Source organism: Microbacterium sp. GXF6406, from assembly GCF_054798215.1.
Genome location: NZ_JBSJZH010000022.1, coordinates 1 through 41,058, shown reverse-complemented (window position 1 = coordinate 41,058; position 41,058 = coordinate 1). Strand labels below are relative to the sequence as shown.

Here is a 41,058-nt window from a genome sequence, read left to right as displayed (position 1 = left end):
TCACACGGTGACCGCGTCTACGTCGGGAACGACGTACCGGACCACCGTGCGCTACACCACTATGCGGGACTCAACTCAACGGCGCGCATCTTGCCGCTGCGGTTCGGTTCGGTCCTGATCATCTGCAACCAGCGCTTCGAGTACTCCTCGAAGCCCATGGAACGTGCTTTCTCCTGCTCCGCATCAGCGCGGTTTCGTGCCGCCACAACCGCAGGAGGCTCCCACTGCCCAAGCGAAATCTTCGTATGCACCGCCGCAAGCCATCGGCGGGCGTCCGTCTTGGTGAGAAACGTGAGCGACTTATCGTCTTCAGTTCTCGCCGTGTAGGTCTCGCCATCTGGGCCCGGGTACCGAACCTGCCAACGCCCGGAGGGCAACTTCCGCAGGCTCCCCCACGTTTCCCTCTTCGTCGCACTCATGATGCCCTCCCGTGTACTCGGATGGACGCGAATGGACGCTCGTGCCACTTCGTGCCACTTGCTCCGTGTGCCGGTGAACATCCGCATGATTCCGCGGATATCACGGGGTTGACGGTGCCTCCTATGGCACGAAGTGGCACGGACTTGGTGCCTTGCCGAACCCAGATTTCGGTGGGTACGCTCCCTCGCTTCCGCAGGGAAGGTGCACGCGTGCCATCCGCGTGCCACTCCGAATGGGTGTTCCTGGTCATCTCTGTCCTCCTCTGTCGTCGAACAGAGAGCACGAAAAAGGCCCGAACCCGCGAGATTTCGCGGATCCGGGCCTCTGACCAGGCTGTTCAGCCGGGGCGCTTCAAGAAACTTCTAGAAGTCCCAGTCGTCGTCCTCCGTCGCCTCGGCCTTGCCGATGACGTAGGAGGAGCCGGAGCCGGAGAAGAAGTCGTGGTTCTCGTCGGCGTTCGGCGAGAGTGCCGACAGGATCGCCGGGTTCACGTTCGTCACGGTGGAGGGGAACATGGCCTCGTAGCCGAGGTTCATGAGCGCCTTGTTGGCGTTGTAGTGCAGGAACTTCTTGACGTCCTCGGTCAGGCCGACGCCGTCGTAGAGGTCCTGCGTGTACTGCACCTCGTTCTCGTAGAGCTCGAACATGAGGTTGAAGGTGTAGTCCTTCAGCTCCGCCTTGCGCTCTTCCGTCTCGTTCTCGAGACCCTTCTGGTACTTGTAGCCGATGTAGTAGCCGTGCACGGCCTCATCGCGGATGATGAGGCGGATGAGGTCGGCCGTGTTCGTCAGCTTCGCCTTCGACGACCAGTAGATCGGCAGGTAGAAGCCCGAGTAGAACAGAAACGACTCCAGCAGGGTGGATGCGACCTTGCGCTTGAGCGGGTCGTCTCCCTGGTAGTAGTCCATGATGATCTGCGCCTTCTTCTGAAGGTTCACATTCTCGGTCGACCAGCGGAACGCCTCGTCGATCTCCTTCGTCGACGCGAGGGTCGAGAAGATCGAGGAGTAGCTCTTGGCGTGCACAGACTCCATGAACGCGATGTTCGTGTAGACGGCCTCCTCGTGCTGCGTGATCGCGTCGGGGATCAACGAGACGGCGCCGACGGTGCCCTGGATCGTGTCGAGCAACGTCAGACCGGTGAACACGCGCATCGTGAGCAGCTGCTCTTCGGCGGTGAGCGTGTTCCACGACTGCACGTCGTTCGACAGCGGCACCTTCTCGGGCAGCCAGAAGTTGTTCACCAGACGGTTCCAGACCTCAAGGTCCTTCTCATCCTCGATGCGGTTCCAGTTGATCGCCTGCACGTGGTCGACCAGCTTGAGAGATTCGGGGGTCATCATTCTTCCTGTCTAAAAATCTCTGATCAGAGGTCAATCACAGCATGCAGCTGACGCACTCGGTCATGTCGGTGCCCTCGAGTGCGAGCTGACGCAGACGGATATAGTAGATCGTCTTGATGCCCTTGCGCCATGCGTAGATCTGCGCCTTGTTGATGTCGCGGGTCGTGGCGGTGTCCTTGAAGAACAGCGTCAGCGACAGGCCCTGGTCGACGTGCTGCGTGGCGGCGGCATACGTGTCGATGACCTTCTCGTAGCCGATCTCGTACGCGTCCTGGTAGTACTCCAGGTTGTCGTTCGTCATGAACGGCGCCGGGTAGTAGACGCGACCGAGCTTGCCCTCCTTGCGGATCTCGACCTTCGACGCGATCGGGTGGATCGACGACGTCGAGTTGTTGATGTAGGAGATCGAGCCGGTCGGCGGCACGGCCTGCAGGTTCTGGTTGTAGATGCCGTGCTTCTGGACGCTGTCCTTCAGCTCGACCCAGTCCTGCTGCGTCGGAATGTGGTGGCCGGCGAAGAGCTCGGCGACCTTCTCTGTCGCGGGGGTCCACTCCTGCTCGATGTACTTGTCGAAGAACTCGCCCGAGGCGTAGGTCGAGTCCTCGAAGCCGTCGAACGTCGCACCGCGCTCGATCGAGAGCTTGTTCGAGGCGCGCAGCGCGTGGTAGAGCACCGTGTAGAAGTAGATGTTCGTGAAGTCGATGCCCTCTTCGGACCCGTAGTGCACGTGCTCGCGGGCGAGGTATCCGTGCAGGTTCATCTGACCGAGACCGATGGCGTGCGAGCGGTCGTTGCCGTCCTCGATGGAGCGCACCGAGGAGATGTGGCTCTGGTCGCTGACCGCGGTGAGACCGCGGATCGCCGTCTCGACCGTGGAGCCGAGGTCTGCGCCATCCATCGCGAGGGCGATGTTCATCGAACCGAGGTTGCAGGAGATGTCCTTGCCGATCACGTCGTACGACAGGTCGTCGTTGTACGTCGTGGGCGTGTTGACCTGCAGGATCTCACTGCACAGGTTCGACATGTTGATGCGGCCCTTGATCGGGTTCGCCTTGTTCACCGTGTCCTCGAACATGATGTACGGGTAGCCCGATTCGAACTGGATCTCGGCGATCGTCTGGAAGAACTCGCGCGCGTTGATCTTCGTCTTCTTGATGCGCGGGTCGTCGACCATCTCGCGGTACTTCTCGGTGACGGAGATGTCGCCGAACGGCACGCCGTAGACCTTCTCGACGTCGTACGGCGAGAAGAGGTACATGTCCTCGCCGTTCTTGGCGAGCTCGAAGGTGATGTCGGGGACGACGACGCCCAGCGACAGCGTCTTGATGCGGATCTTCTCGTCGGCGTTCTCGCGCTTGGTGTCGAGGAAGCGCATGATGTCGGGGTGGTGCGCGTTCAGGTAGACCGCTCCCGCGCCCTGGCGTGCACCCAGCTGGTTCGCGTAGCTGAAGCTGTCTTCCAGGAGCTTCATGACCGGGATGATTCCGCTGGACTGGTTCTCGATCTGCTTGATCGGCGCACCCGACTCGCGGATGTTCGACAGCAGCAGGGCCACACCGCCGCCGCGCTTGGAGAGCTGCAGCGAGGAGTTGATGCCGCGGGAGATCGACTCCATGTTGTCTTCGATGCGCAGCAGGAAGCAGCTGACGAGCTCGCCGCGCTGCGCCTTGCCGGCGTTGAGGAAGGTCGGGGTGGCCGGCTGGAAGCGGCCGGAGATGATCTCCTCGACGAGGTCCATCGCGACCTGTTCGTCGCCGTCGGCGAGGCCGAGGGCGGTCATGACGACCCGGTCCTCGAAGCGCTCGAGGTATCGCTTGCCGTCGAAGGTCTTCAGCGTGTAGCTCGTGTAGTACTTGAACGCGCCGAGGAAGGTCTCGAAGCGGAACTTCTTCGAGTAGGCGAAGTCGTTGAGCTTCTGGATGAACTCGTGCGAGTACTTCTCGATGAGCGCTCCCTCGTAGTACTCCTTCTCGACCAGGTAGTCCAGTCGCTCCTTGAGGGAGTGGAAGAAGACCGTGTTCTGGTTGACGTGCTGCAGGAAGTACTCCTGGGCCGCGCGCTTGTCGGCGTCGAACTGGATCTTGCCGTCCGCGTCGTACAGATTCAGCATCGCGTTCAGCGCGTGATAGTCGAGTCCTTCAAACGCAGGGTTGCTCTTGAAAGCCGCCTGCTCGGTCACTGCAGTGCCCACCATCGTTCCAATCCGTCGCTCACGCGATCAACATCGTCTTGTGTGCCGAATACTTCGAGCCGGTACAAGTGCGGCACCTGGCACTTGCGGCTGATGATCTCTCCGGCGAGGCAGAAGGCATCGCCGAAGTTGGTGTTTCCTGCGGAGATGACTCCGCGGATGTTGCGCCTGTTGCGCTCGTCGTTGAGGAAGCGGATCACCTGCTTGGGGACCGCTCCCTTCTCTTCGCCCCGCCCCTGGCCGCCGCCGTAGGTCGGCGTGACCAGCACGAAGGGCTCGTCGATGAGAAGAGGTTCATCGGTCCGGTACAGCGGGATGCGCTGCGCCGGAAGACCGAGTTTCTGGATGAAGCGCGCGGTGTTACCGGAGGTGCTGGAGAAAAAGACCAGGAGCGGCGTGGCCGTTGCGACGGTGCTCATGGTTCACCTCAGTCCCTGACATCTCGACAGTCTCCGTGCGCGGGGTCATCACGCCAGGCGCGATGCGAGCTCGCTGATCTTGTCGGGGCGGAAGCCCGACCAGTGGTCCTCATCGGTCACGACGACCGGGGCCTGCATATAGCCGAGGGCCTTGACCTGCTCGAGCGCTGCGGCGTCTTCGGAGAGGTCGAGGATCTCGTACTCGATGCCCTTCGCATCCAGGGCACGATAGGTCGCGTTGCACTGCACACAGGAAGGCTTGGTGTAGACGGTGATCGACATTTCTTACCCCTCAGAACTCAACTTTCCGGCAGACCCCCCACCGGGACTTCAATACTACATATAGGTACGGACATTGGGAGTGACCACAAGGACTAGTAGTTACATCCGTGTAGTTTTCCACCGCTCTCCACTGTTACAACACAGGTTCTCCACGTTTTCATCCACAACTCGCCGACCGATTCTTCGCCCCCACAAGCGCGAGATCTCGCGGTTCTCCGGAGCTGCTCGAGAATCCATCCACAGGCTGCACGCTACGCGGGGGTTCCGACATCCGTTTTCCTGTGGAAAGAGCTCTCTGGCGTGTCTCGGCGTGTCGTCCGTGCGGCGACGCGATGCTCTCCTGCAGGCGCGAGTAGCGTTGTCGCGTGGCGGGTTATCGAGACATCCTTCGCACCCCCGGCGTGGGGCGCATGATCGCGGCGCAGCTGACGGCACGCTTCCCGAGCGGCATGACGTCGCTGGCGATCCTCCTGCATGTGGAGCAGCAGAGCGGCTCCTATGCCGCAGCCGGTCTTGTGCTCGCAGCGACCTCGGTCGGCCAGGCCGTCGCTGGCCCCGTCACGAGCCGTTGGATGGGCGCGTGGGGAATGCGTCGTGTGCTCACGCTGACGGCTGCGATCTGCACGCTCGCCATCCTCTCGCTGGCGATGTTGCCCCTGAATCTGGGCGGGCACATGGCCTTCGGCCTCCTGGCCGGACTCTCCACACCGCCGATCCAGTCCGCCGTGCGCACGATCTACCCCAAGCTCGTCAATTCCTCGCAGCTGACGCCCCTGTTCTCCCTCGACGCCTCACTGCAGGAGATCATCTGGGTGATCGCCCCCGTGGTCATCACCTTCACCTCGACGCAGGTGGGTACGACGGAGGGACTCATGCTCGTCGCCATCATCCTCGTGCTCGGCTGCAGCTGGTTCATCCTCTCCCCCGAAGTGGGGCGTGTGCGCATCCCGCGCAGCCGCCGGGCTTTCGGCCGTGTTCTGATGCGCCCGCCCGTGATGCTGGCGACAGTGCTGGGCTTCCTGCTGATCGGAGCGTGTTCGGCCGTTGAGGTCGGCGTCGTGGCGACGTTCGATCACGGCAGCATCGAGTCGGGCGTCGTGCTGGGCATCATGGCCGCCGGCAGCCTGATCGGCGGACTCTCCTTCGGCCACATCCCCATCGGGCCCTGGGCGCTCGCCCGCCGCATGGTGCTCGTCACGATCGGGCTCTCTCTGACCCTCGTCCTGCTGAACGCCTACTGGCTGGCGGCGATGCTCTTCATCGCGGGTCTCGGCATCGCCCCGGCCCTCGCGGTGCTGTTCGCGATCACGACGGCGAGCGTGAAGTTCAGCGAAACGGCCGAGGCGTTCGGCTGGGCCGGCACCGGCCAGCTCATCGGTGCAGCGGCCGGGTCTGCGATCGCCGGTTTCCTCATCGACGGCACCGGCAGCGCTCACGGCGCCTATCTCGCCGCGGCGCTGTTCGCTATCGTCGGGGTCATCGTCGCGATGGTCTTCGTCCGGGCCTTCCCGGACCTGCGCCACCGCGATCCCAGCCCCGCCCCCGACACCGAACCAGTGAACATCCCCTCATGAACGCCCCCTCCGCGCCCGAAGTCGTGTGCGTCGGCGAGAGCATGGCTCTCATCACCCCGATCACCGACCCGCTGGTCCGGGCCGCGACCGCGACGATCGGATTGGCCGGGGCGGAGTCCAATGTCGCGGCCGGGCTCGCCGCCGCGGGCCGCCGCGTCGCCTGGGCGTCGCGTCTCGGTGCGGATCCCTTCGGCGAGCGCGTCATCGCGGAATTGGAGCGGCGCGGCGTGGACCTGTGGATCGAGCAGGATGCCACGGCTCCGACGGACGTCATGTTCAAGGATCCCGGAGCCGAGGGGTCGCTGTCCTACTACTACCGTCGAGGTTCTGCGGCCTCGCAGATGACGGCGGGGGCGCTCGGCGCCGAGCGTCTGCGGGGTATGCGGATCGTGCACACGACGGGCATCACACCTGCACTGTCCGCTTCCTGCCGGGACATGGTCGAGCAGCTGTTCACGGATGCGCACGATGCGGGTGCACTGGTCTCCTTCGATGTCAACGACCGCCGCGCCCTGTGGCCGGAGGCTGAAGCATCCGAGACTCTTGCGCACTTCGCCCGCTCCGCCGATATCGTCTTCGTCGGCCGCGATGAGGCGGAACGGATCTGGGCGACGGCGACGGCCTCCGAGATCCGCGGGTTCCTGCCTGATTGCCCCCTGCTCGTCGTCAAGGACGGCGATGTCGGCGCCACCGCATTCGTCGGCGATGCCGAACCGGTTTTCGTCCCCGCCCCGGTGATCGACGTCGTCGAACCGGTCGGCGCGGGCGACGCCTTCGCCGCCGGGTTCCTGGCCGCGACGCTCGCCGATGCCCCGATCGCGGAACGGCTCGACGCCGGTCACCGCGCCGCCGCCCGCGTTCTCGTCATCGCGGCGGACATGCCGCCGCTGCTCTGAGCCCACGGCCTCGTATTTCCTAAGCTGTGCACATGCCCTCCTCGGTACAGCTGCCCCGTCTCCGCTGGGGCGATGCCCTCGCTCCCCGCACCGCGCTGCTCGTTCACGGGCTCGGTTCCTCCGGTGCCCTGATGTGGCGGCTGGGCGAGGCGATGGCGGATGCCGGGTGGCACGCCGTCGCGATCGATCTGCGCGGCCATGGCGCAGCTCCCCGCACCCAGGACTATTCGATCGCCGCCTACGCCGCCGATCTCCGCGGCACTCGCCCCGACCGCGGGGCCTCGTGGGACGCCGTCATCGGACATTCGCTCGGCGGAGCCTCGGCAACGGTCGCCGCGGCATCCGATCCCGAGTGGACGAAGAAGCTCGTCCTCATCGACCCGGCCATCTTCGTCGCAGGACGCGACAGCTCGATCATCCGACGCAGCCAGGAGCGGGCCTTCGCCGACAACCGCATCGAACTCGTGCGCGAGGAGCACCCGCACTGGCACCCGCAGGATCACGAGTTGAAGATCGACGCCGTGGCGCGCACGAGCCGCTGGGCCGTAGAGCAGACGAGCGCGCAGAACGCCCCCTGGGATGTGCGCACGGAGGCTGCGCGACTGGCGATTCCGACGCACATCATCGGCGCCGATCCCGACGTCTACAGTCTGTTCACCGGCGACACGGCGCAGCAGGTTCTCGACACGAACCCCCTCATCACCATGTCGGTTGTCGCCGATGCCGGGCACTCCCCGCACCGCGATCGGCCCGAAGAAACCATCCGTCAACTCGGAAAGGCCCTCTCGTGACCTTCGACTCCTCGGTGTTCCTGCCCGATGATCTGCTCGCACCCATCCGCGAGCGCGCACCGATCCACGACCGCGAGAACACCTTCCCCCAGCAGGACCTCGATGAATTGCGGGAGGCCGGGTATCTCAGCATCCTCGTGCCCACCGAGCGCGGCGGCGCGGGCCTCGGACTCGAGCAGGCGGCGGTGCTTCAGCAGCGTCTGGCGACGGCGTCCCCCGCCACCGCCCTCGCGATCAACATGCACCTCGTCTGGACCGGCGTCGCGAAGGTCTTCAGCGATCGCGGCGTCCCAGGACTCGAGTTCGTGCAGGACGGCGCCGTCGCCGGCGACGTCTTCGCCTTCGGGATCAGCGAGGGCGGCAACGACCTCGTGCTCTTCGGCAGTGATACGGATGCCGTGCCCGCCGCCGATGGCGGTTATGCGTTCACCGGCACGAAGATCTTCACCTCGCTCGCGCCGGTGTGGACGAAGCTGGGGCTGCACGGCCTCGACACCACCTCGCCGGATGCCCCGAAACTGGTCTTCGCCTTCGTGGAGCGGACGGATGCCGTGATCACGAGCGACGACTGGGACACCCTCGGTATGCGGGGAACGCAGAGCCGCACGACGCGTCTCGACGGTGCCGTCGCCGCAGCGGAGCACGTCGTGCGCCGGATCGATCCGGGCCCCTCCCCCGACCCGATCATCTTCGGGATCTTCAGCGTTTTCGAGCTGCTGCTGGCTTCCGTCTACACCGGCATCGCCCGCCGTGCGCTCGATCTCGCGACCTCGACCGTCACGAAGCGCACGTCGAAGAAGACGGGGCGCTCCTACGCGCAGGATCCCGACATCCGCTGGCGCATCGCCGACATGGGCCTCGCCTATGACGCCCTGCCTCCGCAGATCGCCGCCCTCGCCCGCGACGTCGACGCCCGCGCCGACCACGGCGCTCGCTGGTTCACGCTGCTGTCGGGCACGAAGCACCGCGCGGTCACGATGGCGAAGCACGTCGTCGACCAGGCCGTCCTCGCGTGCGGCGGCGGATCGTACTTCTCCTCCAACGAGCTCTCGCGCCTCTACCGCGACGTTCTGGCGGGGATGTTCCACCCGTCCGATCCCGAGTCCGCGCACGCCGCGGCGGCTGCCGCACTGCTGGGACCGGTCGAGGGCTGAGGCGCTACTTCTTCTCGACGTCGAAGGCCTTGAGCAGTTCTTCGACCGCCTGATCGCGCTGCTCTCCACCGTGCTCGATCATGTGGGTGATGTGCGTGCGCAGGTGGTTCTCGAGCAGCAGCCGGTCGAGGGAGGCGAGCGAGCGCTGGATGGCCCGGGACTGCGTGATGATGTCCATGCAGTACTCCTCGCTCTCGATCATCCGCGCGATGCCCCGCAGCTGTCCTTCGAGGATGCTGGTGCGGTGCAGAGCACGCTTCTTGATGTCTTCGAGCATGATCCGAGGCTACCGCGGGTGCCCGTGCGAGGATGGCCCCATGCCGCGCACACCGATGGCTCTGCTCTCCCCCGCCGATCAGTCGCGCCTGCGCGCGCTGCGCACGATGAAGGCGATCGCGCTGGGCGCGCTGGTCCTGATGGCGATCGTGTTCGTCATCGCGTTCGCCCTGCAGGGCAGGTATCCGGGGCTCGGGTATGTGCGGGCCGCTGCGGAGGGCGGCATGGTCGGTGCTCTCGCGGACTGGTTCGCGGTCACCGCGCTGTTCCGACGCCCGCTGGGGCTGCCGATCCCTCATACGGCGATCATCCCGAACCGCAAGGATGAGATCGGCCGCAGCCTCGGCGAGTTCGTCGAGACGAACTTCCTCGCCTCCGATGTCGTACGCACAAAGCTCTCCTCGACCGCGATCGCAGAACGCGCCGGTGAGTGGCTGCAGCAGCCAGCCCATGCCGAGCGGGTCGCCGCCGAGGGCGCGACGATCGCGACCGCGGTGCTGAACGCCCTCAGCGACGACGATGTGCGCGATCTGATCAGCGACCTCGCCCGCGAGCACCTCGTCGATCCGGAATGGGGTCCGCCCGCCGGCGCCTGGCTCGCACGGATCGTCGAGGCGGACGCCCATCACGGCGCCGTCGACCTCGCCGTCGACAACATCGCCACCTGGCTCGACGCCAACGGCGAGGCGTTCGCCGGGCTCGTCTCGCGGCGTCTGCCGTCGTGGGTGCCGCGGCTCGCGCATCGCCTCGTCGATGACACGGTCTACCACGAGGCGGTCAAATTCGCCCGCGCCGTTCAGGCCGACCCGCAGCATCCGGCCCGCATCGCGATCGACGGCTACCTCGCCCGCCTGGCCGATAACCTGCAGAACGACCCGGCCACCCGCGCGAAGCTCGAGAATGCGAAGTCGGGCCTGTTCGACAGCCCGCGCGTCGCGAGCCTCGCCGCGGATGCCTGGAACACGGCGAAGAACGGACTCATCGTCTCCCTCGCAGATCCTGCGAGCGGTCTGAGGGTGCGGGCCGTGCAGGCGCTGATCGAAGTGGGCGAGCGGCTGACGACGGATGCTTCGCTGCAGAACCGTGTCGACACGTGGGTGTCGGATGCCGCGGTGTTCGTCGTCGACCGCTACCGCCACGACATCGCCTCGATCATCACCGACACCGTCGAGCGGTGGGATCCGGCCGAGACGACAGAGAAGATCGAGCTGATGGTCGGGCGCGACCTGCAGTACATCCGCCTGAACGGCACCGTGGTCGGGGGCCTCGCCGGGCTCGCGATCTTCACCCTCGCCCACGCGCTGATCCCGGGAGTGTGACGTGGGCCTCTCGCACGATGATCTGTGGCCGCGTGCGGGGGCGTGGCCCGCGTTCGACGGAGAGGTGGATGCGGTGCTGCTCGGGGTGCCGACCTGGCGCACGTCGCTCTCCCCGACCGGTGCAGCTGAAACGCCTGCCGCCGTGCGGGCGGCGCTGAGGCGATACAGCGCCGCGGTGATGGGACCGCAGGCGATGGATCTCGACGAGATGCTGCGCATCGCGGATGCCGGCGACATCGTCGACCCGGACGGCGATGCCGGCCACGCCGCAGTGATCGCTCGGGTGCGGGAATGCCTGCCGGCTTTCGTGATCGCCCTCGGAGGCGACAACTCTCTGACCTATCCGGTCGCGCTCGGCGCGGCCGCGACCGGGCTCATCACGTTCGACGCGCACTTCGATCTGCGCGATGGCGTCTCCAACGGTTCACCGGTGCGCCGGTTGATCGAGGATGCCCCGACCGGGGCATCCGGGACGACGCCCATCGATCCTTCACGGATCGTGCAGATCGGGATCGCCGACTTCGCGAACTCCGCAACCTACGCGCGACGGGCGGCCGCGCTGGGCATCCGGGTGATCACGCTCGATGAGGTGCGTCGGCGCGGAGTCGCGGATGCTGTTGCTCAGGCGTTGGAGATCGCGGGGTCTGGGCCCGCCGCACGCATCCATCTCGACATCGATGTCGACGTCTGCGATCGGTCCGTCGCCCCGGGATGCCCGGCGAGCGTTCCCGGCGGGCTGGCCGCGCACGAGCTGCGTGCGCTGACGCGTGCCGTGGCGACGGATGCCCGGGTCGTCAGTGCCGACATCGCCGAGGTCGATGCCACAGCGGATGCCGAGGACGAGCGCACCGTCCGGCTCGCCGCCCTGTGCGTGCTGGAGCTGCTCGCGGGTCTCGCCACCCGCGGCTGATCACGCGCGGCTCGCGACGAGCACCCCGTCCTTCCAGACGCTGTGCACGAGCGGAACGCCGGGCCGGTAAGACAGGTGCACGTGGCTCGGTGCATCGAGCAGGACGAGGTCCGCGCGCGCTCCGACCGCGATCACGCCGATGTCGTCCCGGCGCAGCGCCCGCGCCCCACCGGCCGTCGCCGCCCGCAGCGCCTCGGCCGGCGTCATGCCCATCTCGCGCACCGCGAGAGCGATGCAGAACGGCATCGACGAGGTGAAGCTCGAACCGGGATTCGTGTCGCAGGCGATCGCCACGGTGACGCCCGAGTCGATCAGACGGCGGGCATCCGGATACGGCTGCCGCGTCGAGAACTCCACCCCCGGCAGCAGCGTCAGCACCGTGTCGGATGCCGCGAGCGCCGCCACGTCCGCATCGCTCAGGTACGTCCCATGATCGACGGATGCCGCGCCGAGCTCGACCGCGAGCCGCACACCCTCCCCCGGGCCGAGCTGACCGGCGTGGATCCGCGGCATGAGGCCCCGAGCGATCCCCGCCTCGAGAACACGGCGCGACTGCTCGACGGTGAACGCGCCTTCCTCGCAGAACACATCGATCCACCGCGCATCCGCCGCGCACGCGTCGAGCATCGGGCCGATGACGAGATCGACGTAGGCATCCGGAGCATCCGCGAACTCCGTCGGCACCACATGCGCGCCGAGGAATGTGACCTCGTCGGTGACCTCGGCGGCCAGGCGCACCAGCCGCCTCTCGGTGTCGACGTCGAGCCCGTAGCCGCTCTTGATCTCGACCGTCGTCGTGCCCTGGGACCGCATTTCGGCGATGAACCCCGCCAGACGCTCGCGGAGGGCGGCATCCGGCGCCGCCCGCGTCGCGGCGACCGTCGAGCGGATGCCGCCGGCGGCATACCTCTCGCCCGCCATCCGCGCTTCGAACTCGGCCGCGCGGTCGCCCGCGAAGACGAGGTGGCTGTGGCTGTCGACGAAACCGGGGATCAGGGCGCGGCCGGCGGCGTCGATGACGGTGGGGACGGGCGAGGCATCGGCGGATGGGCCGACCCACGCGATCCTGCCGTCCTCGATGAGCACGGCGGCGTCGTGCAGGATGCCCGCATCGGTGCAGGTGCTCAGCTCACCGATCCCGGTGATCAGCGTGCTCATGGCATCGGCACCTTCAGACCCCGCTCGCGCGCGACCTCACGGGCCCGCTCGTATCCCGCGTCGACGTGGCGCATAACGCCGGTGCCCGGATCGTTCACGAGCACCCTCGCGAGCTTCTCCGCGGCGAGCGCCGTGCCATCGGCGACCGTGACCTGCCCGGCGTGGATGCTGCGCCCGATCCCGACCCCGCCGCCGTGATGCAGCGACACCCACGACGCCCCGGAGGCCGTGTTAAGCAGCGCGTTCAGCAGGGGCCAGTCGGCAATGGCATCCGATCCGTCGGCCATCGCCTCGGTCTCCCGATATGGCGACGCGACCGACCCGGCATCCAAATGGTCGCGCCCGATGACGATCGGCGCCGACACCTCCCCCGACGCGACCATCTCGTTGAACTCCAGCCCGGCCAGATGGCGCTCCTGGTAGCCGAGCCAGCAGATGCGCGCCGGCAGCCCCTCGAACCGCACCTTCTCAGCAGCCTGGTCGAGCCAGCGGTGCAGCGCCCGATCCTCGGGGAACAGCTCCTTGACCGCGCGGTCGGTCGCCGCGATGTCGGCCGGATCCCCCGACAGCGCCACCCACCGGAACGGCCCCTTGCCCTCGGCGAACAGCGGCCGGATGTACGCGGGCACGAACCCGGGGAAGTCGAACGCCCGCGCGCAACCGCCGAGCTCGGCCTCGCGTCGGATCGAGTTGCCGTAGTCGAACACCGCGGCTCCGGCATCCTGGAACCCGACCATCGCGGTCACGTGCGCCGCCATCGATTCCCGCGCCCGGCGGGTGAAATCCTCCGGGTCGCGCTCGGCGGCGGCCTTCCAGCCGGCCACGCTGATGCCCTGCGGCAGGTATGCGAGCGGGTCGTGCGCACTGGTCTGGTCGGTGACGATGTCGATCGGGATGCCGCGGCGCAGCAGCTCGGGGAAGACATCCGCCGCATTGCCCACGAGCCCCACGGACCGCGCCGTCCCGGCGTCCTTCGCCGCGATCACCCGCGCGACGGCCTCGTCGAGTTCCGCGGTCATCTCGTCGAGATACCCGTGCGCGACCCGGCGCGCGAGACGCGTCTCGTCGACGTCGACGACGATCACCGCCCCGCCGTTCATGGTCACGGCCAGCGGCTGAGCACCGCCCATGCCCCCGCATCCGCCCGTCAGGGTGAGCGTTCCGGCCAACGATTCCCTACCCAGCGACCGGGCCACCGCGGCGAACGTCTCGTAGGTGCCCTGCAGGATGCCCTGCGTGCCGATGTAGATCCACGACCCGGCCGTCATCTGCCCGTACATCGTCAGCCCGAGCCCCTCGAGCCGGCGGAACTCCGGCCACGTCGCCCAGTCGCCGACGAGGTTCGAGTTGGCGATGAGCACCCGTGGCGCCCACTCGTGCGTGCGGAACACCCCGACGGGCTTGCCCGACTGCACGAGCAGCGTCTCATCGGGTTCGAGCTCGTCGAGGGTGCGCACGATCGCGTCGTACGCCGCCCAGCTGCGCACGGCCCGTCCGGTGCCGCCGTAGACGACGAGATCCTCCGGATGCTCGGCGACCTCGGGATCGAGATTGTTCATCAGCATCCGCTTGGCGGCCTCCGCACCCCAGCTGCGCGCCGTGCACTCGGCGCCACGTGCGGCCCGGATGCCGTGACGGATCTCGGACGGTGTTTCAGACATCGGCGCTCTCCTCTGCGATGCGGGCGATCTCGCCCGAGCGGACCAGGACAGTCACGGCCTCGATCTCGGGCGACAGGAACCGGTCGGGCCCGGGCGGGCCCGCCACGGTGCGCACGAGATCGCGCACCGCACCGGTCGCCGGCCCCGGCTGCAGCGGCGCGCGCAGATCGAGGGCCCGCGCCGCGGTGATGAGCTCGATCGCGAGCACGCGCGCGAGCCCGTCGATCGCCCGGCGAAGCTTACGCGCCGCCGCCCATCCCATCGAGACGTGATCCTCCTGCATGGCCGATGACGGGATGGAGTCGACAGATGCCGGCACCGCCAGCCTCTTCAACTCCGACACGATGCCCGCGGCAGAGTACTGAGCGATCATAAGCCCCGAGTCCACACCCACCTCATCGGCCAGGAACGGCGGAAGGCCCCGGTTGCGGGCAGGGTCCAACGCCCGATCGGTGCGCCGCTCCGAGACCGAAGCGACGTCGGCGACCGAGATCGCGAGGAAGTCGAGAACCGCCGCCACCGGCGCCCCGTGGAAGTTGCCGTTCGACTCGATGCGTCCGTCGACTGTCACGACGGGGTTGTCGATCACGCTCGCCAGCTCGCGCGCCGTCACTGCGGAGGCGTGCGCGATCGTGTCGCGCGCTGCGCCGTGCACCTGCGGCGCGCACCGCAGAGAATAGGCGTCCTGCACCCGACCGTCCTCCGGACCCCGGTGACTGGCGATCATCGGGGACCCGGCGAGGAGAGCTCGCAGGTGCGCGGCGGATGCGGTCTGCCCGAGCTGCGGGCGCAGCGCCATGAGGTCGGCGGCGAACACGGCATCCGTGCCGAGCTGGCTCTCCACCGACATCGCCGCGCCAATATCTGCGGCGGTCAGTAGGTTCTCGAGGTCGTGCAGGGCGAGCACGAGCATCCCGAGCATGCCGTCGGTGCCGTTGATGAGGGCGAGGCCCTCCTTCTCCTCGAGCACGAGCGGGGCGATGCCTGCCTCGGCGAGCGCGACGGATGCCGGCACCACGGCATCGGATGCGACACGAACATCGCCCTCCCCCAGCGCGGCGAGTGCGATGTGGGCGAGGGGCGCGAGGTCTCCGGAGCATCCGAGCGAACCGTACTCGCGCACGATCGGCGTGATGCGCGCATTCAGCATGGCCGCGTACGTCTGCGCGACGACCGGGCGCACCCCGGTGCGACCGGTGGCGAGGGCCTGCAGGCGCAGCAGCTGCAGGGCGCGCACCACCTCGGTCTCGATTTCCGTTCCGGTTCCGGCGGCGTGCGAACGGATCAGGCTCGCCTGCAGCTGGCGGCGGCGGTCGGCGGCGATGAACGTCGTCGCGAGCGCGCCGAACCCGGTCGAGACGCCGTAGTGCGGATGCGGGTCGGCGGCGAGCGCCTCGATGAGTCCCCGTGACTCGGCCATCGCATCGAGGGCAGCAGCGTCGATCTCGACGGGTGCGCGATGGCGGGCGACGGCGACGACGGATACCCTGTCCAGGGGCGCGGTCCCGATGCGCACGGGCGAAAGAGCGGTCATGGTCTGATTCCACACCTCGGGGATGGCCGGAAACAGGCCCGCGTGGCATCCTGTGTCTGTGATCCCAGACAGTCCTGCGAAGGTGCAGGTGCCCGCCGCCGACCAGACCCTGCGCATCCTGCGGCACATGGCCGCACGCCCCGGCCCAGTGGCCGCGGCCGCCATCGCTCGAGCACTCGGGATCCCCCGCTCGAGCGTGCACCACCTGCTCAACACCCTCGCCGCTCACGGGTTCGTGCTGCACCTGCCGGAGGAGCGCCGATGGATGCTCGGCGCGAGCGCCTCCGAGCTCGCCGGCGGCTTCGCCCGCCAGCAGCCGCTCGCCCGCCTTGGCCGTCCGCTCGTCTCAGCCCTCGCCGACCGGCTCGGCGAGAGCACGCATCTGGCGGTGCTCAGCGGCTCCGACGTCGTCTACATCGTCGAGGAGCGCGCGCCCCGCCGCCCGGCGCTCGTCACCGATGTGGGGGTGCGATTGCCCGCCCACCTCACCGCGACCGGACGCGCCATGCTCGCAGCGCTCCCCCGCGAGCAGGTGCGGGCGCTGTACCCGGATGCCTCGGCCTTCGCCACCCGCACCGGCCGGGGACCTGCGACGCCGGCGGCGCTGCGCGAGCTGCTGCGCGGCATCCGTCAGGCGGGATACGCATCGGAGGACGGTGAGGTGACGGAGGGCGCGCGGTCGATCGGCGTCGCGGTTCGGGACGCCGCCGGATGGCCCCTCGCTGCCGTCGCGAGCACCTGGGAGTCCTCCCGGGCCCTCGAGGCGGATGCCGCAGCGGAGGCGATCGAGGAGACCGCGACCGTGTTGGCTCAGCGCCTCTTCCCGTGACCGTCGGGCTGTCGCAGGATTGCGACAGCCCGACGACAAGGACGCGACACCGGATCGATAATCTTGTGTTCATGAGAACCCGCACACGTCACCTGCTGAGCATCGCCGGCGCCGCGCTCGCCCTCACCACTGCGACCACCGGATGCTCCGCAGCAGTGTCCGAAGCCGAGTCAGGACCGGCCGAGAAGGCCTCGCCCTCCCAGTCCGCCGTTGCAGAGGGACTCCCCCACGGTTCCCGGCTACGACGTCGGCCAGTTCCCGCCCGTCCCCCTGTTCGTGCTGCCCGACCTCAGCCTGCTCGACGCCAGCACTTCCGGGTTCACGATCGATGTGCGCGATGATTTCGGCGCGATCCCGGGCGTGACCGTCTCCTCCGCCCGATGCGAGGACGGCGGCCGCGTCTCCTCCGGCAGCGGCACCGCCTATCTCTACGGTGATGGCTCCGGAAACTTCACCGGCCCCGATGGAACGATTCAGAACTACGGCGACGGCACGGGTCTCGTCAACGGCATCGAGATCGAGGTCGAACCGATCGGTCCCGTTCCCGAACTCGGCGTGTTCCCCCCCGCTGTCCGCCCTCCAGCCCATCACCTCGTGCGGGACGCTCATCAATTTCCAGGACGGCGTGCTGTTCGACTTCGCGCGCAGCGATGTCCGCTCCGATGCCGCCCGCACACTCGAGACCGTGGCCCAGGTTCTGAGCACCTATGAGATCGAGGCGGCGACCGTCTCCGGCCACACCGACGCGATCGGCTCCGACGATGAGAACCAGACGCTGTCCGAGCAGCGTGCGGCATCCGTCGTCGCTGCCCTCGAGAAGGCCGGTGTTCCCAGCGATCTGACCGCCGAGGGCTATGGCGAGTCCCTCCCCGTGGCCGCCAACGAGATCGACGGCCGGGACAACCCGGCCGGACGCCAGCTGAACCGCCGCGTCGAGATCTTCATCCCGGCCACGTTCTGACGAAACCACTGACGACAAGAAGAGAATCATGAACCGCACCCGTATCCGCACGCTGTCCGCCGTCGCATCCGCCGGTATCCTGCTCGCAGCCCTCACCGGCTGCGCCGTCTCGGTCACCGAACCCGAAGAGTCCGTCGTCGACGAGGCGCTCGTCGAGGAGCCCGCCGAGACGTCCGACACCACGAGTGTCGATGACGCAGACGAGGAGGACACCGGCGCAAGCGCCGCTGTCTCCACCGATTGGAGCGAGACAAGCGCCGAAGTCCGCGATCAGTCGATCGCCGCGGCGACCAAGAGGGTCACCTGCAACGGCGAGCTCGTGCTCGGCGCCGCCGAGACCGGTCAGAACGTGCACGTCGACGGAGACTGCGAGCACCTCGTGCTCGACGTCATCGGTGCCGTCGTCGTCGCCGGCCAGGTCGGCACGCTCGACGTCGGAGGCTCGGGCAGCGTGACCTTCGTCGACGGCGTCGAGACCCTGAACGTCACCGGCTCCGGGCTCGAGGTGTTCTGGCTGGGCGCGACCCCGACCGTCGATGACTCCGGCTCGGGCAACGTGCTCCTCGCTGGCTGACCCATGGCATCCGATCGGCCCCGCCTGCTGCTCGTCGACGACGACGCCGCCATCACCACGGCCCTCAGCGGATTCCTCGAGCGCAGCGGTTATGACGTGCAGGTCGCCGGCGACGGGCGGACAGGGCTCGAGGCCGTCACCGCCCAGGCGCCAGACCTCGTCATCAGCGATGTGATGATGCCGCACATGGACGGCAGGGAGTTCGTTCGCCGCCTGCGCGAACGGGATCTCTGGATGCCGGTGATCCTGCTCACCCAGGTCGGCGAGTCCTGGGAGCGCAGCGCCGCCCTCGATGAGGGCGCCGACGACTACCTCAACAAGCCGTTCGATCCTCAGGAGCTGATCTCCCGGGTGCGCGCGGTGCTGCGCCGCGTATCCCAGTGCTCGCAGCCTCTTCCCGCAGCGACCCGGCTGCGGGCGAAGAACCTTGTCGTCGACAGAACAGCACGGCGAGCATGGCGGGGAGAGGACGAGCTGACACTCACTCCGAAGGCCTTCACGCTGCTCGAATATCTGATGACGCATCCGCAGGAGGCGCTGACCCGAGACCGCCTGCTCTCGGCCCTGTGGGGATTCGACTTCGCCAGCACCAGCCGTGCCGTCGACCACCGGATCGCCGAGCTGCGGCGGGTGCTCGCGGACGACGCCGCGGCGCCGGAGTACATCGACACGGCCCCCGGCCTCGGTTACCGATTCGTGGCCGCCGTGAGTGCCGCATGACCGCACAGACCCGGCGCACGCTCATAACGACCGCCGTCATCGCGGCGCCGCTCGTCCTGGGTGCCGTGGTCTCCGGCATCCTTCTTCTCCTCGGCGAGCGCCGCTCGCTCATCGTGTCGATGACTATTCCCGCGGTCATCGCCGTTGCCGGACTGATCGTCAGCGCCGTCGTCGGCGTCATCGCCCTGATCCGATCCCGTCGCCGGCGCACCCAGCACCGTGTTCAGGCCGCCGAGCCGCAGGGGCGAGAGAGCGGAGCGGCCCTCGAACGCGAGTCGCATCGCCGTTTCCTCGCGCGTCTGGATCACGAGTTGAAGAATCCGCTGACCGCGATCCTCGCCACCGCGGCCGGCCGCGAGGACGCCGACTGGATCACGGTCGATGCGCAGGCGCGCAAGCTCAGCGGCCTCGTGCGTGATCTGCGCAAGCTCGCGGAGCTGGAGACCATTCCGATCGAACGGGAGAGCGTCGATCTCGAACTGCTCGTGCAGGAAGCCATCGACGCGGTCCGGCACCGCGATCCGGCTGCAGGCGCCCGGATTCAGCTGTCGGCGACGCGCGTGCCCTGGCCGATCCCTCCGGTGCAGGCGGATATGGACCTCATCTCCCTGGCGATCGACAACGTGCTCGGCAATGCCGTGAAGTACTCCGTCGACGGCCCCATCGAGGTTCGCCTGCGAGAAGAGGACGGCGACGCCATCCTCGAGTTCGCCGACACAGGTCGCGGAATCCCGAGTGTCGATCTGCCCCACGTCTTCGATGAGCTCGCCCGCGCGAGCAATGCGCGCGATGTCACCGGGTCGGGGCTCGGACTGACGCTCGTATCGACCGTTGTCTCGCGCCACGGCGGCGCCGTCTCCATGCGCTCGGCAGAAGGCTCGGGAAGCGTCGTCGTGCTCCGTCTGCCGGTGACGTGACAGGGGCGCCGCGAGCCACCCGCCCGCGACGCCCCGCACCCGTGGAGCCGGATCATTCCTCGACCGTCACGCGCCCTTGCGTGGCTTGAGGAATGTCTCCGGCTCCTGCTTGGCACGCTTGGCCGCGCGCTTCTCCTTGAGCGACGACTTCGCGGTCTTCTTCTGAACTCGTGCGGTGGGCGTCTTACCCGACATCGCTTCCCCTTCTTTCGGCTGGCGGTGCAATCACCGACCATAGCCCGTTCCCCAACGAAGTCAAATTCCCGGTCAGGATACAAAAATTCGGCGGACGAATGCCGAGTCTCAGAGCATGCCCACCGAGCGATACGCTCGAAGGATGCTCGACACACTCACTGGATTCGCCGTTGTCGGGCTCGCGATCGCCGTCGGCTACATCCTCGGGCGCATCGATCTCCTCGGACCGCACGCACGGCACGTCCTCAGCCGCTTGACCTTCTTCGTGCTGTCGCCGTTCCTCCTGTTCACCGTTCTGGCAGCGTCCGATGCATCCATGCTCTTCTCCGCGCTGCTGCCCGTATCGGCGATCGCCGCCGTCGTCGTGATCAGCGCACATGCGCTCATCGCTCGCCTCGTCTGGAAGCGACCGGTCGGCGAGATGCTGATCGGCTCGCTTTCTGCCGGCCAGGTCAACTCGAACAACATCGGCATTCCGCTCTCCCTCTATCTCCTGGGCAGCGCCGCCTACCCCGCGCCCGTGATCCTCATGCAGCTGCTCGTGTTCACACCGATCTCCCTCGCGATCTTCGACACCGTCACGGGAGGGCGATCGTCACCGGGACGGCTCATCCTGCGCACGCTGAGCAATCCGATCATCATCGGATCCGCGCTGGGCACCCTCGTTGCTGTGCTCGACGTCGAGCTCCCGCCGCTGGTCATGGAACCGGCGACCCTGCTGGCGAACGCCTGCGTGCCGGTGCTGTTGATCAGCTACGGCATCTCCCTGCACGGGCAGAAGGTGCTCGGCACCGCCGGACACCGCCGCGATGTGCTGCTGGCGAGCACGCTGAAGCTGCTCGTCATGCCCCTGCTCGCCTGGGCCGCGGCGCAATTCGTCTTCGACCTCTCGCCGCATGAGGTGCTGATCGTCGTCGTGCTCGCAGCGCTTCCGACCGCGCAGAACGTCTTCAACTACTCCCAGCGCTACGACATCGGCGAGAGCATTTCCCGCGACACGGTCTTCATCACCACCATCGGCTGCATCCCCGTGCTCATGGCGGCAACGCTTCTCCTCGGCTGAGGATCCTCCACAATGGTCAGATGACCGCTCTGCGCATCCTGCACCTCAGCGACACCCATTTCTCGGGCGACGGGAGCCTGCACTACGGCGTCGTCGACACCGCCGAGCACCTGCGTCTCGCCCTGGCCCACGTCGCGCACCTGCCGTTCGACCTCGTCGTCATCTCCGGCGACGTCTCCGAGGACGGTTCCGTGGCGTCCTACGAGCGCATCCGGGATGCCGTCATCCCCTGGGCGGCCGAGCACGGAGCCCGCACCGTCTTCGCGATGGGGAACCATGACGTGCGCGATTCCTTCCGGAGAGTGCTCGGTGGCGGGCAGCCGGATGCCGGTGAGCAGCTGCTGCCGGGAACCGACCCGCACCGCCCCGTGTTCTCGGTCGCCGAACACGACGGGTGGCGGGTGATCGTCCTCGACAGCTCCGTACCCGGCGCCGGGTACGGAGCTGTCGATGAGGAGCAGTTCGCCCACCTGCACACGGCCCTCGAGACGCGGGCGAAGAATGGCACGATCGTGGTCGTGCACCATCCGCCGGTGCGCGCCCAGACGCACCTGCTGCAGGCGCTCGCGCTCGATGATGCGCACGGGCGCGCACTCATCGGCATCCTGCGCGATTCGGATGTGCGCGTCGTGCTCTCGGGGCACTACCACCTGCCGATCACCGAGTTCGTCTCCGGCGTTCCGGTGACCGTCGCCCCCGGCGTGACGAACATCTCCCGGGCGTTCGCCGACCCCGCCGAGGAGTCCTCGATCAACGCATTCGGCGGATCCGTCATCACGATCGAAGACGCGAACGTGCGCATCGTGCCGTTCATCGAGCGCCCATCCCCCGACGACGTCGTCTTCCACTTCGATGCTGAGGATGTCGCGCAGATCATCGCCGACGCCGGCCCCGCTTGATCAGATCAGGGTGATCGAGTACGCCGCGTAGCCGTTCGCGTACACGGCAGTATCAGCGCACGCCCGCACGATCTCGAACGCGGGGTCGTCCGGCCCCTCGGGAAGGAGATCGCCGAGGTTCGCGGCACCCGCCGGGACCTCCACGTCGCGTCTTTCGACGCAGGCGAGCAGATCGGGCAGAACGTCCTCCGCGATCTCGTCCATTCCCGAAAGTCGGTACGCGGAAGAGATGTTGAGGAAGTAGCGGTCCTGGCAATCACGCGACAGCGCCAGCCCCTCCTCCTCGTCCATGTCGTCCCAGAAGACATCGATCTCGGGCCACCAGCCATCAAGCGGGTTCGGCCCGTGCTCGTCCAGCCTCAGGCCGGCATCGCTCCAGCAGGCGCGCATCCGCTCGGCAGCCTCATCGACCTCGGCGCGGGTCACGACGAGATCCTCCAGCGCCGCGATGGCTTCGAGATCGTTCTGGGCCTGGGCATTCCCCAGGATTCCCTGGATGGATGCCATCACAACCGGATCCGTCTGCGGCTGTGCCGGAGCGCAGCCGCTGAGCAGAGCGTCGCTCACCAGAATCGTGCCGAGAATCGCAAGAGTGCGTCGTACTGCGTCCATGACCGAATATTCCTCAACGGGGCGATAAAAAAGGTGAGGCCCCGATAACGGGGCCTCACCTGACTGATGTCTGAAGACATTTCACGGTGGACCTAAGGGGATTCGAACCCCTGACCTCCTCGATGCGAACGAGGCGCGCTACCAACTGCGCCATAGGCCCGTGAACCTCAGTTAGATTATCACGCCTGAAAGGTCCGACACGCCGAGGTGCGCATCATCCGATCGCCCGGCGATTGAGAAGCGCACGCACGTGCTCCTCGATCTCCCGGTCATCGACGATCCCCATGCGAGCATAGGGGGACGCTTCCTCCTGGGCTGCGGGCAGCTGCACCGGAGCGGGCGGCGCCATCTGCTCGGCACGTTCACGCAGGGCGGCGATGCGCTCTGCCCGGCGCAGCTCCTGCTGCGCCTCGATCTCGGCCTGAGCCGTCTGGGCGAGAGAACCGCTGACCGACACCATCGGCTCCGGCAGCGGGCGCGGCGTCCACACGGCAGGCCCCTGATCGTGCAGGGGCGGCGCGATACGAGGCTTGGCCGGCGCAGCGACCGGCGCAGCTACCCGGCGCCGCGCAGCCCTGCGGGCCACGGCCGCCATCTTCTGCAGCGTCATCAGGCCGACGACGACGAGCGCCCCGCCGATCCACAGCGCCGCAGAGACGCCTGTGGCGACGACCTGCCAGATTCCGAGCCCGGAGATGATGAGCCCGGAAAGCAGCACGATGGTCGCCGACAGTCGAACACGCCGACGGGCCCTCGCCTGACGCAGAATCGGATCGGCACGCGTCGCCGCAAGCTCGGCCCGTAGACGCACGAGTTCACCCGCTTCCTTCTCCGACTGCAGTCGCTTCGCGAGCTTCTGCTGCGCATAAGCGGTGCGCGCGCTGAGCTCGAGGCGCACCTCGTCGGGGGTCTCGCTCGTCTCAGCGAGCACACGCAGCGCCTGATTGAGGCGAACGGCGTTCCGTTCCGAGGCATGGTACTGATACCGTCCGCGCCACGAGGGCAGCAGATAGAGCATCCAGAGCAGCACCGCGACGAGGACGATGACGCCCCCACTCAGCACCGGCCCGTTCATAGGGTCCACGCTATTCGACACCCGCCCGCGGCACCTACACGCTCAGCGCGTGTCGCCGCCCCAAAGTTTCGAATCTCAGATCTGCAGACGATCCGCCGGCGGAATAGTGGTCGCATCGACCGGAACCTCGCCGCTCACCCAGCGTCTCAGGACGCCACGCGGCACGTCCTCCGCGTTCAGTGCAAAAGCATAATGATCTCGCCAGTCCCCATCGATATGAATGTATCGATGGCGCAGTCCCTCGTAACGGAAGCCGAGCTTCTCCACCACGCGCAGGCTCGCCGCGTTCTCGGGGCGGATGCAGATCTCCATGCGGTGCAGACCGAACTGTCGGAATGCGGCGTCCGTGGCCAGCGCCACGGCCGTGGGAGTGATGCCCTTGCCGGCGAAGCGCTCGCTGACCCAGTACCCGATCGTCGCCGCGCACAGCGATCCGCGCGAGACGCCCCAGATGTTCAGCTGTCCAGCGATCTCGCCGTCGTACAGCATCACGAACGGGTATCCGCCGCCCTCGCGGTACTGCTGGAGAAGACGCCGGATGCTGACCCGCATATCGAACGACGCCGAAGCGTTCGGGAGCGTCGCCTCCCACCTCTGCAGCCAGGACCTGTTCTGCAGGAGCTCGTGCTGCAGGATGCGCGCATCCCGCGTGCGGATGAGACGAAGCTCGATCGGACCGTGCCGGTACTCCTGCATGAGGTCCATCCTCATCCGCAGTCCGGACGCGCGCTCACAGGCGCTCGCCGAACTCCTTCAGCCAGGGGCGCAGCTCGGGGCCCAGGTCATCGCGGTCCGCCGCGAGCTGCACGATCGCCTTGATGTAGTCGACGCGGTCGCCCGTGTCGTAGCGGCGGCCGCGGAAGATCACACCGACGACGCCGGGGCCGGTCTCGTCAGCGGCGAGCTCCTGAAGAGCATCCGTCAGCTGGATCTCGCCACCCTTGCCGGGCTCGGTGCGCTCGAGGATCGGGAACACCGCCGGCGGCAGCACGTAGCGGCCGATGACCGCGAGGTTCGACGGCGCATCTTCCTGCGCGGGCTTCTCGACGAGGCCCGTGACACGCACGACATCGCCGTCATCCGTCGCCTCGACCGCCGCGGCGCCGTACATGTGGATCTGCGAGGGGTCGACCTCCATGAGAGCCACGACCGTCGCGCCCGTGCGCTCGTGCTGCTCCATCATCGTCGTGATCAGCGCATCGCGCTCATCGATGAGGTCATCGCCGAGCATCACGACGAACGAACTGTCGCCGACGTGCGTCTTCGCGCGCAGCACCGCGTGGCCGAGGCCCTTGGGCTCTCCCTGGCGGAGATAGTGGATGTCGGCGAGATCACTCGACTTCATGACGCGCTCCAGGCGCCCCATGTCGCCCTTCTCCGTGAGCTTCACCTCGAGCTCGGGGACCGAGTCGAAGTGATTCGAGATGGCGTTCTTGTTGCGGCCGATGATCACGAGGATGTCATCGATACCGGCCGCGGCGGCCTCTTCGACGACGTACTGGATCGCCGGCTTGTCGACGACCGGGAGCATCTCCTTCGGCATCGCCTTCGTGGCCGGCAGGAACCGGGTCCCCAGGCCCGCCGCCGGAATGACCGCCTTCATCGACTGCTTTCCCATGGGGCCAGCTTAGTAGGCACCCCCGCCAGAACGGCACGTAGACTCGAGGGCATGTCGACCGGACTCACCGAGCAGAAGCGCGCCCTGCGCGCAGAGCTGCGCGAACGGCGTCACCTCCTCTCGGAAAGCCAGCGCGAAAGCGCGGCATCCGGCGTCGGCGAACAGCTCGATGCGCTCATCGCACAGCACGATGCCCGCTCGATCTCCTGCTTCCTGTCGACGACGACCGAGCCCGGCACGCTCGACTTCGTCACACGGGCCGTGCGCCGCGGCGTCCGGGTCCTGCTGCCCATCACCCGCGCCGACGGCCTCCTCGACTGGGCCGTCGCCGACGACACCGATGAGATCTCCGTCGGGCTCTACGGGCTCCCCGAGCCCACCGGGGAAGTCCTCGGGCCCATCGCCGTCAACGACGTCGACCTCATGATCATCCCGGCGGCCGCCGTCTCCACCGACGGCGTGCGCCTGGGCTGGGGACGCGGCTACTTCGACAAGACCATCGGGTCGATGCAGAAGTGCCCGCCCGTGTATGCCGTGACCTACGATTCCGAGGTCTTCGACTCCCTCCCCCGCGAGCTCCACGATCAGCCGCTCGACGGCTTCGTGACTCCGACCCGCACCATCACCCTGCCGCACGCGCGGCACTGAGCGATCCCGAGAAGAACATGCCCACCTACGCCTATGCGTGCACGTCCTGCGCGCACGCCTTCGACGCCGTCCAGAGCTTCTCGGACGATGCCCTCACCGTCTGCCCCGAATGCGCCGGAGCACTGCGCAAGCAGTACGGCTCGATCGGCGTGACCTTCAACGGATCCGGCTTCTATCGCACGGATTCGCGGAGTGGTGCTGGCGCGACGAGCTCAACGTCGGCATCATCGAAGTCGGAGTCGTCGACGAGCGCCAAGCCGGCCGCTGCGACGACGTCCTCGAGCTGAGGTCCTCGGACCAGAAAAGGGGGGGGTCCCGTGTTCAAGGGATTCAAGGAGTTCATCGCACAGGGCAACGTCATCGACCTCGCCGTCGCCGTCGTCATCGGCGGTGCGTTCACCGCGATCGTCAACGCCGTCGTCTCGAGCATCATCGAGCCGCTCGTCGCCCTGTTCTTCGAGGCGGATGCCGCGGGCAACTTCGGCCCGCAGCTGACGAACATCTACGGCAACCCCGTCACCTTCCCCCTCGGCGACCTGATCTCGGCGATCATCAGCTTCCTCGCCGTCGCGCTCGTGGTCTACTTCGTGTTCGTCATGCCGATGAACAAGTGGAAGGAGCGCCAGGCCGCGAAGAACCCTGCCGTCGAGGAGGAGACCCTCCCGAACGAGCAGGAGCTCCTCATCGAGATCCGCGACCTGCTGCGCAAGGCCAACGCCGACGGCTGAGTCCGAACCGCTTCTCGATCGGCCCCCGTCCTACTCCCAGGACGGGGGCTTCGTCAATAGTGCGGCGGCACTTCGCGCAGCATCCGATCATCGTTCGGGCCGCTGCCGGTGACGGACTCCGGGCGGGGCGCCGTGTGCGTGACGACATCCGGCGAGCTGTCTGTCCCCTCGACGGCCGTCAGACGCGCACGCCGACTGCCGGCGACACGGACGACGCGCTGACGCGGCTCGTCCGAATCAGGCATCGTTTCGCGGGTCGATCGGCTGCGTATCGTTCTCCGCGCGCACCGCATCGGCCGAGATGCCGAGCACGGCGGCGATCCGGGATGCTGCAGTGGCCGGGTCGCTGTACAGATCGAAGGCGTGCACGCGCACGTAGTGCCAGCCGAGGCGGCGCAGCACATGCGGCCGGAGGCGCAAGCTCTCCCGGAGGGAGTCGGAGGAGATCTCTCGATCGGACTCGATCACGACGGCTTTGCCGTTGTGCTGGGCGACGAGCGGCAGCAACCCCCGGTAGTCGACGTCGACGGAGGCGCCGAGGCGGCGAAGCTCCCGCGCGAGCACCCGTGTCAACGGGTCCGCGAGATCCTCCAGGCGCGAGTCGCGGTTATGGGCGGCGAGACCGCCGAGGATCGACATGAGCGTCGCGGCGCCGTGCTCGAGGCGTCCGTCGTCGAACGACGAGGGACGGATCGACGAAACGATGACCATGGATCGACGAGCACGGGTCATCCCGACCGTCAGCAGCCGCTCGCCGTCGGGGGTCGACAGGTCGCCGAAGTCGCTGAGCACGCGCCCGTGCTTGGTGAGGCCGTAACCGAGAGAGAAGATCACCCGGTCGCGGCTCTCCGCCACCGACTCCTCGAGGGTCAGAACCGCGAAGGGCTCGGCCGTGTCGCGACCGACGAAGTCCGCGACGTCCGAACGACCGGCGAACGCCGTCGTCACCGCGGCGCGGATGCGCTCGGCATGGCGGGCGCTGGCGGTGACGACCATGAGCGTCTCGGAGGGCCGGTGCACCGCGTGCTCCACGACGAGGGTGACCACGCGGGCGACCTCGGCGTCCGGGCTCTCAACGGCGCCCGAAACCGGATCGGGGGCTCCGACCCCGCCCTCGACGTAGTCGACGGTCAAGCTGCCGCGGCCGAGATAGGAACCGGCCCAGGGGAGAGAGAGGATCTCGCCTCCATAGAAGGCGTCATTGATGAGCTCCGCGAGATCCTCCCCGCCCGCACGGTAGCTGCGGGTCAGCGTCATCACGGGCAGCAGCTCGGCGAGACGCTCGAAGACCGACGTCTCGTCGAAGGGCATCTCCGGCTCCCACTCCGGGTCGGCGGCGACGGCCATCTCGAACGGCGTCGGACGCTGCGTGACCGGATCGCCGAAGACGACGACCTGACGAGCACGGCGTATGGCGGGGGTCGCCTCGGCGAGGTTGATGGCCGCAGCATCCACCAGCAGCACCGTGTCGAACTCGACGGAATCCGGGATCTCGGGAACCTGGTAGGGCGAAGAGATCCATGCCGGCGCGAGGACATTCATCAGCGTCGGCGCGGCCGAGACGATCTGGGCGGTCGTCGGAGCGCCCTGCGTGAGCGCCCGCCGCAGGTTCTGCGCCTCAATGGGCTCATCGACGATGCCGATGCGCCACTGGTCGCCGAGCTGGGCCGCCAGCAGGGGTCCCGACATCGAGGCGTGCGCCTCATCGACGAGCCGGAAGTCGCGCTCCAGGCGATCCACGACCGCCGTGTTCGCGCCGAGCAGAGAACGATTGTCCTGCAGCGCCCGCTCGAGCAGGGACTGCCACCAGGCGAACTCGAGCTCTTCGGCGACCTGGTCCTCGGAGACGTGACGCACCGAGAGCTCGGCGAGCAACGGTTCGAGCCCCAGCGCGGCGAGCTGATCGCGGATGATGGCGCGCTCGACGAGGTTGTCGAAGACATCGGACTCGGCGGCGAGCCCTGCCAGCGTGCGGATGAGCCGCTCGACGGGCAGCGATGCCAAGGGTTCGCGACGCCCCAGGGCGGTGTCGAGCTCGGCGAGCTCCGCCGTGACCCGCTGCCAGGACGCGTAGACGTCTCCGAGCCCCAGCGGGACCTCGGGGGCGACCCCGGCCTCGACGAAGCGCTGCCACTGGGTGCGCTGCTGCTGGATGTGCAGGAGCGCCTCGTGCATCTCGCCGATGTGAGCACCGGGGCGCACGTACTCCTTCGCGAGACGACGGAGACGGCGCCGATTCGCTCCCGACATCTCCGGCGCATCCCGGCGCGAGCCGTGCGCCTTGATGAGCTCTCCGAGCGGACGTTCGAAGACCGTGGGACTGAATCGGTCGAGGGAGTCACGGATCCCCTCGAGCAGGCGCAGGTACTCCCCCAGCTCGTCGATCGTCGCGAAGGGGCGCATACGGGTCTGGGAGTTCAGCTCGTAGCCGCGCTCCAGGAGCGTGGGGACGCTCGAGGAATGCAGACGACCGGCGAGCTCGTGCGCGGCGCGAGCCGCCTCCGTGCTGCTGAACGAGACACCGTACCAGGGCGAGTCATCGGGGCCGAAGCGGAACTCCCCCAGACGCGCGGCCTGCACGAGCGCGGCCGCGGCATCGGCCCGGCCGGTCGACAGGCGGCGCAGCGTCTCCGTGTTGAGCCGGGCCGTCGTCGACGGAGGCTTCGGCAGAGAGGCCAGTCGAGTCAGCTCGCGCACGGCATCGAGCACCGAGACGTCGAGCCCGGCGGCCGGTGCCGCGAGAGCGCGCCGATAGTCGAGCAGGACGGTGCGCAGGCGCACGAGCGCATCGTCGACATCGCTGACCTTGGGGGCGGCGGCCTTCTCATTGCGGCCGATCGCGCGAACGAGGTCGCGGCGCACCGTCGCCGGCGAGACGGCCAGGCCGTCCAGGCCGACACTCGTGAGGCGGTGGCGGACGCCGTCGAGGGTCGAGCGGCGTGCGGAGACGACGAGCACGCGCTTCCCGGCGCGGACCAGCTCTCCGAGCGCATTGATGACCGTCTGCGTGCCGCCCGTTCCCGGCAGCGTCGCGACGGCGAGCGAGTGACCGGCGGCGATGCGGGCGAGCACGGATTCCTGCTCGGCGTCCGCGTCGAGCAGGAGCGTGTCGGATGCCGGGGCACGGTCGTCCGGGCTCGTCGCCTGCGGCGCGGAGCGCACGGCCGTGACGCGCTCGCGATCATCGATGTGTCCGGCCAGCGCGTTCAGCAGCGGGTGATCGAGATCGTGCCCGTCGCGCGACATCGCCGCACCGACATCGGCGAATGTGGAGACCACGAGTCGCGGGAGCACCGTGAACGTGTCGATCGATTGGGTGGCGGCGCGCACCCGGTCGATGACGGGCTGCGGTTTGAAGATGCCGCCGTCATAGGCGAGGGATGCCAGGGCCTCGGCGTCGATCGTGATGCCGAAGTGCTCGCTCGCCACGCGCACCAGCTCGGGATTCACGAAGAATGCGCCCTGGAGCTTGAGCTCGAAGTCGGTGTGGTGGCGGCGGATCGCGAGCGGTCGCAGGAGCACGGGCGCGGCGAAGTCCGCTCCGCCGATGCGCCAGGCGGCGATGCCGACGGCCAAGTGCACAGCATCGATTCCGCGGACCGTGCGCAGCTCGGTGTTCTTGGCGGTGATCCGCTCCGCGGCCATGCGGGCGGTTCGCAGCCCCACCTCATCGCGGAACAGGTTCGACAGCAGAGTCGACTTCCCGGTGATGAACTGCGGCAGGCTGCCCGGGTGCGCCTTGGAGATGTCGATGGCGCCCTCGACGCTGTCACGGTAGGTGATCAGCGGGGATGGTCCGCCCAGCTCTCTGGCCTCGGCGCGCAACCGCGTGCGCTCGGCGTCGGCGATGTGGTCGACCGCGATGACGGTCTCATCCTCGCTGCGCTCTTCGAGGGTCATCGCGGCATCCGCAGATTTGTCTTCACGTCGCCACACATACACAGACTAGGCTCAGCACCTCTCACAGGCCTGTATCCTGGGCGGGTTTCATCGGAATGGATCACTTTTCCTGCACATTCCAGACGCCCTCGCGCTCCTCCCCCATTCGTGCGGTATTACCCACGGACCGACGTTCCACAGCCGCAGGATGGACTCATGACGTTCCGCTATGACTTCGCTCCGACGCCCTTCGGCGACGCTCTGGTCGTCTTCTCCGACGACGGCGTCGTGCGCTTCGATCTGTCCGAGGCCGCCGATCCCTCCGTTCCGTGGCTCCTCGAATCGGTGAGCGCCCGGTTGACTGCGACACCGGTTCCCGATCCGGGCGCTGCGGATGAGATCACCGCGCTGCTCGACGAGTACTTCGCGGGCGCTCCCGTGTCCTTCGCGCAGACCGTCGCGCTGGACTGGCGTCTCGTCGACGGCTTCACGCGCAGCGCGCTGCAGACGATCGCCGAGATCCCCTGGGGCGAGACCATGAGCTACGGCGAGGTCGCCGTGCGCGCCGGGAGCCCGGGAGCCGCGCGCGCCGTCGGCACCGCCTGCCGACTCACGCCGTTCTCGGTGATCCTGCCGGTCCACCGTGTGGTGCGTGCCGACGGCTCCCCGGGCCAGTACGGCGCGCACCCCGAGCGCAAGCGCTTCCTCCTCGATCTGGAGCGATGACCGATGAAGGCCCCCGATGCGCGCGGCATCGGGGGCCTCCGTGAGAAGCAGGTAGATCAGTGATCCACGGCCTTCTCCGCACCGAAACCGGTCAGCGAGCGCACCTCCATCTCGGCGGCGAGCTGCGGAGACTCGGTGCTCCGGCTTGTCACCGTGCCCAACCAGCCCAGGAAGAATCCGAGGGGGATCGACACGATGCCCGGGTTGTTCAACGGCCAGATCGCGATGTCGATAGACGGAATCATCGACGTCTCGGTCCCCGAGAAGACCGGGGACAGCACGATGAGCAGGATCGCCGCGCCCAGGCCTCCATACATGCTCCATACGGCGCCGCGGGTGTTGAACCGGCGCCAGAAGAGCGAATACAGGATGGTCGGCAGGTTGGCGGATGCCGCGACCGCGAAGGCCAGCGCGACGAGGAACGCGATGTTCTGCCCCTGTGCGCCGATGCCGCCGACGATCGCGAGAATGCCGATCACCACGACCGTGCGGCGAGCGACCTTCACCTCGGCCGCCGGGTCGGCGGCGACGGGCGTGCCGTCGGCGTTCCGCCGGCTCTTCTGAATGACATTCGCATAGATGTCGTGCGCGAACGATGCGGCTGCGGTGATCGTGAGGCCGGCGACGACCGCGAGGATCGTCGCGAAGGCAACGGCCGAGATGAATCCCATCAGCAGGGGTCCGCCGAGGTACTGCGCCAGCAGCGGTGCCGCCGAGTTGACTCCTCCGGGGGCGTTGCTGATGGTCTCCGGACCGACCATCGCGCCGGCGCCGTAACCGAGCACGAGCGTCAGCAGGTAGAAGCCGCCGATGAGCCAGATCGCCCACACGACCGAGCGACGGGCCTCCTTCGCGGTCGGCACCGTGTAGAAGCGCATCAGCACGTGCGGAAGCCCGGCGGTGCCGAGCACCAGGGCGAGGCCGAGGGAGACGAAGTCCAGCGGATTCGACCCATACTGCAGGCCCGGTGCGAGGATCGCATCACCCTGGGGCGAGGCATCAACCGCGGCTTCGAGCAGCGTGTTCAGGCTGAATCCGTTCATCGCCAGCACCCAGATCGTCATGACCACGGCCCCGCCGATCAGCAGGAACGCCTTCACGATCTGCACCCAGGTCGTGCCCTTCATGCCACCGATGAGCACGTAGACGATCATGAGAACCCCGACGACCGCGATCACGACCGACTGGCCCACCCGGCCGTCGATCCCCATGAGCAGCGAGACGAGTCCGCCGGCGCCCGCCATCTGCGCGAGCAGATAGAAGAAGCACACCGCAAGGGTGGTGATGGCCGCGGCCATGCGCACGGGGCGCTGCTTGAGCCGGAAGGACAGCACATCCGCCATCGTGAACTTGCCGGTGTTGCGCATCATCTCCGCGACGAGCAGCAACGCCACGAGCCACGCGACGAGGAATCCGATCGAATAGAGGAAGCCGTCGTATCCGTTGACGGCGATCGCTCCGCAAATGCCGAGGAAGGATGCCGCGGAGAGGTAGTCTCCGGCGATCGCGAACCCGTTCTGGGGCCCGGTGAACGACCGACCCGCGGCATAGTAGTCGGCGGCAGTCTTGTTGTTGCGGCTCGCCCGGATGACGATGAAAAGCGTTACGGCCACGAATGCCGCGAATATGCCGATATTCAGGACCGGGTTGTTCTCGACGGTCGCGGCCGCCAGGATCTCACTATTCACTGGTGCGCCTCGGCCTTCTCGAGCTCTTCTCGGATGTGCTTCGCCTTCGGGTCAAGCTTCTTATTCGCGAAGGAGACGTACGCCATCGTGATCACGAATGTGGTGACGAACTGCCCGAGCCCGAGCAGCAGCCCCACAGTGATATCTCCCCACACGCGCTGCCCCATGAAGTCGGTGGCGTAGGCACCCAGGAGCACATAGACGAAGTACCAGATGAGGAATATCGCCGCCAGCGGGAAGATGAACGATCGCTGAGTCTTCTTGAGAGTTTGGAATCCTTCCGAGTTCTCGACGGCTGTGTAATCGATTCCGGCATCCGAGTCTTCGTTGATTCGGTCGGTCATGAGGCCTCCTTGCCACATGGTCGGGGTGCTCGCGCGGGGGTGCCGCGCGAGTGGTAAAGTCGACGCTACGAAACGGGGAACGACGATGTCACCCCCGAAAGTAGGTAGTCGTTGAGCACCGCAGTCTCCTTGGATCCCTCCACAGATCTCGTGGCCCAGGCCGTGCGCGAGCTGTCCCAGCGCACACGATTCCCCGTCGCTTTCGGCGGCCTCATCGAAGACGGCGTCGTCTCGGTGACGAACATCATCGGCACCCGCACCCGCAGTCTCGAAGGGCTCAAGGTGCGCCCCGCACGCGGCCTGGGCGGGCGGGCGATGACCGAGCTGCGCCCGCGCATGACGAGCGACTACGGATCATCGCGCCAGATCACACACGACTACGACGGCTTCGTCCTCGGAGAGGGCCTGCGCACGCTGCTCGCCCTGCCGATCATCGTCAACGGGCGACCTCGGGGCGTGCTCTACGCCGGAGCATGGAAGGAATCCCCGATCGGCGGCGTGACCACTGCCCCGGCGATGTTCGTGGCTGATTCGGTCGCCTCCGAGCTGCGGATCCGCGATGAGGTGGAGCGGCGCATGCGCGGACTCTCGCCGCAGCCGACGGTCATCACCGCTTCCCGCCGGGAGGACCTCCGCGAGAGCTTCGCCGAACTGCGCAGCATATCGGCGAACATCGAGGACGCCGGGTTGCGCGAACGGCTCGCCCGTCTCGAGAAACGCCTCATGGCGGTGGCGGGCGACGCCCAGCCGGAGACCGGACCGATTCCTGCCGTTCGTCTTTCGCCGCGCGAGACCGATGTGCTCGCGTGCGCCGCACTCGGAAGCACGAATGCCGAAATCGCCGCGCAACTGAACCTTCGCGAAGGAACTGTCAAAGCCTATTTGGGAACGGCGATGTCGAAATTGGATGCTTCCACCAGACATGCGGCCGTTAATCAGGCCCGCCGCGCGGGAATACTTCCATAATCTCCACTATCCACAAGCGTCATTGTTCGCCATTCTGAAAACGCGTAAACTGCCCCTATGGCAAGAAGAATTGTGCACCAGCTGGTTGACGACATCGACGGCACGGTCCTGGAAGTCGGCGCGGGCGAGAGCATCCGTTTCTCGTTGGAGAACATCTCTTACGAGATCGACCTCAGCACGGAGAATGCGGCGGCACTGCGTTCGGCTCTTGAGCCGTACATCGCCGCAGCGCGTCGTTCCTCGAATGCTCCGGCATCACGTGGCGGCGCACGAAAGCGCGCAGCCGGCTCCCCCGAGACCGCGGTGATCCGCGAGTGGGCGAGCTCTCAGGGACTCGCGATCTCCGAGCGCGGTCGCATTCCGGCGAGCATCATCGAGGCGTACCGCGCCGCGCACTGATCCTGCGTCACTCCTCGACGGAGGTCGCCCACGGCACATCGCCGAGGGCGACCTCCGTTGTCATATCCATCAGGAATCGGGTGACGATCTCGCGCTCCTCCGAAGAGAGACGCGCAGCGGCGATGAAGCGCCGGGCATGCTGGCGGCCCACAGTCTCGACGGCCGAGTGCCGGGTCTCCGGAGTGATGGCGATCGCCAGCGCCCGCCGATCGGTGGGATGCGGCCCGCGCGAAATATGCCCGGCCCGCTCGAGGCGGTCGAGGAGCTTGGTCGTGGATGCCGTCGAGATCGCCAGGTGCGTGGCGATCGCGCCGGCAGTGGCGACGACACCACTGTTATCGCAGGCGATGAGGAAGTGGAGCGCACGCATGTCGGTGGCATTGAGCTTCATGTATCGAAGCGATGCGTCTGAGAGCTTCTGCTCCGCATCGCGGAGCCCGCCGAGAGCCTGCATCAGCCTGCTGATCTGCGCGACGTCCTCCGAGCCGAGCGATCCGCGGTCGACGAGCTCGCCGGTGGGATCACTGACATCGATGTCGTAGATCGCCGACCCGAAGGCGAAACGCCCCGACGGGTCGGCCTGCTGCTCTGTCATGCGTTAGATATTACTCCCAAATCATTTTATGCTAGGTTTTCATCTAGCTTGGCTAGACAAACGAGGGAATGATGCACACAGACACTGATTCGACGACGCGTCCGCGGATTCGGCGACGCTCCTGGGTGCGGATTCTCCTGCCCGCCGTCCTGATCATCGCGTGGCTCGTCGGAGCAGGCCTGGGAGGTCCGCTGTTCGGCAAGGTCGGCGAGGTCTCGTCGAACGACCAGACGACATATCTGCCGTCCTCGGCAGATGCAACGCAGGTGCAGAGTCTGCTCGGCGAGTTCAACGACGCCGATGCGATCCCCGCCATCGCGGTATTCGTGGGCGACTCCGACCTCACCGATGACCAGCTCGCAGCGATCAATGATGCGATCGCCGGGTCGGTCGACATCGAGGGCATCGCCGACGAGGTCTCCCCCGGCATCCCCTCCGAGGACGGCAAGGCCGTGCAGGCCTTCATCCCGATCAACAGCGACGCCGAACTCGGCGATACGATCAACGCTCTCGGTGACGAGCTCCGCGATGTCAGCCCCGATGGGGTCACCGTCTACATCACCGGTCCCGCAGGGTTCTCGGCCGACCTGGTCGCCGGCTTCTCCGGAATCGACGGCCTTCTTCTCGGCGTCGCCCTTCTCGCCGTCTTCATCATCCTGATCCTCGTCTACCGCTCGGTGCTGCTGCCGATCGTCGTCCTCTCGACGAGCCTGTTCGCCCTGTGCGTCGCGCTGCTCGTCGTCTGGTGGATGGCGAAGTGGGAGATCCTCCTCCTCAGCGGCCAAACGCAGGGAATCCTCTTCATCCTCGTGATCGGTGCCGCCACCGACTACTCGCTGCTGTTCGTCGCCCGATTCCGAGAGGAGCTGCGCAGCACCCAGGACAAGGGCGCTGCGACGATCGCCGCGTGGAAGGGCTCCATCGAGCCGATCGCCGCCTCCGGTGGAACCGTGATCGCGGGCCTCCTGTGCCTGCTGCTGAGCGATCTGAAGTCCAACAGCACGCTGGGCCCGGTCGCATCCATCGGCATCGTTTTCGCCATGCTCTCGGCACTCACCCTGCTGCCGGCGCTGCTGTTCACCTTCGGACGCTCCGTGTTCTGGCCCAAGCGCCCCGCATTCGAGCCGGAGGTCGTCGAGGCCGAGCACGGCGTCGCCACGAAGGGGCTGTGGGCTCGCCTCGCCCGCGGAGTCAAGCGTCGCCCGCGCCTGATCTGGATCACCACCACCGCACTCCTCATCATCGGCGCGGCCGGCTTCACTCAGCTGAACGCATCCGGCATCCCCCAGTCCGAGCTCGTGATCGGAGCTTCCGAGGCGCGTGACGGCCAGGTCGCCCTCGGTGAGCACTTCCCCGGCGGATCCGGCAGCCCCGTCTACGTCGTCGTCGACGAGGACTCGCTGCAGGACGCCGCGGACATCCTCCTCACCAACGACGGCATCGACTCAGTCTCCATCACCGCTTCCGATTCGCCGAGCGGCACGGCTCCCGTGACCGAAGACGGCATCACCGCCTTCGGCCCTCCCGGAACCGAGCCCGTCGCACCGAGCGTGGTCGATGGCCAGGTCATGCTGCAGGGAACCCTGACCGATGCCGCCGACTCCGACGCTGCGGCGCAGACCGTGCGCGATCTGCGTGGCGAGCTCGATTCGATCGACGCGATCGTCGGCGGCGTCACGGCGACCTCCGTCGACACGAACGATGCCTCGATCCACGACCGCAACCTGATCATCCCGGTGATCCTCGTCGTCATCCTGCTCATCCTCATGCTGCTGCTGCGCTCGGTGCTCGCCCCGGTACTGCTGATCCTCACCACGGTGCTGTCCTTCGGCACCGCGATGGGAGTCTCGGCATGGGTGTTCAACGGGATATTCGACTTCCCGGGCGCCGACCCCGCTGTGCCGCTGTACGGGTTCGTGTTCCTCGTGGCGCTGGGAATCGACTACAACATCTTCCTCATGACCCGTGTGCGCGAGGAGTCGCTCAAGCACGGCACCCGGGAGGGGATCATGCGCGGACTCACGGTGACAGGCGGAGTGATCACCTCGGCAGGACTCGTGCTGGCCGCGACGTTCGCGGCGCTGTCGGTCATCCCGATCCTGTTCCTCGTCCAGCTCGCGTTCATCGTCGCCTTCGGCGTGCTGCTCGACACCTTCGTCGTGCGAACGCTGCTCGTGCCCGCCCTGTCGTACGACATCGGTCGTTCGATCTGGTGGCCGTCGAAGCTCGGGCGCGGCAAGCCCTGATCACGGGCTGAGCCACGGAGGCGCTCGTCGGGAATTTCGCCCGGCGAGCGCCTTCGCCGTATCCGGGGCACTACCAACCAGAGGACATACGGTCAACCGGGTCGGCAGAGCGTGCACCCGTTCCTAGAGTCGGGACATTCGGAGAACGCGACGACGAGAGGAGACGACCATGAGCGGGATCGGAGATCAGGGGATGCGTCCGCCGGGTGTGGAGCATCCGCCGGTGGCGGACCCGGAGCCGGGAATCGACGACGCTGATGCGCCCGAGAACATCGAAGAAGTGCCGGCCGGGCGCGCGGGCGCCGATTCCGGCTCGAGCGATGCGGTGCGCATCTCCCCCGATGACGAGGCGGAGATTCCGGATGCTTCGCCCCAGAATGACGCTCCGGGCGTCGGTCCCGGGCGGGCTAAGCGGGCGTAGACGACTCGACGTGCTCGTCGACGAGCGTGACTCCGCCACTGGAGTTCGCGGAGTTGGCCAGACTCTCCACCCAGGAACGACTGATCTCGGGAGCCTCGGCCTCGTCGAAGACGAAGCGCAACGGAATCGAGGGGTGCAGCCAGATCGTGCTGCGCCCCACCGCATCGCCTTCCGCGTGCCGCCAAGACAGCGTGAAACTCTCGTTGCGCCGCAGCTTGGTCGCGATGACGATCTTCAGGTGCGCAAGCGCACGGTCTTCGATATTGATCGGTTCGGCGGAATCGCCGTAGTAAAGCCTGCCCACACCACGAACCTACGTCACCTCCGCCGCGGACGCGACAGGACGCTCTGGCGCTCGACGATCTACCCCCCCCTGTCCCCAGGGAGTCAACCGCCTCACGCACCAACGCATAGAACAGGCATGATCGCCCTCATGCACGCCTCACACATATTCAGGCGCAGTGCCCTTACTCTGCTTCTCAGCACGATTGCGCTATCCGCGACGGGGTGCGGGCTCAGCATCCCGACCGACCCCGACGGCACCCTCGACAGGGTGAGCGACGGAGTCCTGCGCATCGGGGTCTCCCCTGATCCGGGCCTCATCAGCGGAACGGATCAGTCGCCCGACGGCCCGCTCATCGACATCGCCGAAGAATTCGCCTCGAGCATCGATGCCACGGCCGTCTGGAGCATCGCGGCCGAGGAGACACTCGTCGAAGAACTGGAGACCGGTGAGATCGACATCGCGATCGGGGGGGGGTTCACGGATCAGACGCCCTGGAGCGACCGCGCCGGCGTCACCCGGGGATACACCGGCATCGAGGGCGCCGACGGGCGATCCATCGTCTTCCTCGTCCCCCTGGGAGAGAACGATCTGCTCACCGCTGTCGAGATGTTCCTCGACGACGAGGTCGGATCATGATCCACCAGTTCGGACGCACCGATCTGCCGCCGGAGCAGAAGGAGGCTCTGAAGAAGGCCGTCTTCTGGGAGTGGTTCACGATCGGCTACACCGCCTGCACCATCGTGCTCGTCGCCTTCGTCGTCGGAAACTCCCAGGCGATGAAGACCGCATGGATCGAAGACATGCTGTCGCTCATCCCGCAGTTCGCCTTCCTCATCGCCCTGCTTTTCATCCGTCGCCGCCCGGATCGGAAGCATCCCTACGGCAGGCATCGGGCCATGGGCATCGGCCACCTGGTCGCCGGGGTCGCCCTGTTCGTGGTCGGCGCGAACCTCGCGGTCGAGTCGGTGACCGGCCTGCTCGCCGCGGAGCATCCCACCATCGGCACCGTGCAGATCTTCGGACACACGATCTGGCTGGGCTGGCTGATGGTCGCGACGATGGCGGTCGTCGTCGTCGGTCCGCTCATCTACGGCCGGGCGAAGGCGCGCCTCGCCCCGGTCCTCCACAACAAGCTGCTCTACGCCGACGCCGATATGGCGAAGGCCGACTGGCACACGAACGCGGCGTCGATCGTCGGCGTCCTCGGAATCGGCCTCGGCGTCTGGTGGCTCGACGGCGTCGCCGCCCTGTTCATCTCGCTCGGCATCATCTGGGACGGCTACCGCAACACCCGGTACGCCGTGGGCGACCTGATGGATCAGCGTGCGATGACGCATGACGATGCAGAACCGCACCCCCTGGCCCGCGATATCGTCCGCCTGCTGCGCGCGGAGCGATGGGTGAAGGAAGCGGCGGTCCGCATCCGCGACCAGGGCCAGGTCTTCCACGTGGAGGCCTTCGTCGTGCCCCGGCGGGGACGCGTCTCCGTGCGGCGGCTCGACGAAGCATCCGAACGCATCGCCGAGGCGGATTAGAAGGTGCAGGACGTGGTGATGGTGCCCGTCGAGCGCCTGCCCGATGAGGCGGACCCGGCGATCAGCGTCTGATCCGCCTCGCGGCTCGCTCCTCGGTGCGGTCCCGGCGCACGCGGACCGCGATCCGTCGCGCATCGCGCAGCTCGACCTGCACCTGCCTCTCGGAGGGGATCCCCTGCCGGAGCTGCCGCACTCGCTCGAGTTCGGCGTCGAACTCCGCCCCGACGAGCAGGGCCATGCTCGCGATCCATGCCCACAGGGAGAAGACGATGACCCCGCCGAAGGCGCCGTACAGGCGGTCGTAGTCGGCGATGGCCGTCACATAGAAGAGGAAGCCCGCGGTGGCGACGGCAAGTGCAGCCAAAGCCACGAGCGCACCGATGCCCACCCAGCGAAAGCGCGCGGGGCGCACATTGGGGGCGAAGAAGTAGAGCACGGCGAGCAGGAGCACCGCGATGAGCACCGCCGACGGCCAGCGGGCTATCCGCCATATCTGCAGAGTGACATCCTCGAGCCCGACTGCGTCCCCTATCGCACGGCTCGCCTCATCGGATGCGAGCAGCACGAGGGCGAGCACTGTCGTCGCCACGATGACGAACAGGGCCAGCAGGAGCTTCACCAGCTTCAGTGTCCAGAGGGGACGGCCCTCGTCCACGCCGTAGATGCGGTTCATCGCCCGTCCGAGGGAAGCGATGAACCGGGCAACCGACCACAGTGTGATTCCGAGCGCCACCACGAGGAGGAATCCCGAGAGCCGGGCTTCGGCGATGCGCGCCAGAACGGCGGTGACGGCATCCGGTTCGGCCGATGGCGCGATCGCCAGCACCACCTCCTCGATCGTGCGCGCCGTCTCCACGGCGCGGCCGAGGATGCTGACCACCGAGAACGCCACCATGGCCGCGGGCACCAGCGCCAGCACCGCGTAGAAGGTGAGTCCGGCCGCCCGATCCGGACACTGGTCGACGACGAATGCCCGCGCTGCGCGTCGGATGCTCTCCCACCAGGCTCTCGCCGCCGTGCGGGGCTTCGATTCGACTGCGCGGCGCATCGGCGCTCCTCTCCATCGTTCGTCGAGCATGCCTCACCCGTCGCGCGCGCCCATGACCCTTGACATCGGGACCGGTTTTGTGGCTCATCGCAATCGAGGGTGTAGGTGGGGTCTGAATCCTCCGGCTTCGAGTAGCGATCTGGCAACATAGTTCGTCA

The 41,058-nt window shown here is 67.3% G+C and carries 44 protein-coding genes and 1 tRNA gene; 24 read left to right on the top strand and 21 right to left on the bottom strand.

The genetic code is table 11. The features are described 5' to 3' along the window. Window positions 1-782: 782 nt before the first annotated feature. The 4 genes from nrdF to nrdH are packed head-to-tail and all read right to left on the bottom strand — an operon-like array spanning window position 783 to window position 4,655. Entirely contained in the window at window positions 783-1,760 is a 978-nt protein-coding gene (nrdF, locus tag ACWAUG_RS11745) for a class 1b ribonucleoside-diphosphate reductase subunit beta (RefSeq protein ID WP_460802569.1), read from the bottom strand. Window positions 1,761-1,797: 37 nt separating this feature from the next. After that, complete coding sequence (gene nrdE / locus ACWAUG_RS11740) at window positions 1,798-3,957, bottom strand: class 1b ribonucleoside-diphosphate reductase subunit alpha (protein ID WP_460802568.1); 2,160 nt, start codon at window positions 3,955-3,957, stop codon at window positions 1,798-1,800. Continuing rightward, window positions 3,939-4,373, bottom strand: coding sequence for a class Ib ribonucleoside-diphosphate reductase assembly flavoprotein NrdI (gene nrdI / locus ACWAUG_RS11735; protein WP_298040678.1), 435 nt, complete (start codon window positions 4,371-4,373; stop codon window positions 3,939-3,941). The genes nrdE and nrdI overlap by 19 nt, the downstream gene beginning before the upstream one ends. 48 nt (window positions 4,374-4,421) lie before the next feature. Continuing rightward, the gene (nrdH, locus tag ACWAUG_RS11730; RefSeq protein ID WP_298040676.1) at window positions 4,422-4,655 is read right to left on the bottom strand and encodes a glutaredoxin-like protein NrdH; all 234 of its coding nucleotides are present in this window, start codon (window positions 4,653-4,655) and stop codon (window positions 4,422-4,424) included. 365 nt (window positions 4,656-5,020) lie between these two features. Here nrdH and ACWAUG_RS11725 point away from each other — a divergent pair, with 365 nt between their 5' ends. Genes ACWAUG_RS11725 through ACWAUG_RS11710 form a run of 4 tightly spaced genes read left to right on the top strand, consistent with a single transcriptional unit; the run spans window position 5,021 to window position 9,070 of the window. Beyond that, the gene (locus ACWAUG_RS11725; protein WP_460802567.1) at window positions 5,021-6,229 is read left to right on the top strand and encodes an MFS transporter; all 1,209 of its coding nucleotides are present in this window, start codon (window positions 5,021-5,023) and stop codon (window positions 6,227-6,229) included. Beyond that, window positions 6,226-7,125 (top strand): sugar kinase, encoded by a 900-nt coding sequence (locus ACWAUG_RS11720; RefSeq protein ID WP_460802566.1) that lies wholly within the window; start codon window positions 6,226-6,228, stop codon window positions 7,123-7,125. Before ACWAUG_RS11725 ends, ACWAUG_RS11720 begins: the two co-directional genes overlap by 4 nt. Window positions 7,126-7,157: 32 nt before the next feature. Next, complete coding sequence (locus tag ACWAUG_RS11715) at window positions 7,158-7,916, top strand: alpha/beta fold hydrolase (RefSeq protein WP_298040670.1); 759 nt, start codon at window positions 7,158-7,160, stop codon at window positions 7,914-7,916. Next, on the top strand, window positions 7,913-9,070 hold the full coding sequence (locus ACWAUG_RS11710; RefSeq protein WP_460802565.1) for an acyl-CoA dehydrogenase family protein: 1,158 nt from the start codon (window positions 7,913-7,915) through the stop codon (window positions 9,068-9,070). Before ACWAUG_RS11715 ends, ACWAUG_RS11710 begins: the two co-directional genes overlap by 4 nt. Before the next feature lie 4 nt (window positions 9,071-9,074). Here ACWAUG_RS11710 and ACWAUG_RS11705 read toward each other — a convergent pair whose 3' ends face one another. Beyond that, window positions 9,075-9,347: a metal-sensitive transcriptional regulator gene (locus ACWAUG_RS11705; protein ID WP_298040666.1), complete on the bottom strand. Its 273-nt coding sequence runs from the start codon at window positions 9,345-9,347 to the stop codon at window positions 9,075-9,077. 40 nt (window positions 9,348-9,387) lie between these two features. Between ACWAUG_RS11705 and ACWAUG_RS11700 the strand changes: the two genes are divergently transcribed. Further along, the gene (locus ACWAUG_RS11700; RefSeq protein ID WP_460802564.1) at window positions 9,388-10,665 is read left to right on the top strand and encodes a DUF445 domain-containing protein; all 1,278 of its coding nucleotides are present in this window, start codon (window positions 9,388-9,390) and stop codon (window positions 10,663-10,665) included. A 1-nt stretch (window position 10,666) separates the two neighbouring features. After that, on the top strand, window positions 10,667-11,575 hold the full coding sequence (locus ACWAUG_RS11695) for an arginase family protein (RefSeq protein ID WP_460802563.1): 909 nt from the start codon (window positions 10,667-10,669) through the stop codon (window positions 11,573-11,575). Here the strand turns inward: ACWAUG_RS11695 and hutI are convergent, their stop codons facing one another. From hutI to hutH, 3 genes are read right to left on the bottom strand one after another with little or no spacing between them, the layout of a single operon-like run. Next, a complete protein-coding gene (gene hutI, locus ACWAUG_RS11690) occupies window positions 11,576-12,733 on the bottom strand; it encodes an imidazolonepropionase (RefSeq protein ID WP_460802562.1) in 1,158 nt (385 codons plus the stop codon). Beyond that, window positions 12,730-14,394 (bottom strand): urocanate hydratase, encoded by a 1,665-nt coding sequence (gene hutU / locus ACWAUG_RS11685; protein ID WP_460802561.1) that lies wholly within the window; start codon window positions 14,392-14,394, stop codon window positions 12,730-12,732. The genes hutI and hutU overlap by 4 nt, the downstream gene beginning before the upstream one ends. Continuing rightward, window positions 14,387-15,928 carry a histidine ammonia-lyase gene (hutH, locus tag ACWAUG_RS11680; protein ID WP_460802560.1) on the bottom strand — a complete coding sequence of 514 codons (1,542 nt, stop codon included), beginning with the start codon at window positions 15,926-15,928 and terminating at the stop codon, window positions 14,387-14,389. The genes hutU and hutH overlap by 8 nt, the downstream gene beginning before the upstream one ends. A gap of 52 nt (window positions 15,929-15,980) precedes the next feature. Between hutH and ACWAUG_RS11675 the strand changes: the two genes are divergently transcribed. The 6 genes from ACWAUG_RS11675 (at window position 15,981) to ACWAUG_RS11650 (ending at window position 19,929) form a co-directional block, all read left to right on the top strand. Beyond that, window positions 15,981-16,757 carry an IclR family transcriptional regulator gene (locus ACWAUG_RS11675; protein ID WP_460802559.1) on the top strand — a complete coding sequence of 259 codons (777 nt, stop codon included), beginning with the start codon at window positions 15,981-15,983 and terminating at the stop codon, window positions 16,755-16,757. 210 nt (window positions 16,758-16,967) lie between these two features. Further along, window positions 16,968-17,468 (top strand): hypothetical protein, encoded by a 501-nt coding sequence (locus tag ACWAUG_RS11670; RefSeq protein WP_460802558.1) that lies wholly within the window; start codon window positions 16,968-16,970, stop codon window positions 17,466-17,468. Next, on the top strand, window positions 17,443-17,718 hold the full coding sequence (locus ACWAUG_RS11665) for an OmpA family protein (protein WP_460802557.1): 276 nt from the start codon (window positions 17,443-17,445) through the stop codon (window positions 17,716-17,718). Before ACWAUG_RS11670 ends, ACWAUG_RS11665 begins: the two co-directional genes overlap by 26 nt. Before the next feature lie 28 nt (window positions 17,719-17,746). Then, entirely contained in the window at window positions 17,747-18,292 is a 546-nt protein-coding gene (locus tag ACWAUG_RS11660; protein WP_460802556.1) for a DUF3060 domain-containing protein, read from the top strand. Between the two features lie 3 nt (window positions 18,293-18,295). Further along, window positions 18,296-19,012: a response regulator transcription factor gene (locus ACWAUG_RS11655; RefSeq protein WP_460802555.1), complete on the top strand. Its 717-nt coding sequence runs from the start codon at window positions 18,296-18,298 to the stop codon at window positions 19,010-19,012. Further along, entirely contained in the window at window positions 19,009-19,929 is a 921-nt protein-coding gene (locus ACWAUG_RS11650; RefSeq protein WP_460802554.1) for a sensor histidine kinase, read from the top strand. The genes ACWAUG_RS11655 and ACWAUG_RS11650 overlap by 4 nt, the downstream gene beginning before the upstream one ends. Window positions 19,930-19,995: 66 nt before the next feature. Here the strand turns inward: ACWAUG_RS11650 and ACWAUG_RS11645 are convergent, their stop codons facing one another. Further along, on the bottom strand, window positions 19,996-20,124 hold the full coding sequence (locus tag ACWAUG_RS11645) for a hypothetical protein (protein WP_460802553.1): 129 nt from the start codon (window positions 20,122-20,124) through the stop codon (window positions 19,996-19,998). Between the two features lie 142 nt (window positions 20,125-20,266). On the opposite strand from ACWAUG_RS11645, the gene ACWAUG_RS11640 reads away from it, so the two are divergent. Further along, entirely contained in the window at window positions 20,267-21,187 is a 921-nt protein-coding gene (locus tag ACWAUG_RS11640; RefSeq protein ID WP_460802552.1) for an AEC family transporter, read from the top strand. A gap of 20 nt (window positions 21,188-21,207) precedes the next feature. Beyond that, on the top strand, window positions 21,208-22,086 hold the full coding sequence (locus ACWAUG_RS11635) for a metallophosphoesterase family protein (RefSeq protein WP_460802550.1): 879 nt from the start codon (window positions 21,208-21,210) through the stop codon (window positions 22,084-22,086). On the opposite strand, the gene ACWAUG_RS11630 is transcribed toward ACWAUG_RS11635, so the two are convergent. The 5 genes from ACWAUG_RS11630 to galU all read right to left on the bottom strand — a co-directional run bounded on the left by ACWAUG_RS11630 (window position 22,087) and on the right by galU (window position 25,391). Continuing rightward, the gene (locus ACWAUG_RS11630; RefSeq protein ID WP_460802549.1) at window positions 22,087-22,698 is read right to left on the bottom strand and encodes a hypothetical protein; all 612 of its coding nucleotides are present in this window, start codon (window positions 22,696-22,698) and stop codon (window positions 22,087-22,089) included. 87 nt (window positions 22,699-22,785) lie between these two features. After that, window positions 22,786-22,858, bottom strand: a tRNA-Ala gene (locus ACWAUG_RS11625). A gap of 54 nt (window positions 22,859-22,912) precedes the next feature. After that, window positions 22,913-23,773 (bottom strand): hypothetical protein, encoded by an 861-nt coding sequence (locus ACWAUG_RS11620; RefSeq protein WP_460802548.1) that lies wholly within the window; start codon window positions 23,771-23,773, stop codon window positions 22,913-22,915. Between the two features lie 75 nt (window positions 23,774-23,848). Then, window positions 23,849-24,478: a GNAT family N-acetyltransferase gene (locus ACWAUG_RS11615; protein ID WP_460802547.1), complete on the bottom strand. Its 630-nt coding sequence runs from the start codon at window positions 24,476-24,478 to the stop codon at window positions 23,849-23,851. A 25-nt stretch (window positions 24,479-24,503) separates the two neighbouring features. Further along, on the bottom strand, window positions 24,504-25,391 hold the full coding sequence (gene galU, locus ACWAUG_RS11610; RefSeq protein ID WP_460802546.1) for a UTP--glucose-1-phosphate uridylyltransferase GalU: 888 nt from the start codon (window positions 25,389-25,391) through the stop codon (window positions 24,504-24,506). A gap of 51 nt (window positions 25,392-25,442) precedes the next feature. On the opposite strand from galU, the gene ACWAUG_RS11605 reads away from it, so the two are divergent. The 3 genes from ACWAUG_RS11605 to mscL are packed head-to-tail and all read left to right on the top strand — an operon-like array spanning window position 25,443 to window position 26,767. Continuing rightward, the gene (locus ACWAUG_RS11605; protein ID WP_460802545.1) at window positions 25,443-26,039 is read left to right on the top strand and encodes a 5-formyltetrahydrofolate cyclo-ligase; all 597 of its coding nucleotides are present in this window, start codon (window positions 25,443-25,445) and stop codon (window positions 26,037-26,039) included. Between the two features lie 17 nt (window positions 26,040-26,056). Further along, window positions 26,057-26,326 (top strand): FmdB family zinc ribbon protein, encoded by a 270-nt coding sequence (locus tag ACWAUG_RS11600; protein WP_460802544.1) that lies wholly within the window; start codon window positions 26,057-26,059, stop codon window positions 26,324-26,326. 30 nt (window positions 26,327-26,356) lie between these two features. Next, window positions 26,357-26,767, top strand: coding sequence for a large conductance mechanosensitive channel protein MscL (gene mscL / locus ACWAUG_RS11595; RefSeq protein WP_460802543.1), 411 nt, complete (start codon window positions 26,357-26,359; stop codon window positions 26,765-26,767). A gap of 53 nt (window positions 26,768-26,820) precedes the next feature. Here the strand turns inward: mscL and ACWAUG_RS11590 are convergent, their stop codons facing one another. Both ACWAUG_RS11590 and ACWAUG_RS11585 read right to left on the bottom strand, forming a co-directional pair. Then, window positions 26,821-27,012, bottom strand: a complete 192-nt coding sequence (locus ACWAUG_RS11590) for a hypothetical protein (protein WP_460802542.1) — start codon at window positions 27,010-27,012, stop codon at window positions 26,821-26,823. Further along, window positions 27,005-30,667 (bottom strand): AAA family ATPase, encoded by a 3,663-nt coding sequence (locus tag ACWAUG_RS11585; protein WP_460802541.1) that lies wholly within the window; start codon window positions 30,665-30,667, stop codon window positions 27,005-27,007. Before ACWAUG_RS11585 ends, ACWAUG_RS11590 begins: the two co-directional genes overlap by 8 nt. Before the next feature lie 195 nt (window positions 30,668-30,862). Between ACWAUG_RS11585 and ACWAUG_RS11580 the strand changes: the two genes are divergently transcribed. After that, window positions 30,863-31,372: a methylated-DNA--[protein]-cysteine S-methyltransferase gene (locus tag ACWAUG_RS11580; protein WP_460802540.1), complete on the top strand. Its 510-nt coding sequence runs from the start codon at window positions 30,863-30,865 to the stop codon at window positions 31,370-31,372. 56 nt (window positions 31,373-31,428) lie between these two features. Here ACWAUG_RS11580 and ACWAUG_RS11575 read toward each other — a convergent pair whose 3' ends face one another. Together ACWAUG_RS11575 and ACWAUG_RS11570 are read right to left on the bottom strand one after the other, a co-directional pair. Then, window positions 31,429-33,060 carry a solute symporter family protein gene (locus tag ACWAUG_RS11575; protein WP_460802539.1) on the bottom strand — a complete coding sequence of 544 codons (1,632 nt, stop codon included), beginning with the start codon at window positions 33,058-33,060 and terminating at the stop codon, window positions 31,429-31,431. After that, window positions 33,057-33,404, bottom strand: coding sequence for a DUF485 domain-containing protein (locus tag ACWAUG_RS11570; protein WP_460802538.1), 348 nt, complete (start codon window positions 33,402-33,404; stop codon window positions 33,057-33,059). The genes ACWAUG_RS11575 and ACWAUG_RS11570 overlap by 4 nt, the downstream gene beginning before the upstream one ends. 111 nt (window positions 33,405-33,515) lie before the next feature. Between ACWAUG_RS11570 and ACWAUG_RS11565 the strand changes: the two genes are divergently transcribed. After that, window positions 33,516-34,370, top strand: a complete 855-nt coding sequence (locus ACWAUG_RS11565) for a LuxR C-terminal-related transcriptional regulator (protein WP_460802537.1) — start codon at window positions 33,516-33,518, stop codon at window positions 34,368-34,370. Window positions 34,371-34,427: 57 nt separating this feature from the next. Further along, window positions 34,428-34,769, top strand: a complete 342-nt coding sequence (locus ACWAUG_RS11560) for a histone-like nucleoid-structuring protein Lsr2 (protein WP_460802536.1) — start codon at window positions 34,428-34,430, stop codon at window positions 34,767-34,769. A 7-nt stretch (window positions 34,770-34,776) separates the two neighbouring features. Here ACWAUG_RS11560 and ACWAUG_RS11555 read toward each other — a convergent pair whose 3' ends face one another. Further along, on the bottom strand, window positions 34,777-35,364 hold the full coding sequence (locus ACWAUG_RS11555) for a MarR family winged helix-turn-helix transcriptional regulator (RefSeq protein ID WP_460802535.1): 588 nt from the start codon (window positions 35,362-35,364) through the stop codon (window positions 34,777-34,779). A gap of 71 nt (window positions 35,365-35,435) precedes the next feature. On the opposite strand from ACWAUG_RS11555, the gene ACWAUG_RS11550 reads away from it, so the two are divergent. After that, window positions 35,436-37,610: an MMPL family transporter gene (locus tag ACWAUG_RS11550; protein WP_460802534.1), complete on the top strand. Its 2,175-nt coding sequence runs from the start codon at window positions 35,436-35,438 to the stop codon at window positions 37,608-37,610. Between the two features lie 169 nt (window positions 37,611-37,779). Next, window positions 37,780-38,031: a hypothetical protein gene (locus ACWAUG_RS11545; RefSeq protein WP_460802533.1), complete on the top strand. Its 252-nt coding sequence runs from the start codon at window positions 37,780-37,782 to the stop codon at window positions 38,029-38,031. On the opposite strand, the gene ACWAUG_RS11540 is transcribed toward ACWAUG_RS11545, so the two are convergent. Next, window positions 38,018-38,335 carry a DUF7882 family protein gene (locus ACWAUG_RS11540; RefSeq protein WP_460802532.1) on the bottom strand — a complete coding sequence of 106 codons (318 nt, stop codon included), beginning with the start codon at window positions 38,333-38,335 and terminating at the stop codon, window positions 38,018-38,020. The genes ACWAUG_RS11545 and ACWAUG_RS11540 overlap by 14 nt on opposite strands. A 249-nt stretch (window positions 38,336-38,584) precedes the next feature. On the opposite strand from ACWAUG_RS11540, the gene ACWAUG_RS11535 reads away from it, so the two are divergent. Both ACWAUG_RS11535 and ACWAUG_RS11530 read left to right on the top strand, forming a co-directional pair. Then, entirely contained in the window at window positions 38,585-38,953 is a 369-nt protein-coding gene (locus tag ACWAUG_RS11535) for a hypothetical protein (protein ID WP_460802531.1), read from the top strand. Further along, window positions 38,950-39,852: a cation diffusion facilitator family transporter gene (locus ACWAUG_RS11530; RefSeq protein WP_460802530.1), complete on the top strand. Its 903-nt coding sequence runs from the start codon at window positions 38,950-38,952 to the stop codon at window positions 39,850-39,852. Before ACWAUG_RS11535 ends, ACWAUG_RS11530 begins: the two co-directional genes overlap by 4 nt. A 61-nt stretch (window positions 39,853-39,913) precedes the next feature. Here ACWAUG_RS11530 and ACWAUG_RS11525 read toward each other — a convergent pair whose 3' ends face one another. Further along, window positions 39,914-40,900, bottom strand: a complete 987-nt coding sequence (locus ACWAUG_RS11525; RefSeq protein WP_460802529.1) for a YihY/virulence factor BrkB family protein — start codon at window positions 40,898-40,900, stop codon at window positions 39,914-39,916. Between the last annotated feature and the right edge of the window lie 158 nt (window positions 40,901-41,058).

Excerpts from the sequence above, each read along its gene's own strand:
- nrdF (WP_460802569.1), bottom strand. The coding sequence starts at position 1,760 with ATGACCCCCGAATCTCTCAAGCTGGTCGACCACGTGCAGGCGATCAAC.
- nrdE (WP_460802568.1), bottom strand. The coding sequence starts at position 3,957 with ATGGTGGGCACTGCAGTGACCGAGCAGGCGGCTTTCAAGAGCAACCCT.
- nrdI (WP_298040678.1), bottom strand. The coding sequence starts at position 4,373 with ATGAGCACCGTCGCAACGGCCACGCCGCTCCTGGTCTTTTTCTCCAGC.
- nrdH (WP_298040676.1), bottom strand. The coding sequence starts at position 4,655 with ATGTCGATCACCGTCTACACCAAGCCTTCCTGTGTGCAGTGCAACGCG.
- ACWAUG_RS11720 (WP_460802566.1), top strand. The coding sequence starts at position 6,226 with ATGAACGCCCCCTCCGCGCCCGAAGTCGTGTGCGTCGGCGAGAGCATG.
- ACWAUG_RS11715 (WP_298040670.1), top strand. The coding sequence starts at position 7,158 with ATGCCCTCCTCGGTACAGCTGCCCCGTCTCCGCTGGGGCGATGCCCTC.
- ACWAUG_RS11705 (WP_298040666.1), bottom strand. The coding sequence starts at position 9,347 with ATGCTCGAAGACATCAAGAAGCGTGCTCTGCACCGCACCAGCATCCTC.
- ACWAUG_RS11700 (WP_460802564.1), top strand. The coding sequence starts at position 9,388 with ATGCCGCGCACACCGATGGCTCTGCTCTCCCCCGCCGATCAGTCGCGC.
- hutI (WP_460802562.1), bottom strand. The coding sequence starts at position 12,733 with ATGAGCACGCTGATCACCGGGATCGGTGAGCTGAGCACCTGCACCGAT.
- hutU (WP_460802561.1), bottom strand. The coding sequence starts at position 14,394 with ATGTCTGAAACACCGTCCGAGATCCGTCACGGCATCCGGGCCGCACGT.
- hutH (WP_460802560.1), bottom strand. The coding sequence starts at position 15,928 with ATGACCGCTCTTTCGCCCGTGCGCATCGGGACCGCGCCCCTGGACAGG.
- ACWAUG_RS11660 (WP_460802556.1), top strand. The coding sequence starts at position 17,747 with ATGAACCGCACCCGTATCCGCACGCTGTCCGCCGTCGCATCCGCCGGT.
- ACWAUG_RS11655 (WP_460802555.1), top strand. The coding sequence starts at position 18,296 with ATGGCATCCGATCGGCCCCGCCTGCTGCTCGTCGACGACGACGCCGCC.
- ACWAUG_RS11650 (WP_460802554.1), top strand. The coding sequence starts at position 19,009 with ATGACCGCACAGACCCGGCGCACGCTCATAACGACCGCCGTCATCGCG.
- ACWAUG_RS11645 (WP_460802553.1), bottom strand. The coding sequence starts at position 20,124 with ATGTCGGGTAAGACGCCCACCGCACGAGTTCAGAAGAAGACCGCGAAG.
- ACWAUG_RS11640 (WP_460802552.1), top strand. The coding sequence starts at position 20,267 with ATGCTCGACACACTCACTGGATTCGCCGTTGTCGGGCTCGCGATCGCC.
- ACWAUG_RS11635 (WP_460802550.1), top strand. The coding sequence starts at position 21,208 with ATGACCGCTCTGCGCATCCTGCACCTCAGCGACACCCATTTCTCGGGC.
- ACWAUG_RS11630 (WP_460802549.1), bottom strand. The coding sequence starts at position 22,698 with ATGGACGCAGTACGACGCACTCTTGCGATTCTCGGCACGATTCTGGTG.
- ACWAUG_RS11620 (WP_460802548.1), bottom strand. The coding sequence starts at position 23,773 with ATGAACGGGCCGGTGCTGAGTGGGGGCGTCATCGTCCTCGTCGCGGTG.
- ACWAUG_RS11615 (WP_460802547.1), bottom strand. The coding sequence starts at position 24,478 with ATGGACCTCATGCAGGAGTACCGGCACGGTCCGATCGAGCTTCGTCTC.
- galU (WP_460802546.1), bottom strand. The coding sequence starts at position 25,391 with ATGGGAAAGCAGTCGATGAAGGCGGTCATTCCGGCGGCGGGCCTGGGG.
- ACWAUG_RS11605 (WP_460802545.1), top strand. The coding sequence starts at position 25,443 with ATGTCGACCGGACTCACCGAGCAGAAGCGCGCCCTGCGCGCAGAGCTG.
- ACWAUG_RS11600 (WP_460802544.1), top strand. The coding sequence starts at position 26,057 with ATGCCCACCTACGCCTATGCGTGCACGTCCTGCGCGCACGCCTTCGAC.
- ACWAUG_RS11590 (WP_460802542.1), bottom strand. The coding sequence starts at position 27,012 with ATGCCTGATTCGGACGAGCCGCGTCAGCGCGTCGTCCGTGTCGCCGGC.
- ACWAUG_RS11585 (WP_460802541.1), bottom strand. The coding sequence starts at position 30,667 with ATGACCCTCGAAGAGCGCAGCGAGGATGAGACCGTCATCGCGGTCGAC.
- ACWAUG_RS11580 (WP_460802540.1), top strand. The coding sequence starts at position 30,863 with ATGACGTTCCGCTATGACTTCGCTCCGACGCCCTTCGGCGACGCTCTG.
- ACWAUG_RS11570 (WP_460802538.1), bottom strand. The coding sequence starts at position 33,404 with ATGACCGACCGAATCAACGAAGACTCGGATGCCGGAATCGATTACACA.
- ACWAUG_RS11560 (WP_460802536.1), top strand. The coding sequence starts at position 34,428 with ATGGCAAGAAGAATTGTGCACCAGCTGGTTGACGACATCGACGGCACG.
- ACWAUG_RS11555 (WP_460802535.1), bottom strand. The coding sequence starts at position 35,364 with ATGACAGAGCAGCAGGCCGACCCGTCGGGGCGTTTCGCCTTCGGGTCG.
- ACWAUG_RS11550 (WP_460802534.1), top strand. The coding sequence starts at position 35,436 with ATGCACACAGACACTGATTCGACGACGCGTCCGCGGATTCGGCGACGC.
- ACWAUG_RS11545 (WP_460802533.1), top strand. The coding sequence starts at position 37,780 with ATGAGCGGGATCGGAGATCAGGGGATGCGTCCGCCGGGTGTGGAGCAT.
- ACWAUG_RS11530 (WP_460802530.1), top strand. The coding sequence starts at position 38,950 with ATGATCCACCAGTTCGGACGCACCGATCTGCCGCCGGAGCAGAAGGAG.
- ACWAUG_RS11525 (WP_460802529.1), bottom strand. The coding sequence starts at position 40,900 with ATGCGCCGCGCAGTCGAATCGAAGCCCCGCACGGCGGCGAGAGCCTGG.